Raw genomic sequence first — 57,671 nt, 5'->3', positions numbered from 1 at the left:
GAAATTTGGATAGTACTAAATGGGAGTGGTATTTTGACTTATGAGGGGGAGGTTTATGGAGTTAATGCTGAGGATATTTTTTACTTTGCATCCTTTAAACCCCATCAAATACGTAACCATAAGCAACTGCCGCTGCACATCTGCTCTATTTATTGGTAGGGAATAGTGTGGGCGCTAGGGAACTTTGAATGAAGAACTATGAGGTGAGGTGGTTACAGCCGGATGACCAAGAAAATTGGTTAACGATGTGGCAGGAGTATATGGAATTTTATGACACATCTTTACCTTCCGAAGTGGTGGATAATACGCTGCGTACCCTACTTTCTGATAACAAAAATTCAGGTTGTCTTGTTGCTTGCGACTCTCAAAATGTAGCGATTGGTTTTTTAACTTTTATCCTACATCAGAGTACTTGGGCTATAGAGCCAGAATGTTATTTACATGATTTATACGTGAAACCGGAATATCGAAAGACGGGAGTGGCCAAAAAACTCATGGATGAGTTAAAGCAACTCAGCGCCCTAAGGCACTGGAGTCGAGTATATTGGCTCACTAGGCCCGATAATCGGGTGGCCCAAGCTCTTTACGATAAAATGGGAAAAGGCGAATCTTGGATGGTTTATACCCTATTTGATCGCACGTCGCATAAGTAAACTTTGTTGAAAATCAGTCTGTAAAAATCGACTCACAAAGAGAGCATTGTGCTTCATTGACACACTGGATTCTTTTCGTGGGAATAAGATGCGCACAAATACTCAACAATCCCATTAAAATTGCAAACAGGAAATTTTTCATGGGAGGTAATGACTCTAAATTGCAAATGGAGTATACATGGCAAAAAATAACCACTATCGATAAAAAATAATCTTATGGATGCTTATTGCTCATGAGAAGAGGTGACGGTATGCAAGTAAAGCACGAATCAGAAGGTATCATCAATCCAGTAAGAGTAGCGATTGGATTTAGTGAAGAAGCAAATCCCAACGTCTCATTCAAGGCAATCGCTGAAGACGTACTGTCTATTGATTTTTCAATTGCTCGCGATATAGGGATCGTCAGTCCATTTACTCCCAGTTACCCAGCTTTAGAAATCCGCTGTGATGTGCTCCAGGACCTGATGCCTCAAGAGGAGTACGAATATGGCTTAATCCAAAATTTAATTTCCAGTAAACGGGAAGCCTTATATTGGGATCCAGAGAGGAACACGACTTATAAATACAGTAAAAATCACGCTGTTTCTTCAGGTCGAATCAGAGATGGTGGCCAATCCGAACAGGATCGATTTTATGATGTAGCGAGCCGAAGTATTGGAGGCGATAAGAAAGCAACGCTGGTATTAAAAGATACCCCAATGTTTTCGGCCCCAAGAAAATCAGAAACGCATAAGGTCTCTCTTTCATCCATGGAAATCGATGAGGAATTTGAGGTATGGTTTTATGCAAAACACTCCCGGACTGGAGAGGAGTATTATAAAAAGTTATGTCATTGGAAAATTCAATATCGTTTAAACCTCGAAGAGATCAACGCCTTATCTACCGCAAGCTCTTTAGCTCCAGCAAGGGCAAAGGTAACTTATGGGGTACGCAAAAGTTATGACTTGGCGCTGAAAACAAAACCTGATTTTTTAGTTGTTGGAGGGGAAAAACCTGATGAAAAAATTAGGCTGATCGATACAGATAGACTAAGGGGAAGTGAGTTTTTTAAAGAGCCCAGAAAAGAAAGCAAAGAGGGGGACGGTAGATATCGTAGTGAAGCAGCACCGCGTTAAATCTATGAATGGTGTCGTTCCACACCGGGTAAGCATCAGTGCACCGGCTCACTTTCTTTCAGACACGCATATGCCGATGTTGTGGTTAATAAAAAATCAAGTCAGTAACCATTTAAGGCTCCTTTAATCTTTATTGAGTATAATTATGTTTAATTAAAGGTCATGATGTTGTTTTTATGGAAACCAACGAGCATAAAAAAGCTGGCGATCAAATACGCATTCAAACATTAGGTAATCGTTATCTGAAAGGAAGTAAGAATTTATCCCCAGAGAATACCAATAATTTGCGTCTTAAAATGATGCATGAAGTGGATGGAATCCCTGTGCCACTTAATATGAAGTTAAGCGCTGGGGATGTAGTTGCTTTAGCTGGCGATTATTATACGAAAGCAGGCTGGTGGGAACAATTACAAATTCCTGAAAAAAACGGAGATGGTACTGAAGAAACTGAGCAATTACTCCGCGCTCCGGTGCTTCAAGCTGAAACCGATGCGTTCAAGCAAGCCTATGATGATTTAGCCTCACCCTCTGTAACAAAAAGCGCGATCAGCCGAATTTTTGCTATCGATGGCTTCCGTTTCATTCCCAGTTTGTTGAAACAATTGATTTATGCCTTCACCGTAGAAGATTATGGAGCAAAATTGTCAAGCAATGAGGATCATTTTGCACCCTGGTCACTGCGTGGATATATTGTCGGGCATCAATCTGCCTTGAATATGGCCGAGATAGCCTATTATTGTCATCAAATTGCTGAAGGGCAACTCAGTAAAAAAGATAAAAAAATTCCTCAAGAAATTCGGGATCAATTAGCGAAAATAGTACAGCAAATAGCGATAGATCCTGCGAAATATAAACTGGTTCCTGAATCAAAAGAAGGGAAGTTAACCGAACAACAACTATTTAGGGAACTGGGCCATCGTTTTCATGCTATGGCAGTGGCTCGTGATTTATTTGCTATGCATTTTTATTCGGATCATTTTGCTGGAGGCCACCTGAGCCGTATGGGTGAAATGAGAAAACTTCTTCCCAAACAATTCGGCCCATTGGGAAGTATTCTCGTTAATAACATGCATAACGAAGACAATAAGGACAGCGTTGCCGTTACCAATTCCTTTCAACCTTTAAATAGTGCGCAAGACATGATCAAGGAGGATAGCAAAGCCTATGGTGATGGAACTTATTTTTATCATGAGAATGATGAAAACGCGAACATGCTGATCAATGGGATGGATAACTCCTTGGGAGATATTGCGCGTTTGATGAAAACTGGTGAAAAGCGGCAAGCTGTTGATTACGGAGGTTTGGAGTTTTTACCGCAAATAAATTACAAGGTATCTCAACCGCAACCTTTATTTATTCAAGATCCCAAGAATAAAAAAATTTATTTTCGTTCCGATGTGAAACACATTAAGATGTTATCCCCGAGTGAATATACGGAGACAGCGAAAAATCCAAGCCAACATGGATATGAAGAACTGACCACCTGGAAAGCCTTTTGGCTGGTTGTGAAACTCAGGTTGCTTCCGTTTTATTATTCACCTCAAGTTGAATTGAGCAAAAAAGAACAAGCAAAAATTCACGATGATGAACAAGAGAATGCGTCTAAGAAACAGCAAACTCACGTGCAGCAATCTACTTTAAGCTCAAGCCCTATTCCGCAAAGAGAGACTCATTCTGTACCACCCATCATGGGTAAATGGCGTAACTCGACTACTTCCCATTCACTTGCAAAACATAGTTTCTTAGCCGGCTCTATGAAAGAGAAGCCTGAGGGAACTTTTGACCTTGAAAAAGGCGCTGTTTATTCCCCAATCAATCATTGATTGTAAAAAAATTAATAATATATTAACCTAATTGATTATTACTAATCCAGACACTCCAATAAGGTTCGTTAGATAATGAATAAGTTGATGAGTATGGTGTTGGCTGTTTTTGTTGTTACAGTCCAATTTAATTCGGCGAGCGCAAGTGATTCTTTTGCAGCACAGCCCACTTCGTGTATCAACCCCACTTTCAGTGCCACTGGTAATTCAAATTGGCAAAACATTTCGCTGAAGTTAACGAATAATTGCGGACAAAGCGTTGATTTTCAGAATACCAAAATAACCTTTGTGGATGCCTCTTCTCTTGATACCTCATTTTGGGGCGATTTTTCTTCTTTGTCCTATCCAGATAATGTCTTGCAAATTACCTCTCAAAAACAGACAGACGGAACTTTTTTAGCAAGCCTAAGTTTGCATTTTCCGACGACCACTGGCTCAAATAGTATCTTACCTAAAGGTGGTTCCATTGTGCTCTATTATGGCGCACCAACAGCCGATTATGTAGCGAATAGTGTTTCTGTTTATTTAGGAGCACCTCCTAATACAGGGAGTATAGCTGTTAGTGTACAAGCGTTACCATCAGAACTAAGTGGTTATACCAATAAACCTAATGTTACCGCGACCAAGATAGACACAGGGGCTTCAGTCAATGCCAATGCACTGTGGAATGCCGTAACTCCAATTGCACAACTTGAAAGTGGCAGCACGTACTCCCTTTCTACTCCTAATATTATTTTTAATGGCACGAATTGCGTTCCTACTTTTGTTCCTGCTTCTGTGGTGGCTAGTGAAACCCCTCCAACTGTTCATTTAACCTATGGCTGTTCTCCCGTAGCACAAGAAGCAGCAACGATAAACGTCAGCGGGGCCCCTGGATCGCTGATGCAGGTAAGTGTTACTTTGACGCCTAATAATGGTTCTGCTGCTTTGACCCAGATTGTCAATTTGACCAATGGCTCGGGCTCTGCATCCGTCTCATTGACCGCCGGGACAATCTATACTTTGTCTACCAGCGCTATCCCAGGTTATTCCGTACATTTTAGTCCGCAACCCTTGCAAGCGGCGGCCGGTGTGGTTGAAACAATTACCTTTTCGCCCAGTTCAAGCAAAGTTCCTGGATGGCCAAATTATCTTGCCATGGGGGCGGTTACTGATGACTCACCTGCGACGCAAACTTCATTGCAATCACGCCCAATCGATGCCATTTTCAAATACGGTGGATTAGGTGGGAATGGTGATCCTGGACAAATTGTTTATCCAATTTTTGATTTGGAAACGGCACAACAGGCACAAGCACTTTCTGCCTTTTATCAGCAGCAACAATTACCCAATAAAGTACTCCCTACAATGGTTATTTATACCGCTCAGATGAGTGGTGGAACCAGTTTTACTGACTTTGAATACACCAATATGGTGATGCACTATATTAATCTCATCATGGAGGCGCAAAAACTCCAATCATTCCAATCAGCACAGTTCAATTATCCGGGGGCGATTATCTTAAATCCGGATTTATTCGGAATGCTGCAACAAGAAAACTTATTAAACGATGCCAATACAGCGATCAGTCAAGTGCAACTGCAAAAAGCATTGCAGACAGCGGTGTGTTTTGCAACATCAACCATTGATACAACTTATGGTACGGGTTTAAATTATGAAGCCTTGTTTCAGGCAATTCGTAGCAAAACTACTGATAATTGGTCGGCAATGAGTACCTGGGATACCTATAAGATGCACTATTTTAATAATTGCACTGCAAACCCAATTGTTCCTGCATCGATTACTATTCCTGGCTTTACTAATGATTTTCCTGGTTGGGTACAATCCACTAATTGGCTTATTCGGCAATTTGCGCCTAATGTAACTTTTGGCTGGCAAGTGAATTTATGGGGAGTTGGTAGTTCCAATTGGGTGCATCAAAACTATGATGCAGCGACATTAAAGGCGAATATTACTGATCCAACAGTTGCTTTAATTGATGCGACTACCGCATATCAAGGCAATTACAAACCGGATTTTATCGTGTTTGATAAATATGAAATGGATGCCATTCCTGGGGCAGTTGGCTCAGGATATTTATTTAATGCACGCGATTGGTTTAATGTATTGAATTACGTCAACAACATTAGCGTTTCTTTGGGTAATATTCCGGTGATGTTATGGCAAATCCCAGGAGGCCATTTACAACAAAATAATGATGTGGACACGCGAACAAGTCATGCTTCAAGCGAACCTGACTTTTTCTTTGGGAGTTCATATAATCCTTTAAGCAATTTAAAGTCCTATATCCTAGGCACCTCTTTATCGAGTTCAATTTATGGTACAAGCAATATCATGGATTATTTGATGATGGATGCCCATGGGGGTACTACCTATGTTTGGCAAACAAATAATTTACAACAAGCGGCCAGCAGCAATGTATTTGCCATTCTTTGGGGAGGAGGTAATACGACCAGTGTCGGTAGCTTCCCTAGTGACGATGGAGGTTGGCTTGCCAATAAAATTAATAACTACTATAAAAATCCAGTGAACTTGCCATTACGTTAGACGGCTGCATTGAATGACGCGAACTGGCGAAACATAGGATGGGTTGAAATAAATGGATTTACAATCATTAGTTACTTTGGATAACCAAACGGTACTCAGCAAACTAAGTAGTTCTCTCGATGGCTTAACTCGCGCGGAAGCCCAAAAAAGGCAGGCATTGTCCGGGTATAATGAAGTGACTCAAAGCCCTTATCGTCTGCTTATTATGGAGGCCATTTCTCATTCCACAAATCCACTGATTGCTATATTGTTGATCGCGGCAGGAGTTTCAGCGTTTACTGGGAATGTGGTGAGTTCGGTAATCATCATCATTATGGTGGTGATGAGCATTGGCCTGGATTATTTTCAAAGCCATCGCTCTTTAGTGGCGGTGAAAAAACTGCAGAGGAATATCGCATCCACTGCAAATGTTTTACGTGATGGCCAATGGGGGGAAATCCCATGCCGTGAATTAGTTGCTGGCGATATTATCCGCCTTGTCGCGGGTGATTTGATCCCCGCAGACTCGCTATTATTAAAAGCGAAGGACTTACATGTCCAACAGGCGGCACTCACTGGGGAGTCTTTACCTGTTGAAAAGGAAGCAATTCAAGAGAGCACTACCCCTCAAAATCCTGAAGAGGCGAAAAATGCTGTTTTTTCAGGATCATCAGTGGTTAGTGGTACGGCTACGGCTGTAGTTGTCGCAACTGGAGCGAATACCCAATTTGGCGATATCGTCAAAAGCCTTTCCAAAATCGCACCACACACTGAATTTGAAAAAGGCATCACTCGCTTTGGCTTGTTCATTATGAAGGTGGTTTTTTTTCTTGTGGTATTTGTGTTTGCGGTCAATATTTATTTAAAACGTTCTTTGCTTGAATCTTTATTATTTGCCGTAGCCTTGGCTGTTGGGCTTACTCCTGAGTTATTGCCGATGATTACCACGGTGACGCTCGCCGCAGGTGCAGTCCATATGGCAAAGAAAAAAGTGATTGTCAAAAATTTATCTGCAATTCAGAATTTTGGCAGTATTGATATTCTTTGCAGTGATAAAACCGGTACGATAACCAGTGGTGAAATGGTCCTGGAGCAACATATAGATCCTTTGGGGAATAAATCCGAAAGCGTGATGTTATTGGCTTATTTAAATAGTTTATATGGTACGGAGATTCCTAACCCTTTTAATATTGCAGTATTAAAAAAAGTAAACATTAATCCTTTGGATGCTGCGATCTTAAAACACGATCATCCTGACGTACAAACTTATCATAAAGTAGATGAAATTCCCTTCGATTTTGAACGTCGCCGCTCAAGCGTTGTTGTTGATAAAAGTGGATCTCATCTACTGATTACCAAAGGTGCTCCAGAGTTTGTGATCTGCGATTGCACTCATTATGATCTGGCTGGTGCAATCCATCCATTGGATGACGCGACCCGGAAAAGGATTGAAGCCACTTTTGTATCTTTAAGTGAGCAGGGTTATCGCACATTGGCTGTAGCTTATCGCGAAATCAAAACTAAGTCTTCCTATCATGTTCCGGATGAGAAAAACATGGTGGTAGCGGGGTTCCTGGCTTTTTTCGACCCAGCTCTTGAGGAAACGCCAACAATCATCAAGAAATTATTTAAAGAAGGGGTCAAAATAAAAATTTTGACCGGAGATAATGATTTGGTGACACGTCATATCTGTCAACACGTGGGGCTTGATGCAAGCCGAATGATACTTGGTGAACAATTGAATCACATAACCGATATGGCTTTAGGGGAGATTGCGGAAGAAGTCGATGTATTTGCGCGCATTTCTCCTATGCAAAAACAACGCATCATTAGTGTCCTTCGCGCTCGGGGTCATGTAGTAGGATATATTGGGGATGGAATAAATGATGTTCCTTCTTTGCATTCGGCGGATGTAGGAATTTCGGTTGCGGGTGCGGTTGATGTAGCGCGTGAAGCCGCGGACATTATCCTATTAAAGCGCCATTTAAGCGTGTTGTTGAAAGGGATTGTGGAAGGACGTAAGTCATTCGGAAATGTGATGAAATATCTTATGATGGGCACCAGTTCCAATTTTGGGAACATGTTAAGTATGGCCGGCGCGATTCTAGTATTGCCGTTTTTACCGATGTTACCGACACAAATTCTTTTAAATAATCTTCTTTATGATACATCACAAGTTGTGATTCCAACCGATAACGTCGACCCTAGTTTTGCACGTAAACCCAAGCATTGGGACATAGGAATTATTCGCAAATTTATGTTTTATATCGGCCCCATCAGTTCTCTTTTTGATTTTATCACTTTTTTTGTGATGCTGAAGGTCTTTGCCGCAACGGAAGCATTGTTTCAAACCGGCTGGTTTGTTGAATCTTTGGCGACGCAAACACTGGTCGTATTTGTGATTCGTTCAGTGAAAAGTCCTTGGCAAAGTAAACCCAGTAACGCGTTAATCATCATGGTGTTATCCATTGTGTTTATTGCTATGATATTGCCTTTTACGCCCATTGCAAAGTTTTGGGGATTCGTCCCGTTACCCGCATCCTACTTCCTCTTTCTAATCGCTGCAACAATCACTTATCTTTTTCTAGTGGAAATTATTAAAAAGAAACTGATGTGGCGATGGATAGCCGATAAGTAGCGAGGTACTGAATTTCAATTGCGCTTCAAACCTAGCTCTTGAATGTAAAAAATACTCTTGGAAGATTAGGCTAAAGGATTAGGATATTTTTGTAAGTAAAGTTTCCCAAATTGATAAGAGGCATAATCTGTAATATGACCTACGTCACGATAGATGGGGACCCCATTGATGTCTGCCTTACAGATATTTTGCGTACATTGTATTTTTTTAGGGTCGATAATAATTAACTGTGGGTACTTGTTTTTCATTTTATTAAATAACTGATTAAACCATTTTTCTTCCGCAAGGGTAAAATCACACTCGTGAGGATTATAAGAAGTTCTTCGTTTTATATGTTTATAAAAACAATCATGAAAACTATTTTGCATTGTTGCTGTTGAATGAATTAATACAGGCTTTGCCCCTGAGGTGGTGATGATTGAAAGTGCTCTGTCTAAAGCGTTTTCTAGTCTTTTTAGGCCTAAGTGTAACGAACGTTTATCACCTAACTTAGTTATGATGTTATCACTGTAATAATTACCCCATAGCTGGCCAATGATTACATAATCATAGTGATTATTTAGAATCATTTGATAATATTTTTGAGTCAGCTCATAACAGAGCTGATAGTTTTGATTTTTAAAATGCCACCAATCGAAAAGATAAATGCCGGGCAAGGTTAAGCACGAAGATACGGTCTGCATTAAAATAGAGATATTTGCTGCTTGTCCTAGCTCATCCATAAAACCCCAATAATGATTGGCAAAAGAATCGCCGATCATGAGTGCCTGCTTGCGGTTTGGTTTTTTTGAACCGATACGGCACTGCTTATTAATTTTACTTTGTGAATCAGTCACGCATACAGCTCTTTGTGGGCTGTCGTATTGGTTTAATTGTTGATGGATAGTTGATAGTTCACCAGTAAAACGCTGAGGAAATCCCTGGTTTTTCTTAATCATATAATCGGTCAAATGTAATGCAATGATCGGCATTAAAAACAGCAGCATAAAAGTATAACGAAATTGCATGTGTTTCCCGCGTCTTGAGGGTTTTTCAATGAGGCGCCAGGAGAGATAGGCTAAAACAAAAGTAAGTCCGAAAGCACCTATTAAAACAGCAGGGGTTTCTACAATACTTTGATATCTTAGAAATGAAAAAATAATCCAATGCCAAATATAGAGGGAATAAGATAATAATCCTACAAATACCATAGGCTTACTGGAAAGTATTTGGCTTAATCTATTTCCGGGAGCACATGCCCCTAAGAAAATAAGTAATCCTGTGGCAATACAAACAGCAAAAGCATGTTCATCAGGGTAACCTGTCAAAGAGGGATTAAGACGGGCAAGATACAATAGAGTGAGCAATGAGACACTGCCAAACAGGTTGATAACATATTTATTGCTTACAAAAAAGGTCACTGGAATGAAGGCGACACAAGAGCCAATCAAAAACTCAAAAATTCTGCTGGAAAATAGGTAATACGTATGTGCAGGTAAGGCTCTCGCATTATACATCGAGTTGATAAAAGCAATAAAAGTCAGTCCAACTATAATTGGGAGCAAGCATCCTTTAGGTAAGAAACGATGCAAGCAGTAGATGAGACAAGGTAAAAACAGATAGCATTGCCATTCTATTGAAAGAGACCAAGTATGAAGCAAGGGAAGCTGGTATGTTTCTGGTGAAAAATATCCAGTTGTTGTTTTATCAAAAAACAAGTTAGATAAAAATAAAGAAGTTTTGCGTGCGCTTCTGCTGTATAAGATTAAATCATCGGGTAAAAAAAACAAGAGTGCCAATGCGGTAGTCAAAAGAAGCAAACCCACAAAAACAGGTTGTAAACGCCATAACCTTCGATTGTAAAAGTCTAAAAAAGAAAAAGAACCTTTATGAACTGACTCATGGATGATTTGAGTGATAAGAAAGCCTGAGATAACAAAAAATACATCCACCCCTATAAAGCCAGATGGAAAAAAGGAGAGTCCTCCGTGATAAATTAAGACCAGTATAATGGCAACAGCCCGGAGTCCATCAATATCGGGTCGGTATTTCATTCGCTCTCGAACAAAAAATAATAATGCTATCATCTCAGTTATAGTTTATCTATAACCATCGTCGTTGCAGTAAAATAGGAATAACATTGTTTCAATGTGCGGCGTGTTTGGAGGGGCAATATAAGGTATGGAATCCGCGAGTTAAAATACGCACACCAAGCAAACGACCATTATCGAGAAATTTAATTATTTTTATGTGCGTTTAAGAATCACAGTAATTCACCACATATCTTATGTTACCGATGTTTCGTGCACATGCAATTTTATTTAATCAATTTTGATACTATTATTGTATATAGTCTCAGTTGTTTTGATGATGGGTACTTTAAATAGGATTCAAGACCCCAACATAGTGTTTTAGTGAGGGATAATGCATACGCTAAGGATTTTTTTTGCCATTACCTTTCCAAAGAAAATACAAATTAAACTATCCAATTACTTAAAGTCTTTGCAAGAGACGATCCTATCGGATTATATGCGTTGGGTCGATGTTGAAAAAATGCATATTACCTTGCAATTTCTAGGTAATTTACCACAAGAACAGTTAATATCCGTGACGGAATATGTGCATGCGGCAATAAAAAATCTATCGCCATTTCAACTTGAATTAGGGCAGTTGGAGTGGTTTCCCGCTTTACGACGTCCTAAAGTTCTTTCGTTAACAGTTCAACCCCAAGCTGGTTTAGCTATGTTGTCAGATACGATCGGAAAGGCTCTAATTGCTTTGAATGTCCCGATTGAAACTCGCCCTTTTCGGGGGCATTTAACCCTGGGACGATTGATTCGGCATCAGGTACCATGCGAACTATTAGAAACAGTAAAAATGCCGAGTATTCCCCCCATTGTGGTAGATAAGATTTATCTCCTCGAAAGCAGGCCAGAAAAAGGGAAACAAAATTACTATTCTTTGGCAGAGTTTCACTTAAATAAAAAGTGGTAAACCTTAAGTGTTGTTGCCAGCAAAGTATTACCCATAAACACGTAACAAATATTCCATGACAGTACGTAAACCCATGACTTCGCCACCCTCTGGTTTACCAGGTTTGCTTTGTTCACTCCAGGCCATAATGTCAAAATGCAGCCAAGACGTAGTTTTGGTGATGTAACGTTGCAGAAATAATGCGGCTATAATCGCTCCAGCATAAGGATAATCACTGCAGTTGGTCATATCCGCAATCGAAGAGCGCAGGAATTTTTCATAGGCAGCAAATAAGGGTAAACGCCATATCGGATCAGCCGCTTTATAGGATGCATCAATGATTTCTGTGGCTAATGATTCGTTATTGGTAAAAAAAGCGGACATTTCAGTACCTACTGAAACACGAGCTGAGGAGGTTAAGGTTGCGAAGTCGATCAGTAAATCAGGTTGCTCCTCACATGCTTTGACCAAAGCATCAGCCAAAATCAAACGTCCTTCTGCATCAGTATTATCTAATTCCACGGTTAAGCCGTTACGCATAACTAAAATATCGCCAGGTCTGTAGGCATTGGGTCCAATGGCATTTTCCACAGCGGGAATAAGCAGATGTAAGCGAACAGGCAAGTTACGAGCCATAATCCATTGGGCGAGGCCTATCACATGTGCTGCCCCTCCCATGTCTTTTTTCATTATGCGCATACCATAAGCTGATTTGATATTCAGCCCCCCCGTGTCAAAACAAACACCCTTACCCACCAACGCAACACGAGGATATGTTTCATCTCCCCAGGTCAAAGAGAGTAAACGTGGTTCTGACTGGGCAGCACGACCTACTGCGTGAATGGCTGGAAAATTATCGAGTAACAATTCATTACCAATCCATTGTTCAAATTTTGCATTATAAGTATGGGCTAATGTTGCAACTACTTCTGCCATTTCTTTAGGACCCAGATCACTGGCCGGTTCGTTGATTAAATCACGAACAAGAAAATGTGCCTCAGCCATTTGAAGTAAATCATCTAACTTTTGTGACTCAACCACTAAGATACGAGGTGATGAAGAATTTTTTTTATATTTTTCAAAACGATATTGTGCCAATGCCCAATATAAGGCGGCCTCTGGCGAATAAGTCCCTTGAACTTGATAGGTGTTCGCTGGTAATAATTCAGCTGCATGGGCCATTGCCAATATCTGATTTTCATCCCCAGTGCCTATATATGTTTTCTCTAATAAACCATCAGCGTCATAAAACAAACAACAATCGCCGATTGCTCCATTAAATTGCATTTGTCCAAAATAGTTACGTTCAACTGAGGTTAATGAAGGACTTTGCTCTTCCCATTGTTTTTGGGACATGAGATAAAGAGGGATTGGTCTGACACTATCTACTGTATAAAAGAGATCTGCTTGCATAGTTGCTCTCAATTCATTGAGTGAATGGAATTTTACAGCGCTTACGAATCCGCAACCCAAACGTAACCAGGGAACTTCCCTCGCACTTAACCCTGTGCTTGAGTGGAGATCTCTCGTGACGCTCATAATAAAGCGGTTTCTGTAAGTCCTGTTTCATTCTTATTTGATAATTAATTATTTATTCTGATTTATTTTTTGTCAAAGCGAAAGGGTTAAATTTTTTTGAGAAATTTTGGTGCTCAGCACATATTTCCTTAAAAATTGATATGCTTAGTAAAGATGACTTAATTTTATAGTTGGAAACTTTGACCAAATGAATATTAAGAATGAAGGGAAGCTTGCTGCGGATTCTCTGGGAATAGGTGAATCCATCATTATGGGAACGGCAGGAGCCGCGCCCGCTTTTAGTGTTGCCGCTGCGACAGCAACACTTGTGGCTACGGTGGGTACTTTAGCCCCGGGAAGTATTTTATATTGTGGATTTATCATGTTTGGTATTTCCTTGGCATTCATTCACCTGAATAAAGTCATTGTCAATGCCGGGGCCTCATATGCGTGGATATCCAAAATTTTTGGAATGTATTTAGGTTTTTTTGCTGGATGGGCCGTTTTAGTTTCATCCGCTGTATTTATGGTTTCGGGTTCTATTCCTGCAGCTACAGCAACTTTGTTACTCGTCGCGCCTCATTTAGTGGAAAGCCCTGGCTGGGTTACTTTTACCAGCATACTCTGGGTAACCATGATTTCAGTAATCGCTATTGCTGGAATAAAACCCACGGCATATCTTCAAATCTTAATGACTGGTTTTGAAGTGCTTATCTTATTCACAATTATTAGTGTGGGTTTTATCAAATTTGCACATCTTCCAGCGCATCCTTTTTCATTTTCCTGGCTTTCTTTTACCAGCTTCACTCCCGAATTATTTGCAACAGGGGCATTAACCGCCGTATTTTTCTACTGGGGCTGGGATGTTACCCTTAACTTAAATGAGGAAACTAAAAATACTCGGCATGCGCCGGGGATCGGAGCCTTTTGGTCTGTATTGATTATTATATGCATCTATGTCAGTTTTGCTATTGTAACCCTCCTGGCTCTCAATGATGATGAAATAAAGCATGCAGGGACAAATGTAATTTTTGCAGTCGCAGAAAAAATAGTACCCAGTCCATGGAGCTACTTGGCAGTTCTTTGCGTGATGATCAGTACAATCGGTACCTTGCAGACTACCATTGTTCAGTTTACACGAACTTTATTTGCTGAGGCCCGGGATGAAATAATTCATCCACGTTATGCGACCTTACATAAATCTCGAAATACCCCGTGGGTAGCTATTCTTTTTATCTGGTTTTTGGGAGTGATTTTATTAGTACTTTCTTCTAATTTTTCAACGGTAAACCTAATTATTAAAGATTCGGTACATGCACTTGGCCTTTTAGTTGCTTTTTATTATTCGTTAACGGGTTTTGCCTGTGCTTGGTACCATCGGTTTTTGTGGAAAAGTAGTGCTGAATTACTTGGCTATATTATTTGGCCTACTTTTAGTGCGCTATTTTTGGTTTTTATCGCCTGCTTTAGTATCCCTAAATTCGATTTAGTGACGGATATTGTTGCATTGGGAGGTATCCTCTTGGGGTTTATACCGTTATTAATTAAAAGAGTCTCACAAAAAAAATGACTACGCGTGAGATAGGTTCTACATGAATGCAAAAGGAGTTATGTATGTTAAGACAATGTTTAAGAACACTATTTTTTTGTTTTTTTGTGTTTTTATTTTCTTCCTTTATGAGTAGGTTGGCTTATTCAGACAATGAAAATCATCCTGCATTGCATACTCTGAAACCAGGAACCCTTATTGTTGCTACTTATTTTACCAATCCGCCGTTTGAATATTTAAAAAATAAACAGGAAATTGGTTTTGAAGTGGATTTAATTCGAGAAATTGCCAAAAGACTGCATTTACATCTAGAGTTTAAAAACACACAATGGGAAAACATTATAAATGAATTGCGAGAGCAGCAATATGATCTCATTATGGGAGCGATTACGATCACGAGTGGGCGCGAGAAAATAATAGCCTTTTCCAAGCCCTATATGACAACTACCTTAAGTATCGTGATTAACACCAAAAAAACACCGCAGGCAAAAACGATTGCTGATCTAGGCAATCTTACTATGGGTGTCCAAGCTAAAACGACTGATTTTGATATCGCCAAACAGATGCAAAAAAAGGGACAAATCCGCGGAATAAAAATATATCCATTTAAAAATTTTAACTTGGCTATAGATGACTTAATCGCAGGTAGGGTTGGGGCTGTGATGAAGGTATTTCCTGTAGCTTATTATTATGTTGAGCACCATCCCGAATTGAAAATTCTTGCTCCTGTCCCCAATGCACCTCAGCCATTAGGCTTTGGCATGAATCAAGCAAATCAGGAATTGGTTAAAGCGGTTAACAAGGCCCAAGCAGAAATGCAAGCCGATGGGACCTATGAAAAAATTTATAAGAAATGGTTTGGCGTAAGCTCAGATAAGTTGTAATGGGAGTAGTTAAATAGGATGCAGGTTGGGCCAAGAGGTCCCAACCTAATCTCTTTAAAGAGACAATGTTCGGTTACAATTACTGAGCAGGAGTATTGTTTTTTAATCTCTGATAAAGTCCAATCAATTCTGCATTACCAATAACATGTCCAGTCATTGCATTTAAAAGTATATCTCGCGTCGTCCCGTCTCCCAAAGTTAATACTGTATCCAGAGCATATAATTTAAAATGATAACTATGAGCTAAACCAAAAGGAGGGCAAGGACCTCGATATCCTAATCCTCCCCAACTGTTTTTTGCATTTGCGGCTCCAGGAGGAATCGGGCCTCCTGCTCCTAATTCTTTTACCGTGGGCGGTATATTAAATACTATCCAGTGGCTCCAAGTACCTTCAGCTGCGTCCGGATCATCAACAACTAAGGCCAGTGACTGGGTATTGCTTGGTATATTTTGCCAGGTTAAAGGGGGGGATTGATCCACTCCGCTGCACGTATATTGGTCCGGGATCATGGAATTCATTTTAAAGGATGGGCTTTCGATAGTGAACGTATTTGCAAAAGCATGACAGTGAAAAAAAGAGAATGCAAAAAACAAAAGCAGAGAATATTTTTTCATTTTATTTTTACTCCAACCTTTAAAAATGAGTTAATTGAAAGAAAAAGCCGCTGTGAATTCTTAGATTAGAAAAACACATGATAGTGCAGTGTTTGCCTATCTTCAATTAAGTACTGACACAATCTTTTGAATAAAAAAATTCAGGTGCAAAGATTTTAAAGATTGATATAATTCACGCCCCCAAGTCTCGCCCAATATTTTGTCACTGAATTTAATTTGTTGGCACATTGGTTGAGATATTTCTAAATGAATTCTAGGTTGTGTCCCTTAATAGGAATGAGTTGTTTTAAAGGAAATGGTAATGCAAAAAAAAATTGAAGAATCAAGAAATGAAAAAAAAGTAGGAAAGAGTATTAATGCAGCTTCTGAAGAACCACAAAACCAACAAATAATAATCAATGTTTCTGATGCTGCCAATGCTTCTGAGGAATCATTAGATCATGTCTCCTTGGAAGATGAAAAAGAAGATGACGATGAAGCGTTAATTACGCCAATTAATAATTCTGACAATGTAGATGAGGTTGCATATGGACTTTGGGATGTTTTTAAATCGCTAAGTTCGCTTTCTGTTCCAATGGCGCTTTCATTTACTTTTAGCTTTGAGATTTTTTTAATTGTTGTATTGCTTAATGCACTTAGTGAAAATGAAGATGAAGCTGCTTCAGCCACATTAATTTCTACTATGATCAACACCCTTTTAGTCGTTGGCATGGCTCCGTTGTTTTCTATGAGTGTGGTTGCGAGCAATAAAATTGGTGAACTTACCGAAGCTGAAAAAGAAGGGGAGAACAACGAAGTAGTCTTGCAAGCAAAGCGTGAGTATATTGCTGGCATCAATCGTAATGGTCTTTGGTTATCTGCCGCACTCACCCCTCCGATTATGGCTGGAATGATCTTTTCCAAACCTTTATTAACTACTATTTTTGGGCAGAAAGACCAGGTCGCAGAGATTACGCAGCATTTTTTACGAGTTTATTCACCTGCAGTAGCCGGGGTATTGACGCGAATATCTACGGAGCAAATGATGTTTAGTTTTGGACGTTCTAAAGCTGCGATGTTTATGGGGTTTGCCAGTCTTTTAGTGGGGACAGGCATTTCTTCCTGGCTCGGATTTGGTGGTTTAGGAATGCCTAAGATGGGAGGAGATGGCGTTGCTATCGGTTATATCATTGAAGCTTATTTAACTTCCTTGGCGTATGCTCTTTACTTGGCAAAACATAAAGATTTTAGTCAGTACGAATTTTTCAAGATTTTTAAAAAATTTTCCGGCCAGTTTGCACAACTTAAAGAGCTGTTGGCGATAGGTGGTTCGATTACTTTTTCTGTTGCAAGTGAAATGGCGATGTCTCTTTCAGTAAGCATTCTCTCAGGTATGTTGGGAACTAAGGAACAATCCGCCATCACTGATTTAAATCAGTATATATTCTTTAATTTCTTACTCTTGGCAGGGTTTGGGCAGGGTAATTCACAAGAACTGAATCGACTGATGGGCGCCAGAAAATATCAAAATGCAAGCAGTATGGGAAAGTATGGATTATTAACTACTCTGATTTACACCGCTCCTGTCCCTTTATTTTTTGCAGTGATGCCCGGTGTACTGGTGATGGGAAATAATCCTAGTGAAGTCAAAGATATGCTTAAATATTTGGCGCCTATCATGTCGGCAGGAGTCATTTTGGATTCGGCACGGTATAATCTATTACAGCAATTAAGAGTTTTGAAGGATCTTAGAGGTTCAACGATGATTTCAGTTTCCGCATTATCTTTGGGAATAACGGGATCTGCACTTCTTGGACTTAAGACGAAACTTGGGATTTATGGTGTAGCGGCAGGTTATACTGGAGGAGTTATTATCGCTCTTCCCGGATTAGCCTATAGGTGGCGCAATCGCATCAATGCAGAAAAAATAGAAGAACTTGCTGAAGAAACGCCTCTTGCAATTAAGTCCTCTGCAAATTGTCCGGATGGTTTTTTTAGTCGTTTGCTCAAGATGAGATATAAAGATGAAAAAGAGAATTTGTTGGAGCATAAAGGAAAAACATATAATGCGATGGATAAAGCGCTAACTGTTTAAATGATCCATTGGGATGAATAGGGATATAAAAATGACAGGTGAATGTGTTATTGATTTAATTGCGGCAAAAAAAGAAAAATCGTTTATTGTTTTTGAAGACGAGGGGTTCATCGCCTTTTTGGACTCTCGTCCGCTTTTTCCAGGGCATACTTTATTAGCCCCGAAGATGCATATGAAAACATTATATGATTTGCCAGACTCGATGCTATCGCCGCTTTTTTCATTAACGCAAAGAATTGGCAGAGCGGTTGAAAAAGCAATGGGCGCGGAAGGAAGTTTTATAGCAATGAATAACACCATCAGTCAAAGCATACCCCATCTTCATATCCATATAGTTCCCAGAAACAAACACGATGGGCTGAAGGGTTTTTTTTGGCCACGAACTCATTATAGAGATGAACATCATATGCTTGAAGTGCAAGAAAAAATTAGAAAACAGTTGCATTCTCATTAGTGGTTTTTCTTGCAATACAGGATCATTCCTTTATGATAAAGGAAGTTAATAGACATCCCAGCGATTTAGCTCCTGAACGAACATTTAAGGGATAACCATGCGTTTTCTAACCATTTTACTAGGATGTTACATTATGACCTCTAATACCGCAGCAGCTGATTCACCTAAACTCAATGATAATGCCTATGATTATTCCTTTCATACATTACGCGGGAATGAACCATTACCCCTATCATCATTTAGAGGAAAGGTGTTAATGATTGTAAATACGGCCTCAAAATGTGGTTTTACCCCTCAATATGCGCGGTTAGAGAAGCTTTATGAACAATATAAAGATCGGGGTTTAGTCATCTTGGGAGTTCCGTCAAATGATTTCGGTGGCCAAGAGCCAGGAACTGAGCAAGAAATTGCAAGTTTTTGCCAGGTCAATTATGGGGTTACTTTTCCAATGACTGCTAAAGAGGTAGTTTCAGGAAAAAATGCACATCCATTTTATCTTTGGGCTAGAGAGAAATTAGGATTTGGTACGGCACCAAAATGGAATTTCCATAAATACATTATTAATCGCAAAGGGGAGCTAATCGATTATTTCTATTCAACTACCTCTCCTGAGGCAGGACGATTGGTTAAAGTTGTAGAAAAGGCCCTTGACGAAAAAGCTTAATGCAAACCCTCATCCACCCTAGCGGGCACCTTCTCCCCTTAGGGGAGAAGGGATTTAGGAACACTATAAAAAACTTCTCTTCCGTGACGTGAAATGGGTATGCCTTATAAAATCCTATTTCTCATTTCAGCAGAACAATTGGAGCACTATAAAAATCCCCTTTCTTGTTTTGAGATGAGAAATTGAGGAGTACTAACATCTCCATTCCCGTTTCGCGAGAGGGGTGAGGGAAATAATTCTAAAAAACAGGCAGCATAAAGCGCCCCATATTAAGCAACATCATACCCACCAGCCACTTCATCATATACCTGGACAATACTATCAAGTAATTGGGCTTTTTCTTGAATTAAACTCAATTTACTGCGATCAAGATTAATTTTTGCATTGATGACATTACGATAGTCTTTGGCTCCTGCTTTATATTGCGCTAAAGCGACAGCATATGCTTTTTTTGCTGCCCAATATCCTTTTTCAATTAGCAAATAGGATAAATGGTTTTTCTGTTCATTCGTCAGCGCATCATCTACATCTGCAAATGCGGAATGCAGCGTACTCAAATACTCATAATAAGTTGCTTTGAATCCCGCTTTAGTTGATTTGATGTCTTCATAGGAGCTGGCATTGAAAATTTTGGTTGATGCGGCAGCTTGGGCAACCCAAATATTCGTACTCACTTTTAAAATATTTCTTAAATCAATAGAGGCACCTCCAATTAAACTGGTTAATGCGATGGTTGGGAAAAAAGCCGAATAAGCCATTCCAATTTGTGCTTGAGCTATTTTTAAATTATTTAACGCAATCATGATGTCTGGGCGATTTTTCAAAACCGATGATGGTAAGGATTTAGGAATCAAATGCTTTAAGTTTAACGAAAGCACACTTCGATGCGTCGTAATCGGACCAGGATTTTGGTTCAATAAGAGGTGGATGGTATTCTCATTTTGCGCGATGACACTTTCAATTTGAGGAATTTTAGCTTGTTCCTGGGCCAGCTGTTGATCGATGTTGATTGGCACTTCAATATTGCTGGCTCCTTTCTTGAAACGAATCTGTTCCAGTTGATGCAGTTTCCTTAAATCATGAAGCAGTTCTTTCTCAACAGCCAGTTGTTCTCTTTGACTTAAGAGCATAAAGTAGGCGCCGCTCATTTGGCTTATAATTCCTAACTTTGTTGATTGAGCCTGGGCTTGCTCCATGGCTAAAGAGGCTTTGGCTGATTTGATATTATAAATATTATTTAAGATGTTCACTGTGTATTTTGGAGTAAAGCCAGTGTAGTATCCTCTAAATCTCATGTGAGAAAGATTTGAAAAAAAAGGATTATTCGCCAATTGACCTCGGGGGGTAACATGGGAATTCCAGGTTCCGCCAGAAAAACCCGTAGCGGTCGCATCAAGTGTGGGGAGCCATGCATATTGCGCTGCCTTAAGTTGAGCTTGTGCTTGCTCTATCGTTGCATACGACCTTTTAATGGTATCATTACAAGTCAACGCCTGCATAATCAGCTGATTAAGTTCTGGATCATCCAGTTTTTTCCACCATGCGACTCGACTTAGGTCGCTTTTATTATCGAGGTATTTTATTCCACTGCGCGAATTTTTAGGATAATTTACTTTTTCAGGAATAAGGCAGTTTTTGCAACAACCTGCAAGCAAAATGGCGGATAGATTAAATAAGATAATTTTTATTTTCATAATTGTGCCAATTTAAAATAAATTTAATTAGGTTCGGTACACTTCTATTGTCTTGGCTCAAGCGAACGAATTGTAAACAGACCCTAGTCGAGCTTTGTTCTAAATATTTTCCCCGTCAAAAGAATCAAAATGAATGCTATTAATAAAATAGGAAAAATATTGGGAACAATTTGGCTAAACGTATTGCCTTTTAGCAAAATTCCACGTGCAATCCGTATAAAGTACGTCATGGGCACACAGTACCCTATCATTTGTGCCCAAGTAGGTATTCCATAAAAAGAAAAGATGTAACCTGATAAAAACATTGAAGGGAGTTGATAGAAAACACTCAATTGCATTGCTTGCATCGGAGTACGTGCCAGGGTGGAAAAAATCATGCCCACCATTAAATTGGCAATAATAAACGGTGCAACTGCGATATAAAGTAAGAAGATACTTCCTTCAGTAGGAATATGAATTAATAATTTACCAAAAATTAAAATACTGGTTAGTTGTACATAACCTAATACAATATAGGGTATGACTTTACCAAGAATTATTTCGGTTGGTTTTAATGGCGTGCTTAACAACATTTCCATTGTCCCAGACTCTTTTTCTGAGGTGATGGCGGTTGATGTAAGCATCACCATGGTTAGCGTCAGTAGTACGCCGATTAACCCTGGAACAATATTATAAGAACTTGTATTCGATTCATTATAAAGTCGATGAATGGTGAGGTTGACACTTCGCTTTGACTGGGTAGGGGATGGGGAGCCTAAACCTTGTTTATTGAAGGTCTCCATAGTCTGGTTCAGAATGGGAAGTGCATTGCTCAGTGCGCTGGCACTGCTTCCGGGATCTGAACCATCGATTTCAACCAGTAACTGTGGATTTTCGTTACGAATATATTTACGAGTAAAATTAGGGGGAATAGTAAAGGCGAAGCTTATTTTTCCATTGGCGAAATCCTGATTCTTCTTATTTTCGTTCATTTTCTCATCATGAATCACGCTAAAATATCCTGAAGCCTCAAGAGCGCTGACATAACTTCGAGTGAATGGAGAATTATCATAGCTAATTATTGTAGTAGGGAGATGTTTGGGATCAAATTCGATGGCAAAACCAAAGAGAATAAGCAACATAATTGGTAAGATGACTAACATCGCGATAGTGCCGCGATCCCGAGTGATTAGAATAAATTCTTTGCGTATTAACCCGTCGAGACGCGCTATAGATAATCCATGTAATAGATTCTTATATTTCATCGCATTAATCCGATAAAAACTTCCTCAAAAGAAGGAGTAGTTTCTTTAAAAGACAGTTCACTGTTTTCGTCAATCATCCGTTTGAGTGATTGATGGTCCTTTGATGAAATCCGTAGCTCATTATTTACAATTGAGGCCAACAGCTTAGGATACGCATCATTTACCTTTTCCAGGAACTGACTTTGTTGTTTTCGATCCACATTTAATATATAAGTTTTGACTTGGGAGTGAGGAATCAAATCTCTGGTACTGCCTGTATATAAGAGCTTCCCCACATTAATATATGCTAGGCTACTGCACTTTTCCGCTTCATCCATATAATGAGTTGTCACAAGGATTGTGGTGCCATCACGAGAGGAAATTTTATGTAAGTAATCCCAAAATTCTTTACGAGCTTTTGGATCAACACCAGCAGTAGGTTCATCCAAGAATAATAGTTGAGGTTTATGCAGCAAGCTGCATGCCAGCGCCAAACGTTGTTTCCACCCTCCAGATAAATTGCCTGCTTGTACCTTTTGATACTCTTCAAGCTCAAGATCTTTTATAATTTCTTCTATTGCTTTAGCCGAATTTTTTATTTGAAAAATATCCGCAACAAAACGAAGATTTTCATGAACCGTTAACCCGGTATAATAACTAAATTTTTGAGGCATATAACCGGTACGTTTTTTTATTTCATCGCTCTGGGTGCGAATATCATAACCAAGACAAGTCCCTTCTCCATCGGTGGGAGTTAAAAGACCACAAATCATTCGGATCGTTGTCGTTTTACCACTACCATTCGAACCTAAGAATCCAAATATGGATCCTTTTTCAACGTGTAAGTTGATGTGATCAACCGCGACTTTTTGATCAAATTTCTTTGTTAACCCTTTAACATCAATTGTTAGATCACTCATTGAGTTATTTCCAAAGTGACAGGAAGGCCGAGATGAATTTTTTCGAGATCGGGCGAGTCAATTTTGGCTTCTATGCGGAATACAAGACGTTGACGTTCTTCCCGAGAATAAATGATGGGGGGAGTATATTCAGCAATGTTTGAGATGTAGAAAATATGGCCTGTGGCAAAATGAGGATTATGATCGGTTTTGATTGTAACGTGTTGATTTAGGCGTAATCCATCGAGTTTTTCTTCTGGAACGAAAAATACGGCTTTAATATTTTTTTGGGTTACTAGCGAAAGAACTGGGGCTCCTGCTTGGACAAATTCCCCTTTTGTATAATAAGTATCAAATACAATTCCATTATCGGTAGCAAAATTTTCTTTGCGCGTCACCTGCCAATTTTTATCAGCAGTATCAACCCGATTACTTTTAATTTTCGCGTCAATCTTAGCAAGTTGATCTTTAGAAATATTTAAATCCCTTTGCGCCGTATCAAGATCATTTTGACTTGCTGCATTTTGCTTGCGCATCTCCTGAACACGACGATAATTGATTTCATTGTATTGAAGTTGGGTCAAAGTTTGTTGTCGTTGCGCAAGCAAATCTTTTTTATTTAATTTGCTCATTTGCACATTATAAAGCTCGCTGGTTTGTTCCAGTCTAAGTAGAAATTGATTGTTTTTGACTCGTTGTCCTCTTAGTACAGCGAGATCAGTCAATCGTCCAGCAAAATCGGCAGAAAAATAGACAAGATCTGCATCAATATATCCACTAAAAGATTGATTTTCTTCCCCACAGGCTGTTAACAGTAAGACAGTCAATCCAATGAACAGCAATTTACGCATTTAAATCATCCTGATCTTTTTTGTTTATACTGCAGGAATATCAACAGATATACTACTACGGTTTTAATTACGTATATTATTCCCAAGAATTCTGTGTGTCAAAAGAGTTCGTGAATTGATGCAAAGTGGTAGAAATGCGGATACTATTTGACCTTATCTGATTAAAATGTTACACATCAACTCGTTGTTAAACTGCTGCAAATATATAAATTACCCGGGAGTATCTGAATGAGTTTTAAATCGTTTTTTTGCGCGACACTAGCATTATCCTCTTTATTTGCGCACTCTGTTTTTGCTGCGCAAAAAGAAGTGACCTATAAAAATGAACGCGGTTCAATTTTAGTGCTTACTGACTTGGCAGATAATAAAATAGAAGGTTATTTCACCACGGCAGTTGCCTCCAAAACCTGCCCGCAAGCAATCAATCAAAAAAGACCTATTACCGGTTATAAGGTAGGAAATGTGCTCTCTTTCAGCGTTGTTTACCCCATGTGTGAGTCAGTATTGAGTGTGAGTGGTCATTTTGATAAAAAGGAACAAAATATTGATGCAATTTCCATACTGAACAAGCAAGCAACCGATATTACTCATGAGGGACCCGGTGCTCGATTTATTGGCCATGACTCCTATAAAAAAATAGGATAAAAACACTTCAAGTATCATGTAGCTCAATCAATGCAGCAACTGTCTTGAACGTTTTTTCAAGACAGTTGCTACATCAAATACGGTTGAGCATAAATCTGAAGGAATCAGAGAATGACGATGTTGTACAATATCCATTTTCTTCGCTTGTACACGATAATTTTTTTAGTTATCTATGACCGGCATTATTTTTTTAGTTTATGTTATAAAAAAGGCACAGGCCTCACTAGCGAATTTGTTCCTTTCTATTTTAACCAGGAATGTCTTTATTGGGCACTCTTCATCATTTTCGCTACTTATTTGATTTTATTGTTCATAACTGAATTGGCAAGATACGTTTCTTCGCTGATTTTAGGAAGAAAAAAGATGGGTTTCATTGCCAATATCACCATGGTTATGTTGGTCGCTTATTTGTTACATTTTTTGAGATTGTTTTCCCTTGTTACCTAACCTACTACGCCAGTTTTAACCCTCGAAATAGCTTATACAATGTAAGGAAGATTATTTCTTTGGTCTGTGTGATGCTGACGACCAATAAAAATTGAGCGGTGTAATATAAAAGCATAACGAGCACGGCTATGGGTTTATTGTTTGCTAAAACAAATAAGTTTATGGACAAAACAAAGTCAGACAATAAAAAGAGAATCGCTCCGAGCCGAGTCAAAAGCGATTGCTGTTTTACTTGAAATGCACAAAATACCATTAAAGTGAGTAGGCATAAATAAGCTGCTACTGGTTTCTTCATCTCTCCCAAATAGGGGGATAAAAAATAGAAGCTGACTAAGACGAATACCAAGACAGGTAAAAAAGAAAGAACATTTTTGCTTCGAAATTGCCTATTTTTTAAAAACAAGCAGATGTAGCTAACGTGTGTTGCCATAAATGCCAAGATCCCCACTTGCAATGCCATTTTGATGGGGAGGGTTAAAAAAATATCGCCAAGGAGTGAAAATCCTAAGGCAAAGAGTAACATGACTTTTACTTGTTTGTGGCAATTAATTTGTAGGACAAAGAGCATAAGTAACGCAATGGGAATTGGTTTAAGTAAGGTAGTTAAAGGAAACTGAATAAAAGAAAGCACTAAAAGATAAAGTATCATGCTGAGCAAAAAGAAAGGCAGAGTGATTTTAAATGGCTGTCCTATCATGTAGAAATCCCTGTAATTCAATGGCTTAAATATCTCCTAGTATACACATTCTTTATTGTTCCTTTAATTTTTTGTTTATTTAAAACAATTATGGTTTAATAACATGCTTTTTGTGTGTTTTAAGGTCTAGTTATGAAAAAAATAATCGTGCTTGTACTTGTGGCTTCTTTTTTCTCAGTAGGTCATGCCAGTAAACTCAGTAAATTTTTGAAACACATGGACGAAGAAGATAGAGCCCGTCAAGAACGAGAATGGCAACAAGATATGAATTTCGGTGATTTTTCATTTCGCTTGGACAGACGATATACCGATGATCACGGGCAACATTGTCGTGATTATCAGTTTAGAGCGCGTAGCAATCCTTTTCGCCATGGATATTATACGGTTTGTGATGAACGCTAAGCGTTAATTGATTGCGGTTTGGAATGAGTTTTGGAACGGGTTCTCCATACCGCGATCGTAAAAATTTTAATATATCTGTTTATCAATTTTTCCAATGGAGATGGAGAAATCGATTCTATATCCTAGAATAACATCATATAGACCAAATTTTTCCTGTGGGGATACAATTCTATTAAAGGATGCATTATGCGTAAGCCCATGATGATGTTTTTCCTCTTGGCATTTTCTTCCTGTATTTATGCCAATATTGCCAATGACATCTTATTAAGCAGAACATCCGATCAGAAAACGCAAATATTAAGCGGTATTATCAATGCAGCAGGCGAACCCTGTACTCCTCTTGGTTCATTTTATCAAGGGGTCGATCTAAATGGTGCAGCATATTGGAATGTTGCCTGCTCTAATGGCCATTCCTATGTTATTCAGATAGCCAATGATGCCGATGCGACAACTACAATCATTCCATGCAGTGCAATGAAATCATTGGGCGCACAGTGTTTTAAACGTTTTGGATTTTAAATCGACACACCGAACTTGAAATGAAAAATTTTCCCGAAATAAGTTAGAGATAAATAGTAATGGAGTTGAATGGAGGCAGGTTGTATACTCATAAAAGGTCTTGACATAAATGATATCAGTCGAATAAAAAAAGGATTTTTTATGGAGCACACAGTAGAACGTCGTGTTGTTAATTTAATTGCGAGAACGCAAGAAATTCCACCTGATGAGATTGATTTGGATCAGTCAATTGACCAGGTAGTTCCTAGCTCTCTGGACTTAGTTAATTTGTTCTTTGACTTAGAGGATGAGTTTGATTTGGATATTCGTAATGATATTTATAAAGAACAAACCATTCGAGAAATAGCAATTGATATTAAACAATTAATCGCTAAAAAGAGCTAAATACATCAATTCATCTATCCGACTCATAATAATTCAAATTAATGAGCGTCCTCAACTTCACTACGATTTTTTACGGTATTAAATAATTCATAAGAACTATTTTTTGCACATGTATTTATTGTTATTCTGCTAAAGAAAAATTAGAATGCCTTTTTTTATTAAGGATAAGCCAAAATGTCATCAGTATTAGAATTTCTGGGGATAAAAAAGCAACTTTCTACACCAGTTCCTCAACTGGGTATTAATAATGCTCTGTACAAACGGCAATTAGAGTCACAACAGTATTTTACTATTGAAAGTGGTGCAGAGGCGGCTGATGGCAATAAGCTGGCTATTAACATCAAAAAGGGGCAAGATTTTAGCACATCCAATCAACAACATATCGAATTTTTAAATCAATGCATTACACTTGTTAAAGAAAAATCAAATCTATTAAAAAGTACTGACCAAAAAATTGTGGGAAGTGTAGTTTTTGGTGCCACCGCCTTGTCTTTTCTCCCTGTGGTAGGTTTTTTAGGTTGGATAGGCTGGGCCGCTACCGCTTATTATATAACTCAACGTGCCACAGCCTATGCTGAATATCATGAAGCATTAACACTTTTAGTTGGAGCATGTAATTGGAGCCTTGGAAGAGGTCCTGAGGAGCGTAAAGATACCATTTCTAATCTCACAAAGAATGAAGCCATACGTGCGATGATGGCAGTACTTTATCCCGTCCTTACGGAAGTGCAAGTAAGACATTTGATTGCGGATGATATTGAGGGAGTATTTGCCAAGGAACTACAAGAGTATGAAGAAAGATTCCAATTAGGTTTTAATACAGATCGATTTTTCTCTAAACAAGACGATACCATAGCCCTCAGTAAAAAGGGTGCTGAATTTAGCCGTTGCATTTATGGTTTTAATAAAGGGGGATTTACTGATTTCCTTGATGCAATTGTATCCATTCTTCCCGATTTATACAAAGCAGCAGTTCATGCTGCCCAACAAATGAAATATTGGTGGCAGGAAAAAACAACTGCTCCAGAAAAAGAAGATGAAGCACATAATCACGAAGTATCAAAAGTGAGCTTGTAATTCATATCGATTGCTTATACTCGATGAACAGTGCTTTGGAGATGTTTTTTTATTGCAAATCGTGTCTTCAGGGTCTATTACTAATTTGCTTTAGTCCGGCATCCCGCGAACACCTCGCGGGATTTTAGCAACATGAATTATCAATAATCCTTAATAAAATAAATTGTTTTGTGGTCCCAACTACAACCTTTGCTTTGTTCAAAGCATACCCATTGATAATGAGGAGAAAAAATGCGACTTAAGATAGAAGAAGATACTCAAGAAGCGAATGTTTTTATCTATGGTAAAATGGCCCCAGATGTAACCAATCGCATTCTTTTTTCTAGGGTTGCCTGGTTAAGCAATCAATCGAACTGCTCCTCAAAGGTCGCTCTTTTGCAAGAAAACGGCTCAAAATTATGGTTGATCCGTGACAGCCGAGTTGATGGATTGCTCACGGTTCAATCCATTAGCTGGAATAAAGAATTGGCACAATGGCAAGCGGATGGACCCCAACGTTTTATGTTGTCAAATGACTATGGGTGGGTTTTGAATAATGCGCATCCAGAGTCTGAGGATTTTTTTGTTATTGCTGATTCAGTGGGTGGGATTATTCACATGACCGATGAGAATACACAACCTCACCTTCCTGGATTATTAAAAACTCTATCTGCAAATGGTTATGAAGTAGAAAATAGAATAAATCCTAAACTTGGACAAGAAACACCATCGAAAGGTTATACCTCCTACCGTACTGACGCCGATGTTCCCCAACAAGGCTCCAAGGGATCGAAACTGGAATCGACGACTGTCAATTTGCCAGAAGGGATACTTATTGCACTTTCTTGCCCATTGGTAACAATAATTTCTGGCCAAATGAAAGTGATGAAAGATCCGGTTACATGGGTGGCTGATGGTATTAGCTATGAACGTTCTCAGTTATTGATGCTTCATCCTGATTTGGAGGAAGGAAAGGATTTTTATCCCAATATCAAACTTAAGACGATTATTAATTACGTCTCAGCAACTTCTTTAAGTCCCGAAGAGTATTGGGCAAAATTGCAGAAAGTAGAAGAAGATATCAAGGATCCGATACTTTTAAACACCCTGAAGGAGCCTGTTTTAAGTCCTAGTGGACATTCATTTGAAAAAAGTTCTATAGAAACATGGATAAACAGTAAATGCGTTAATCTCCCTACAGTGAGTAATAGCGCTCCTATTCCCGATCCAATAACCAATCAAAACATTAGAGGAAAAATTCTTGTAGATAATAAAAATTTAAGCCAATTTATTAAAGCTTGGCCTGATTTTTACAGGCAGCAAGAATATAACTTGGCAATATCGCTTTCTGAAAAAGTGCAATACTCTAAATCAAACTAAGGGCTTCATTTCGTTCCTTCGAAGATCATATTATTTTCGAAGGAACTCTTTCAGCAACAACGCCTTTGATCGCATTGACATTTTTTATGGTATAGTTTTTTATGGCTATCTAATAAGGAAGTTTTGGGCTATGCGCAAGGAATACCAAGGTGTGGTCACCCGATTTCTCCGCCAGGAAGAACGACTTATTCAATCCGAAGAACATGAAATGCCATTAGTGATCGAAGCCAATGGATCTTCGGATGTCGGATTTCTGCAACAATTTTTAGCATCCAATTCCCTACAAATCCTCGATGATATGGCTCGTTATGGAGCTGTGCTCTTAAGAGGCTTTAATATCGAGACGGATGAACAATTTGAACGGATCATTTTAAGTATTCCTGAGTTACGCGGTATTAGCGAAGCGTTTATGTCTGAAAATGGTCGGGTTCATGTGAATAATCTCAAATATGTTTTACATACTAATTCAGTATATAAAACTGGAGGAACACTTTATCTTGGTGGATTTCATACTGAAAATTATTATTCCGCTGATGTGCCTAGTTATCTTTGTTTTTGTTGTTTTCAACCTTCAGAATTAGGTGGTGAAACCGGTTTGATCAATACACAAAAAATTTACAGCCATTTGCACGATGCATTAAGACAGAAATTGGAAAAGAATTCCTTTTTTGTTTGTAAATGGTCCATTGCAGAAGTGGCTGACCGATACCAGATTAGTCAGGATGCGGTACATAAAATATGTAATGACTTTAAACTCCCGGTGATTGGCGAGGGAGAGGAGCAGTTTGTTTTAATGTATAAACCAAGTGTCTTAGAACACCCGATTACTAAAGAAAAAGCATTGCAAATCAATATGTTTGAGCTTCCTACCCTGAACTATGAGCTGAGAAAATGCTTTATGAATGACTATAAAGGGAAGAAATGGTTTTGGCATCGGTTTTTTTGGAAATTACCCACCTCAGTTTTTAACTCAGTAGAAAAACTTGCAATTATTTTTATTTCCTTTTTTAACTCACCTACCAATTCATATAAAATTTTGCGCACCAAATTAACTCATTTTAAAGCCAGCAGAAAAATAAAACGCTCTTCCTTGAATACAGTGAAAGTAGGAAGTTGTTTTAATAAGGAAGAAGTTAAAGAACTGGCCCAATTAATGCGGAATTATTATTCATCTTGTTTATGGGAAAAGGGGGATGTACTCCTCATAGACAATAAAAAAGTCATGCATGCAGGTATGCCTGGAATGGGGCATAGGGTGATTCGCGCCATGATTTGTAATCCTCTGCATATGAACTATTCAGCATCGGAGTCAGGCTCTTTAGTTGCAAAAGAACGAACAACTGACACAATTGGAGCTTATATGGCTAAAGGGACTACTAATTAATGTCGGAATTTTCCCTTCTACCCGCTCACTTCTACTCCCCTCCTATAAGTGGGAGAGGAGATTCATATCTTATAATGAACTAGAAAATTGCACGGGCGAGCTCAGCCCCTAGGCGAGCATTATTTTTAATTAAAGCGATATTGGCAAGTAAACTTTTTCCTTGGGTCAGTTGAGCCACTTCGGCCAGTAGAAAAGGGGTTAATGCTTTTCCAGAAATATTATTTTGCGCGGCTTTTTGTATGGCATTCCTGATTACCGGTTCAATGATCTCTATTGGAATATTAAATTCTTTAGGGATCGGATTAGTGATTAAGATACCTGAAGACATACCTATCTCCCAATGAGCAGCTAATATTTTAGCAAGAGTTGGTACATCCTCTACCCAGGTTGATAACGGATAATCAGTAGAATCAGTATAAAAAGCAGGTAATACTTGAGTGCGATAACCAATGACGGGTACACTCATCGTTTCTAAAAATTCTAAAGTACGTGGCAGGTCAAGAATTGCTTTCGCACCAGCACAAATGACTGCGATCGGTGTTCTTGAAATTTCAATTAAATCTGCGGAAATATCGTGCGCATCACCTCGGTGGACGCCACCAATCCCACCTGTAGCAAATAATTTAATTCCTGCCTTCGCAGCACAAAATAAGGTGGCAGCAACTGTAGTTCCAGCAGAATATCTATTGGCCACGATGAAAGGTAAATCACGTCGACTGGCTTTCAAAACATCTTTATTGCATGCAAATTGTTGCAATTCATTTGCGGTTAAACCAATCTTTATTTTTCCATCAATCACCGCAATGGTTGCGGGCGTTACCTCATGGTCGCGGACAATTTGCTCTACTGCCTGAGCCGTTTCATAATTATCAGGATAGGGCATGCCATGAGAAATGATGGTGGATTCCAATGCTAATACCGGTTTCTTATGCTCAAGAGCTAATTTTACTTCTGGGGAATAATCAAAAAATTGCTGCATGATCGGTTTCTCTTAATGTTTGGGTTAACTGAAGGTTTTTTAATGTCTCATGATTAATTTGTTCATTTACTGTATGGCAAGATTGTATGGTTAAAGCAGCCATCGCGGCCCCTGTTTTACAGGCGTCAATTACGGTGGCATGGTGTTTTAACTCATACAGAATTCCTGCAACAAATGCATCGCCTGCGCCGCTGACATCAACAATCGGGTCAATAAAAAATGCTGGGAAATGTTCCTGTACCGTTTCATTAACCAGTACATAGCCTGATTTACCCAAACTGATAATGCAATTTCTTACCCCTTTATCCAATAATAAATTACCGGCTTTGATGCAATCCCTTACAGAATGAATGCGGATGTCAGTCAGTGCTTCTGCTTCGAAACGATCGGGTTTCAGTAGAAAAACGTCTTCCAGGTGGGAGGGGAGCTTTTGTGCTTTAGTTACAGAGACCGGATCAATGCATAATTTAATATTTTTGGTACGTGCTATTTGAATTGTATGTTCGATAATTGCTTTCGGTAAATTGGTATCCAAAAAAACAAGTGTGTCACTATCCCATTCATTCCAGGATTGGGTAAACGAATGAAGCGGAACCTCATCAAAAATGTCCATATCCGCTAAAGCAAAGAATAACTCTCCTTCTTGATCAAGAATGACATCATAATGAGCTGTCGGTTTATTAGGAAGGGTAAGAACATTTTGGGTTTGGATATTAAGACTTTTTAAATGGGCTATTGCTTCTAGTCCATAATTATCTTGACCGACTACGCTGCAAAGATGAACTTTGTCAGTCAACAAAGCAAGATTTTGAGCTACATTATGCGCCACACCGCCAAAGGTTGAAATAGATGAAACAGGGTTGGATGTTCCCAATTGCAACTTATGAATCGATGTTAATTTTCGATCAATGGTGATACCGCCAATGCATATTATTTTTTTATTCATTAATGGAATTAAAAATGAGTGAGTTATGCATCATAACATGAGAACCAAAAATTAAAATAAGTGCAGCCTGGTCGCCACTGCCTGGCGGAAGTCCTCATCTCGAACGTCGCGAGAGTTCTCCCCGCTGTAACGGATGTTACGCAGGGAGAGCCTGGTTTCACTAGGATGACGGGTTTAATCCAGTTTGATACCAATAGTATTTAACTTTTCTTTTTCGACTTTAACAAAGCCGTGTTCTTGCACCACTTGTTTAAAGAACGTTGGTATCACGGGGTTTTTAAACGAAATATCAGCTCGATTTAAAATCTTTGTTACGGAAGAGGAGCAATTATCTACTGTAAGCTTTGGTTCTGTCGTTGGATGATGCTCATCTCGGTACATGGTGCCAATGCTGCCATCAAAACATTCTGGTACAAAACAGCCTGTTTGCGACACATGATTTTTTATTGATAATTTTGCTCCGGTACCACCTGAAAATAGTTGTGTAGCCGCTGATACAAATGGATTTTGATATTCAAAAACTGAGTAAATACATTGATTGGTGTCTACTTCCTTTTTTATTTCTTTTTGTGCTTGTTTCGCCTTTTTGTACTGCTCTTTACTTACTTTTTTAAGTAAAATATCATTTGCTTCTTTGATATCTTCTTTATGATCTGGAGCATATTGTCCTAGAACAGGTATGGAACCGAATGTTAATCCATTAAGCAGACTACCAATTGGTCCTGGGAAGAAACTAAAATGATCGGTCTTGGGGACGTCATTTTTTACCTTATGAACAAATGCTGATACATGTCCAGGACCATTTTCCGAATTAGTATCTTTTACACAGACGCCAATATAATATTCTTCTTTGCTATTCATCTTCTCTACCTCATTTCTCAAACTTTTAATGAGGCATCCTTGCTTCTAAAAAACACATGATGTTTTTCTATTATATCTTTTGATTATTATGGGAGCATTAACTGGCGTTAGTACGCTTGCACTTTTGTTGTCGAGATAGGTCTTTGCTTTGGATGTAGCCTAAACACAGAACATAATCTATGATTATGAAAAAGAACTGAGCTGGCAGGCGCTATTAAATTCATAAGGAAAAATCATGGGGCTTCTCGTTGATGGTCAGTGGCATGATGTCTGGTATGATACTTCTAAAACTGGAGGGGAGTTCAAAAGAGAATCATCCCAATTTCACTTTGCAATCACCAATGAACCAAATGCTCGATTTCCTGCTGAAAAGGGACGTTACCATTTATACGTCTCTCTGGCTTGTCCCTGGGCACATCGTACTTTGATTTTCAGAAAGCTCAAGAAACTCGAGGATTATATTGAGGTTTCGATTGTGCATCCGCATATGCTTGAAAAAGGATGGGAGTTTAAGAACGGGATGGGCGCTACTGGAGATAGGCTTTATGGATTGAATTATTTATACGAACTTTATCTGCAAGCAAATAGTAAATATACGGGCAGAGTAACCGTACCGGTTTTATGGGATAAAAAAGAAAAAACGATTATTAATAATGAATCAGCAGAAATTATTCGTCAGTTTAATCAGGCGTTTAATCACTTAACAGGGGATAATCAAGATTTTTACCCGGAACCACTTCGTCCAGAAATCGATGCCTTGAATGACCGAATTTATAATGCAATTAATAATGGAGTTTATCGCTGTGGCTTTGCAACCACACAACAGGCCTATGAAGAGGCGTATGGCCAATTGTTTCTTTTACTTGATGAACTGGATGTGCGCTTGCGTAACCAAAAGTATTTGTTAGGTGAACAGTTAACAGAGGCTGATTGGCGTTTTTTTACGACGTTAATCCGTTTTGATGCCGTTTATTACAGTCATTTCAAAACAAACCAGCAACGAATTAGTGATTATGAAGGGCTCCAACCCTATCTGAAACGTCTTTATCACCATCCTGGAGTCCGTGAAACGGTAAACTTTTTACATATTAAGCAACATTATTATTTCAGTCATAAAACCATAAACCCAACGCAAATCGTACCTTTAGGGCCAAAATTGAATTTTGATTAATCGTAGAGCAATTCTTCATTTTATTTGCTTTTATTTTTCTTTTTCAAATCTGTTTTCACCCAATTTATTAAGCCGCCTTCAACCAATAATTCGATTTGGCGTTGGGATAGAGTTTGTTCCACTTCTACGTCTTTATCGTTTATTTTTATCGTGAATGATTTTTTCTCCAGAATGTCCGGAAGGTTTTTGATTTCAACCACAGCATTGAGGTCGATAGCATTATAATCCTTAGGATTTTTAAAGGTTAAAGGCAAAATGCCGAAATTGATCAGATTTTGCCAATGGATACGGGCAAAACTTTTGGCAATGACTGCTCTTAAACCTAAATAGCGAGGCGCTAACGCTGCGTGTTCGCGACTTGAGCCTTGGCCATAATTTTCTCCGCCCACAATCACATGACCTTTTTTATGATTTTGGGTGCGCGCCACATACTCTGGATCGACATGACCGAAAGTAAATTCACTAATTTTAGGAATATTGCTCCGGTAAGGAAGCACTTTCGCACCGGCTGGAGAAATTTCATCGGTAGAAATATTATCCTCGACTTTAAGTAACACGGGTAGTTTCAACGAATGAGGCAAGGGTTCAAATTCGGGTAAGGTGATTATATTAGGACCTTTGACTAATTTTATTTTTTTTGCCTCTTCTAACGGTAAAGGGCTTTCAAAACATGCAGGGTTTAATATCCTTTTCTTAGGTATTTCGATTTCAGGATAAGGCATTTCTAAAGTTCTAGGATCGGTAATGGCCCCTGTTAATGCGGATGCAGCGGCAGTTTCAGGGCTACAAAGAAAAACTTTATCTTCATCCGTTCCTGAGCGACCAGGAAAGTTTCTTGGCACAGTGCGTAAACTATTTTTTTCTGTTGCGGGCGCCTGCCCCATCCCAATACATCCATTACAACCTGCCTGATGAATGCGAGCGCCAGCGCGAATGAGACTGCCTAAATGCCCATCGCGCACCAACTCTTCTAAGATGGTCCGTGATGTTGGATTGATATCAAATGACACATTAGGATGAATGGTTCGACCTTTTACTATTTCTGCTGCAATGGCAAAATCACGATATCCTGGATTGGCAGAGGAGCCAATATAGGTTTGATACACTTCTTCTCCTGCTATTTCAGCAACTGGAACTACATTGCCTGGACTCGTGGGTTTTGCAATGAGTGGTATCAGTTTAGATAAGTTGATTTCTGTATGTTCATCATAAGCGGTATTCTTGTCTGCTTTTAATTCCAACCAGTCTTTTTCACGACCTTGGCTTTGCAGGAATTCTTTAGTGATTTCATCCGATGGGAATACGGTGGTGGTTGCTCCCAATTCAGCCCCCATATTGGCGATTACATGGCGATCCATGGCGCTCAGGTTTTTTAAACCCTCACCATAATATTCAAAGATGTAACCCACACCACCTTTTACATCATAACGACGCAGCATTTCCAGGATAACATCTTTTGCGCTAACCCATTTGGGCAGTGTACCTGTTAAATGAATTCCCATCACTTTAGGCATTTTGATATATAGTGGATAACCGGCTATGGCCATGGCAACTTCCAGTCCACCCGAACCGATGGCAATCATGCCTAGAGAGCCTGCAGCACACGTATGACTGTCAGAGCCGGTCAATGTTTTACCGGGTTTTCCAAAGTTTTGCATATGCACGGCATGGCTGATACCATTCCCAGGCCTGCTAAAATAAAAACCAAAACGTCGTGCGGCACTGGCAAGAAAGAGGTGATCGTCAGGATTTTTATTATCTTCTTGGATGAGATTATGATCGACGTATTGAACGGAAATTTCTGCCTGAGTTCGCTCAAGTCCTATGGCTTCTAATTCAAGCATGACCAAAGTTCCTGTTGCATCCTGACAAAGCGTTTGATCCATTTTTAAGGCAATTTCTGTCCCTGGTTCCATTTTGCCTTCAAGAAGATGGGCTTTGATGATCTTTTCGGTTACATTCATCGTTATTTCCTCCCTGAGCACACCTGATTGTTAAAATATAGCACAGAGAGCTATTCTGAGATTACCGCTAATGGAATCAACTATGTCTTGCCTGCTTATTTGCTGACCTCAATCAGTATGGACTAAACTTAAAGTTGATGGATCATTTTGGAGAATAGGGCGTGAATTATGATAATCGAAATCAAGCAGGCCGTGTTCTAGCGGATTTGCTTAAGGATTATGCGGCAAGGACTGATGTGGTTATATTGGCATTACCTCGAGGTGGGGTCCCTGTTGCTTATGAAGTAGCGACTAAGTTATCGCTCCCACTGGATATTTTTATTGTACGTAAACTGGGGGCTCCTGGACATGAAGAATTGGCTATGGGCGCTATTGCGTCTGGAGGAATTGCCGTATTTAACCAGGAAGTAGTCAATCTATTGCATATACAAAAAGATGCCATTGATAAAATTAAAAAATCAGAACAAGAAGAGTTATCACGACGTGAGCTTGTTTATCGTGGCAAGAGACCTTTTCCTGAGTTATCGGGAAAAACTATTATTCTTGTGGATGATGGCATTGCGACTGGTTATACAATGCGAGCAGCAATTGCCGCCTTGAAACAAAAAAAACCGGAAAAAATTATTGTTGCAGTTCCTGTTGCGGCACAATCTACTTGTGATGAAATTGCGCCCTTAGTTGATGAGATTATTTGTCCAATGCGCCCAACTAATTTTTATGCAGTAGGATTATGGTACAATGATTTTTCGCAAACTACAGACGATGAAGTAATCGAGTTGTTGCAGCAAAGTTAGATATCCCAAGAACAAATTGTTACATTAAAGATACCATAACAGGACATATTGAAATGTTTTGTACTTCCTTTGGTGATAAATAGGTTCACTGATTACTTCTATTGTTTTAAATTCAAGTTGGGCTGTTGACAATTCTACTCGCTTGGCCAAAATCAATAGAACTTTTTGCAGTTGTAAACAATGAGGGGCAAGAGATGAATGATTTAGAGAATAAAATTATTTTAGTGACTGGGGCATCGAGCGGCATTGGTCAAGCTTGTGCCCGCTTATGTGCACAACATGGAGCTCGATTGATTCTCTGTGCTCGACGTATTGAGCGTCTTGAGGCTTTAGCCAAAGAGCTGAGCCAACATTTTGGTAAAGAACACTATGTTTTGCCTTTAGATGTGTGTGATCATGAGCAAGTAACACAGCAGTTAGGTTCTTTACCCAGTCAGTGGGACGCTATAGATGTTCTTATTAATAATGCAGGCTTAGCATTGGATACATTACCATTGCAGCAGGGGATTGAAGCGCATTGGGATATAATGATTGATACCAATATTAAAGGCCTACTTTATGTTAGCCGAGCTTTGATTCCTGGAATGTTAGAGCGGGGGCGTGGCCATGTCGTAAATATCAGTTCCATAGCAGGACATGAGTGTTACCCCAATGGTAATGTTTATTGTGCAACGAAACATGCAGTACATGCTATTTCAAAATCAATGAGACTGGATATGCTTGGTAAGCCTGTGCGTATTACTGAAATTGCACCAGGTGCTGTCGAAACTGAGTTTAGTGAAGTTCGATGGAATGATAAACAAAAAGCAAAAGAGTTTTATCAGGATTTTCACCCGTTACTGGCAGAGGATATAGCGGATGCCATAGTTTATTGTATCACCCGTCCACAACATATGGATATCGAAGAAATGACGATTATGCCCACTGTACAAGCATCGGCTAATCATTTATACAGAGAAAAGAAATAAGTAAAGATTGTGCAAAAAACGCACAGCCCCTGGGCTCGATAGTCTATTCTCTATACATATGGGTGGTGACTTTTCCGACTGAACCATTTAATAATTCCAAGTTGGGAGGTTGTTTTGGAGCGTGGTGTGCAAGCCTATGTGATGAATAGGAAGCCTAAAGCGCTACATAGATCTCCAGAGTGAATAAAACAAGAGGCTCAGGATCCGGAAAGCCTTCGCCCGTATAACAATACCCCTTCTATGCGCATTAAAATAAACCACTTTGATTAAATTTTGTTCTTGGCTTATAATTAACCTACCCATAATTAGATTTTATGAGTAAGAGTCAGGAGGCTATTATGAAAAAACTAATTATTTCAGCAGTCTTAAGTACCCCTCTCTTTTTAATTTCATTTCCTGCTTCTGCAGCTCTATCCCCTGCTCTTGAAAATCCAGCACTAAGGACAGATGCCTCAGTCGTTAATAATAATTTACCCACTGCTGGAACAAAGTATGCCTATTGGCATCGATGGCATCATTGGCATAGGTGGCATCATTGGCATCGATGGCATCGTTGGCATCATTGGCATTATTACTAATTTTTAAGATAAATCGCTTAAAAATTAATGAAAAGGAAGGGATTATGAACAGATTAATGCTTGCTTTAATGGTCTTAGGCACCATGTTCTTAGTAACAAGTTGCGTTACAGAACGTGTTTACTATACTCCCACCTATACTCCTGCATATGCCTATTCCGTTGGGTATTATCATACCAGTCCTTACTGGGATATTGATTATTACAATGATGATGATGCTTATTACTATGGTTATGACGATTTGGGAGATGTGGGTTACTGGGGTATGTATAATTCTTATCAAGTTTATTAGACCAAGAGCAGATCCTCGTGTGAAGCGAGGATCTATAAATCGCATAGGAATTTTTTTAATTATTCTTTGGCACGAGATACGTATTCACCTTTACGGGTATCTACTTTAATTAACTCGCCAGTTTGCACGAACAAGGGGACGCGGACTACGGCTCCTGTTTCTAAAATGGCTGGTTTGCCACCACCTCCAGAGGTATCGCCTTTTAATCCAGGATCGGTTTCAGTAATTTCCAAAATCACAAAGTTTGGAGGCGTAACCTGTATTGGCTCATTATTCCACAGCGTGACGATGCAAATATCTTGTTCTTTTAACCATTGTTCTGCATCAGCAAGTACTTCTTTACTTAAAGCATATTGTTCAAAATTATCAGGAACCATAAAATGCCATTGTTCCCCATCATTATATAAATATTGCATTTCTACATCGGCAACATCAGCTGAAGGTAATGTGTCACCCGATTTAAAAGTACGCTCTACAACGCGCCCCGTTTTCAAGTTACGAATTTTAATGCGGGTAAAGGCCTGTCCTTTTCCGGGTTTTACAAACTCACAATCGAGAATGGTACATGGGGCGTCATCAACCATTACTTTTAAGCCGTTTTTAAATTCATTGGTGCTATAAATTGCCATTAGTACTCCAGAGTTGAGATTTTGTTTGGTTTTAGTTAAAGTTCGCACAGTTTATCAAGTCTGTGTAATTAATGCGAGATACCTCTTTAAGTTGGCAAAAAAAATTGGCGCAAGGTTTTGCTTCAGTTAATGAACTATTAGCATTTTTAGAGTTGCCCTTATCTATTGGAAATGTACATGCTGAAAAGCAATTTCCCAGTCGTGTGCCTCTAGGATTTGCTGCGCGCATGCAAAAAGGAAATCCTCATGATCCTTTATTACTGCAGGTCTTAGCTACGGAAAATGAATTAACCGCAAGTGAAGAATACAGTCTGGATCCTTTAGAAGAACAGAACAGTAATCCAATTCGCGGATTAATACATAAGTATTATGGTCGGATTTTATTAACGGTAACTGGTGTTTGCGCTGTGAATTGTCGTTATTGTTTTCGCAGACATTTTCCTTATCAAGACAATAACCCTGGTCGGAATGGGTTTAAAGCGATTTGTGACTATATTTCCCAAGATCCCAGTATCACTGAGGTGATTTTGAGTGGCGGCGATCCTTTATTGGCGTCTGATTTGGTTTTAACGGAGCTCATAAAACAATTAGAAGAAATTCCTCATCTGCATACGTTACGAATCCATACCCGAATTCCCATTGTTTTTCCTGAGCGAATGGACGAGGGACTGCTTTCATTATTAAAAAATACACGATTTAACAAAGTGATTGTCTTGCATTGTAACCACGCACAAGAGTTAGATGATTCTGTACTACAGGTGCTTCAGGAATTACAGCATATTGGATGTTATTTGCTAAACCAATCGGTATTACTCGCAGGAATCAATGACGATGCTCGTATTCTAGCTGATTTAAGCCAAAAATTATTTGCTTATGGTGTCTTACCTTATTATTTACATAAATTGGATAAGGTAAAAGGAGCGGCTCATTTTGATTTAACTTTTGATGCAGTACAATCCATTTATAAGCAATTACAAAATCGCTTACCGGGATATTTATTGCCGCGATTAGTTTGTGAGGAGCCGGGAAAGCTGAGTAAAACGCTACTCATCTAAGAGATGCTTCAGTATCAGCATATAGGGTTAAGATGAATAAAGGACTTTTTTAAGAGATAAAGAATGAAAAATTTACCTGTGTTAACCCCGGGGGATTGGATAGAAATCATTGCCCCTTCATCTCGGAGTACTGATCGTCAATTATCCGAGTTGAAAGAATTATTGGAGTCCTGGGGATTAAACTGTATTGTTCAGCAAGATATTTTTGCTCGAGATTTACTCTGTGCCAATACAGATGAAATGCGGTTTAAGCATCTAAAAAATGCCCTTGAAAATCCTAAAACAAGAGCGGTTATTTGTGTGCGGGGTGGTTATGGTTCCACACGTTTAATACCGAAGTTAGCAGCAGTGCATCCTCCAGAAACAGCCAAAATATTTATTGGCATCAGTGACATCACTTGCCTTCATCTCTATTTGCAGCAACATTGGAATTGGCCAACAATACATGGTGCTGCAGCACCTGATAAATTTTCCAAGGAATCGATTGCGTCGGTACGTTCGATTTTATTTCGTGATGCACCCATTGCGTTCAATGATTTAACCCCAATGAACACACAGGCCCAAAAGGAGAGGTTTATCAAATCTCAGGTCACCGGTGGTAATTTGGCAATGATACAATCAGGGATTGGAACCTGCTGGCAAATCGACGGACGTGAAAAAATTATACTACTCGAAGAAATTGGTGAGCGAGGATATCGTGTGGATCGTATGCTGGAACATTTAAAGCAAGCCAATATTTTTACCCATGCTGCTGCCATCCTATTAGGTGATTTTCTCGATGGTCTTGAACCCAACGGGACTTCTTTGATTGATCCGGTCTTACAGCGTTTTGCTGAAAGCTGTGCGATTCCAGTATTAAGAATCGCAGGAATCGGTCATGGGCCTATTAATTATCCTATTCCTTTGGGAACTGAGGTCCATTTGCAATTGGGGGCTCACCCGCAGTTAACGTGTTTTCGATGACAGTGACTTTAATAAAGTTTTTTGTTGGTTAAGAAGCCCTTCTCCCGCAAGTGGCAGAGCGGCAGGCGTGAGGGTTCCTTAGCTAAAAGTAATATCCTCATCCCGCCCTGGCGGCCGCTAATTCTTCCCGTTAATCAAGGTGAAGGGGCTTATTAAACATAAGAGCAATTAGGGGAAGGAGAGAGGGATCTATTTCTGGCTCCAGCTAAACACGCACTATTTGTCTGTACACCGGTGCGATACACTCCATTTCTGAACCGAGATTTTTTAATAAGCTTTGTGTCGCAATCAATTTGGCATCAACAACAGCATCTGTTTCATAATGGTCATTATGATGCAAGATAAGTTGCTTTGATTTTGTTAAATGGGCAAATTCACTTATTTGCCTAGGGCATGAATGCCCCCACGATACACGTCCGGCATCGTATTCTTCATCTGTGAACGCGCAATCTACAATTAAAATATCTGAGTTTGTTGTAAACTCAATAAGTTTTTGTACAAAATCAGCGTCATATAAGGGATATGATTTATCATATAACTCATTATCAGTGATATAGCTTATGATTTTATTATTATATTGAATTTTATACCCATATGTGACACATGGATGCTGAAGTGCGATGGTTGAAATGGTGATATTACCTATTTCAAATTTTTGTTCTGCCACTAAATCATTATAGGAAATTGTCGAGGGTAAATTATCTATCTTAACTGGAAAATAGGTTCCATCCATCAGTCCTGAGAGTAACTTATGAACGCTTTTTACTCCTTGCGGTGGACCATAAAAACGAAACTGATTTCCAGGATGATACAATGGCTTAAAAAACGTTAATCCATGGATATGATCCCAGTGTTCGTGGGTAATGAAAATATCTGCTTCAATTTGATTTTGCTTTTTAGTGATTAACTCATTACCTAAAGGGATTATTCCTGAACCTGCGTCCAGTATAAAATTTCGTTCATTGACAAAATTTAAGGTGATACAGGAAGTGTGGCCACCATATTTAACAAAATTTTTTCCTGGTGCTGGAAATGCACCCGTTACACCCCAAAATTCAATATCTATCTTGTCCTCAATAATACGGTTAAGCTGAGCAGTAAATAATTCACGGTGGTTTGTTTGATAAATACAACCATGCGCACCCAATTGATAAGGGTTAATGTTTTTTTTGCTCGTCTCTAAAGATAGAATGATGGTTTTATAGGAAGTTGATTGAGACAGTTCTTTAATCTGTGCCGCTGAGATAGAGTGATCGATTAATACATAATCCGGTTTGAGTTGATGCACTTGAATGACCGCATCTGCCATATTATCGGTAGAGAAAGTGATATATCCTGCTTTTTTCAATTCTTTGGTAATTAACTGAATTTGATTTGAATCTTGATGTATCAGATAGATAGATATTGGTTTCTGCTGAGTATGAATTTCCATATTCTGACTCGATTTCTGCGGTTACTAGTATCTATAATTATGGCACATAAGGTAAGAATGGCTTGAACACTTTTCGATAGAAGGCTTATGTGATGGTCCATTCCGGCTAAATTAAACTTTCCTCTTCTTGATAGAGCTTAATTAGTTTTTCCTGCGCATTATTATTGCCTTGGTGTATGGGTTTATAACTTCCATCACTTTGCATTTCCCAAGTATTACTGTTGTCTTTAAGATAGTTCTTAATAATTTCCTGTTTGATGCGCTTTTTACAGCGTTCATCAAGAATAGGAAACATAATTTCAATGCGATGGTATAAATTTCTTTCCATCAAATCAGCACTGGAGCAAAAATAATATTCTTCTTCCTGGACACGAAAGTAAAATACTCGATGATGTTCCAGGAATCGTCCGATATAAGAAAGTACCCGTATGTTTTCTGAAATGCCTGGTATTCCAGGTTTCAGACAACATACCCCGCGCACAAGCAAATTGACTTTAACCCCTGCTTGAGATGCCTTGTATAAAGCTTGAATGATGGTTTTATCGGCTAATCCATTTACTTTGAGGAGAATTTCCGTGTCTCCTTTTTTTAAAGCGGCTGCAGTGCATTGCTCAATGTATTGCAGCAGCGTTTTTTGTAAGGTAAAGGGTGAATGGCTTATCGCCTTAAGTTTGACCGCTTTACCAAGTCCGGTTAATTGTTGAAAAATAATTTGAATATCTGAAGTAATTGTTGGTTCACACGTTAATAAACCCAAGTCGGTATAACGTTTTGCCGTGTACTCATGGTAATTTCCCGTACTTAAATGGACGTAACGCTTTAGTTTTCCGTGCGCCCTACGAACAACAAGAGTCATTTTGGCATGGGTTTTATACCCTACAACCCCATAAAGCACCAGAATTCCTGCCGCATGTAAACGATTTGCTAATTTCAGATTGGATTCTTCATCAAAACGTGCCCGCAATTCAATCACGGCAGTTACTTCCTTACCTGAGTGGGCGGCATCAACTAAAGCATCCACCATCACTGATTCGGAGCGAGTACGATACAACGTTTGGCTAATTGCCAAGACATTGGGATCACTGGCTGCCTGTCTTACAAAATCAATAACTACCTCAAAGCTTTGATAGGGGTGGTGCAACAGAATATCCTCTTCATCAAGCACATTGAATAAATTTCGTTCTGACTTAGGAAATTGAGGATATTGTGCTGTGAAGGGTGGGTAATTTAAATCAGGCCTATCAATACTGTTAATGGCAGTTAGATGGCGTTGTATATTAACGGGGCCATCACAATAATAAGTATCTTCATGCCGGAGATGATATTTTTGCAATAAAAAATCAACAATTTTGTCTGGACAATTTTTTTCGATTTCAAGGCGAACCACATGGCCATAATGGCGAGAGAAAATCTCTCGTTGTAGTGCTTTGGCTAAATCATCAATTTCTTCCTCTCGCAAGAACAAATCACTGTTTCGGGTCAGGCGAAAAGAATAGCAACCACTAATTTCCATGCCAGGAAATAAACTGTTGACATGCGTCGTAATAATCGAGGAGAGATGAACAAAATAATGCGCATCTCCGCATAACTCTGATGGTAAATGAATGATCCTGGGAATCGATCGAGGTGCATGGACTACTGCATAATTAATGTTTCGGTCAAAAGCATCTTTGCCACTTAATGAAATAATAAAGTTTAAACTTTTGTTAATCAGCTGTGGTAAAGGATGGGCCAAATCCAGTGCTATGGGACTTATTACAGGTTGAATCTCGTGCTTAAAGTAGTGTTTTGCCCATAAGTGAATGTCATCAGTCCATTGTTCGGTATCGAGGAAAAAAATTTTTTCTTTGCTTAAAGCCGGAAGGAGTTGTTTATTAAATATTGAGTAGAGTTGGTCGATAAGTTTATGTGTTTTTTGGCTGATCAGGCTGAATGCTTCTTCAGGACGAAGCCCATCAATCGTTAATTTTCCTGAGGACATGGCAATTTTTTCTTTAAGACCTGCAACCCGTATTTCAAAAAATTCGTCAAGATTGCTGCTGCAAATGCTAAGAAAGCGCATTCTTTCTAGCAAAGGAACGCGTTCATCATTGGCCAACATGAGAACTCTCTGATTAAACGCAATAATCGAAAATTCTCGATTAATATAATATTCTGGATTATCCAACCCTATTTCCAAGAGTAACTCCATTTTTTTATCCCATCACCACGCTCAACGATAAGTCAAATAGGGCATCTGCTCGCAACTGTGACTTTTCCCCTAAAGCATTCAAAATGTGGTGCATATTATTTTTTACCATCATAACATAGACATAGTATTTGCTATGCTAATATTCTTGTAATCTTACATCTCACTTTACTCAACGAACTAGAAAAAAACAAACCACGATAAACCCTATAAACCCATAAAAGGGTGATAAATTCCAAAAAGTTAAAGCGAGAAAAAAAATGAAACAACATAGTGCGATGGGAATAGAAAAATACATCCCTACAACTCCCTGAGCAACAGAGTAGCTGGCCGCTGCAAGCAAAGCTAACGCACCATATTGTACCCCAATCATTATCTTACGCATTCCAGGACCATTATGACTGGTCAGCCAATGATATCCAGCGAGAGCCATTAATAATCCTGGCAAATTGAGGCTAAGCACGGCAAGCAATAAACCTGTAATTCCAGCAGCTTTATACCCTATGAGCGCTGATAATTTAACACCGGTTAATCCTGGAAAAATAAAACTTGAACCCACCATGGCAATAAATTCTTCCTGTCCTACCCAGTGTCGGTAATCAACGGCCTCATATTCCAACAGTTTTAGCATGGAATTACCGCCTCCTAAGGAAATAAGGCCAATTTTTCCAAAGCTTAGGATAATATCTAAAAGGGTTCTTAGCATAATTTCAATAAATTTTTCAGGAATGCTACATATTCGCAGGAAACAGGTTCATTCAGCAAGTGCTGGGAAATGGTCTCTACTAAACGACGCGACTTTCCTTCGATGCACAAACTAAAATAAATCTTGTGAAGAACCTCAAGACGCGCCAGTTCGATTTTTATTGTGGGGGTAGTTGGAAATTTGTAGATAAAGGCTTCTTTTTTAACATAAATTCCTACCCCTTTCGTTTCAATATCAGGGATTATCTTTTGTAACTCCAAAGGTAGGGACTGCTCCTGAAGAGGGTTAATGATTATTTTTGCACCATAACCCACGGCATGCTTTGCATGTTGGAGCAAGGGTTTATAAAGCAACTGCTCATGGCGTTTTTTGATATTGTAATTGCAGCCAGGCAGCAAATAATAATAATCTTCTTTATGCTTCTGCTTATAATTAGCTAAATCAAGTAATGAACCGTCAATCGTATTGAGGATGATTATCTCGCTGTCCGGCCAAAAATAACGCATCTCCCATTTCAAATTTTCGTCCTCTTTATCGACAAAAATTGCCAGAGGCGCGCTTGCTTTTGGGGTAAATTCGAAATTCCAAACCAAACGTTGGTTCATAGTCAATTGCTACTCGCAAAATAAAGAGTATATACTACACCTTTATTATGCAAAGCAAGGGAAGGTATTGATATTATGGGCATTCTGTTTTTTTTACTTTATCTGATCTTTACCCTAATTGTTCTCTATAGAGCAATGAATCCATTAGTTTGGGAGTTGGGGAGCGTCTTTTATTTAATCGTAGCGACGTTTGCTATTGGCCTGCCGTGGATAGTCGGCTTTATCCTTTGGCTTGTAATAATTGGGGCATTACTTGTCGTATACCTCGAGCCTTTACGTGCGGCGATTGCAGATTTCATCTATAAAAAAGCAGGCAAGTCGATTCCCAAATTGTCCAAAACAGAAGAAGAAGCACTCAATGCGGGAGATACCTGGTTAGAACAAGATATTTTTACAGGAAAACCCGATTGGGAGCGATTGGCGAATGTATCTACTGCACTGACGGCAGAGGAACAAGCCTTTCTTGATAATGAAACACAAACTTTATGTGGCTTGATCGATGAGTGGGAAATTAGTCAAACCCGTGATTTACCCGAAAAAGTTTGGGATTACATGAAGGAACAAGGATTTTTTGGCTTGGTCATTCCCAAAGAATACGGGGGTAAAGGCTTTTCAGCGCGCGCTCATTCTGATGTGGTGATGAAAATAGCCACTCGTTCCGGTGTCGCAGCAGTAACGGTAATGGTACCTAATTCCTTAGGCCCAGGTGAATTAATTAATTATTATGGTACGGAAGAGCAAAAGACTCATTATTTACCCCGTCTTGCAAAAGGTATTGATATCCCATGCTTTGCTTTAACTGAACCTGGAGCAGGCAGCGATGCTACTTCCATTCAGTCCAGCGCCATCGTGATGAAAAAGAAAGTTGATGGCAAAATGGTGCTTGGCTTAAGCATTACCTTAGATAAACGTTGGATTACTTTAGCTCCAGTAGCAACCTTAATAGGCCTTGCGGTGAATGTAAAAGATCCCGACGGTTTATTGCAAGGGGAAGGAACGGAGGGAATTACCTGTGTCTTGATTCCACGCGACACTAAAAATCTTGAAATTGGCAATCGCCATTTACCTTCTGATCAGCCATTTATGAACGGTACTATACGTGGCAGAGATATTTTTGTGCCCATAACCACAGTGATTGGTGGTCAGAAACGTATCGGTAATGGTTGGCAAATGTTGGTTGAATGTTTATCGATTGGGCGATCTATTTCTTTACCCGCACTGGGTGCAGGTACTTCCTCGGCGTGCTATTTGGCAACCAGCGCTTTTGCGCGCATACGTTGCCAATTTAATGTAGAAATTGGCCAGTTTGAAGGGATTGAAGAAAAACTTGCAGAGATTGCAGGCTTAAATTATTTAATTAATTCCAATCGATTATTGACCGTGGCGGCTGTAAATGAGCATAAGAAACCTTCGGTCGCCTCCGCAATTGCTAAATATTTTAATACTGAACTCGCACGATTAGTCGTGAATGCATCTATGGATGTACATGCTGGGCGTGCTGTAGTAGTTGGTCCGCGAAATTATTTAACCAATTTTTATAATGGAGTTCCTATTTCCATTACCGTGGAAGGAGCCAATGTGATGTCACGGAACTTGTTAATTTTTGGACAAGGCTCAATGGCATGTCATCCTTACATACGCCATGAATTTTACGCTATTTCCAATCAGGATAAAGAGGCTTTCAGAGAGGTTATTTGGAAGCATATTCAATATTTCATGCAAAATTTTGCCAAAACAATTTGTTCCGCCTGGACTGGTGGTATATTTATTAAGGCTCCCAAGCTTAAAATGAAGCGTGAATATAAACGCTTAGCACGACTTAGTCATGCTTATTCATGGCTAGCAGATTTATCTTTGATTGTGTTAGGGGGAGATTTGAAACGTAAAGAGCGTCTGTCAGCTCGTCTTGCTGATGGAATGTCTTATCTTTACATGGCGATGGCTGTTTTGCGGAATGTGCAATTGAATGGCGAAAGTCCTGAAGATCAAGTGCATGCTCAATGGGCTGTTTCTTATTGTTTTTATCATGCACAACGAGCAATGATGGCATTGTGTTACAATTTCCCATCTCGAGTTTTAGGTGGTTTTGCACGGATCTTGGCATTTCCCTTTGGGCAAACAATGCGTTATCCCACTGATAAGTTGGATCAAAAATTAGCGCGTTTGATGACTCAGAATAATCAGTATCGAGACCGATTGAAGAACATCGTCTACCTGAGCGGCGATCCGAAACAACCCATAGACAGAGTGGAGCATGCCCTACAACAAATCATACAAACCGATGAACTTGTCAAAAAAATGGGTGATTTAAAAAGGGTTAAATTTGGTAAATTAAAAGGCAAACTAAAAGAAAAGGTTGAAAAAAAGGAATTAACTCAAGAGGAAATGGATGCATTACTCGCAACGGAGGCCGCTCGCTGGGATGCCATTTTGGTTGATGAGTTTACTTTTGAGTCAATGAAAAACCAATCATTTAACTCAGTCATTGATGCAATTAAGTCGCCCTTTATGCATGATGATGCTCATCATTAATGTGTTTGGGTTGTTTTAAGAGCACTGTATGAGTGTTATCCAGAAAGAGACCAAGAGTGGTTCGGACTTTAGTCCGAGCCACTGCAGCGAAGACAACGTGTTGGCACGCCTAGGTTTACATACGATCAAGTCACCCTTAAAAATTTGCGGATTGATTTAAAAAGCAAAGCAAGCAGATAAGAGGGAGAAGATATTTACAAATTTTTAACAGGATGCAAAAAAACTAGTGCACCTAGAGGTTGCTTTGCTTTGCTATAATTAAGTCAATGTGATAATTAAATTTGCGTAGTGAGATCAATTTATGGAAGCTAAAACAATATCACCAATAACCCAAGCTAAAGATGTAACATTGCCCACTAGGGAAGATCTGTTAAGAGCAATGAAAATTGCGGAAAACTCTCCAGAAGTAGCTCAATATTTAAGCAAACGAGTTCATGAAATAGCGGAGAAATCAAGATTATTAAATAAATCACCAGAGGCAAAAGAAACTACGCAACAAATACTCAAAGCAGTGGATGAGTTTGCTCAGCTCGTCAGCTATAAATATCCTCCGGACTCGCAAGTTTGGTCGGGTAAGGAACCAACGAGTTCTACCATCAACATGCAAGAGGGAATTGCAAAACAGGCTGCTACTTCATTGGCGCAAAAAAATTATCCAGGTATTCGATTCGATTTTGCTATCAGCGAGACTGGGCATTTTGTCCGCGGATATGCTTCCACTGAAAAAGGAGCTTCTCAATTGGATGAAGGGACTATTGAAACTTTAGATAATTTGTTTAATGCATGGTTAGCTGACAAACATAATGTTGCAACAGAAAATGGTGATTTCTATTACATGGATGAAAAGGGACAAAAGAAAGATAAACTGAACGTAGAAGAAGTGGAAAAACTATTATCCGATTCGGCACAAGAATATAAGGATTACTTAAAAGGAAAAGGACTTGAGACCGAACTTGTTTCTCGACAACGTGATTATCCAGGCGAGCATAGATTGGAAGAGACGAAGAAAAAAGCGATAGACAAAATTATTAAAGCGGAACAGGAAGTCGAAGAAAAGTTCGAAGAAAAGGTCGAAACCGAAGTTCAACCTACAAGTATGGGGCGTTCTTAGCGTAGGCTGTTTTCAGGAGTAGTTCACTTCTCGAAAAAAGCAGGGTGTGCACCGCTATAGAATCAAATCTGATTTTAGGGGATCAACAAGTTACTGGATTAGTTGCGGCTACCAGTAACTGTTAAAATGAGGTAATTTATTATCTTAAATTTGATTCACCGCATGGAGCCTTTCTAGAGTACCTATGTCATACCACAGGCCATTATAAACATCAGCAGTTGCTTTATTTTGTGCGGCATATTGTCGGATTAATGGTGCGACGGAATAGCGCCCTTGTTGGCAGAGGCTAAATACTTGAGGGTGATAGCAGCAGATTCCTGCAAGAGTATATTCTCGATTTGTATTACTGAGCTGCGTTTGATTGATTAACCCAAAGTCCCCATGATGATTAAGTGATGGATTTTTAGTGACTAAAATCACATGAATTGAAGGGGTATTTTCAAACTGCAGCTGAGAAAAATCAAAATCGGTATAGATATCTGCATTGACTGTAATAAAAGGCTTAGTTCCTAACAGTGGCAAGGCATTGACGATGCCACCGCCCGTTTCTAATCCTCCTGGAGGTTCAGGTGAGTAACAAATTTCGACTCCCCATCGTGCCCCATTTCCCAAATGCTGGCGAATTTTTCCTCCAAGATAGGCATGGTTAATCACTAATCGTTCAAAACCCGCTTTTGCCAAATTCACGACATGATGTTCGATTAATGGTTTTTCTTTAACAATACACAGCGCTTTAGGATTAACATCGGTAAGTGGTTTCAAACGCTCACCACGGCCCGCAGCCAATATCATCGCAGTTTTCATGGTAAATAAACTCTCATTTGCAGAAATCGGAAAAATGGGTGCAATTCTTCATAAGTCTCTGCACATTCAAGCACGTAGTTTAAAGTTAAAGGCAGATCTTTAAGATATCCAGGTTTATGGTCGCGCAAATGCAATCGACAAAAAATGCCCAACACTTTTAAGTGTCTTTGTAAACCGCAAAGATCAAATGCACGGATAAATTCAGGCAAAGAGTAATCTTGAGTTAATGCGCTGTGAGTGTGAAAAAACTCAACCCATTCCAGTACTTTACTCCTTGGCCAGGAAATATAACAATCTTTGAGTAATGATACCAAATCATAAGTGAATGGGCCTCGCATGGCATCTTGAAAATCAATAACTCCCAAGTTTGGTAGTTCGGTATGATCCTGTAAGAGCATTAGATTGCGAGAATGATAATCACGATGAATAAAAGTGAGTGGTTGCTGAGCTACTTCTTTGGCAATCCACTCCATAGTCTGTTGGACTAAAGTGCATTCACTTTGATTGAGATCTAAAGCAAGATATGCTTTAAAAAACCATTCGGGGCATAAACTCATTTCTTTAAGCATATGCGCTTCATCAAATGGAGCAAGCAGTGGGTCATCAATTGAGCAAGTTTGAATTTTAAACAAAGTTTTGATGGCCTGATGATAATGATCATTGACTGTTTCAGGCTGAAGAACATTTAAAAGAAGTTCATCGCCTAAATCGCTTAATAGTAAGAATCCGTCTTCTGGATTCACCGCAAGCACTTTGGGGGTGTGAACATCCGCTTGTTGCAGCGTCTGCGCAATATGTATAAAAGGTTTTAGATCCTCTTTTTCTGGGGGAGCATCCATCACAATCCGCGTTAGTCCATTATATCGAAGACGAAAATATCTTCTAAAACTGGCGTCCCCAGCCAAAGGAGCTAACTGAAAATCCTGTTGCTTTAGAGTATGAATTAACCATTCTTTCAGTGCGTTTTCTCGTTCATGCATGGTATACTTCCCCATCATTATTTCTGGTTGTAACATAATAACTAAGACCCCTCTCTCGTTTTTTAAGAGAGGATAAGATCGTCGTAAGAACTCTACTGCACGATTCTCAATGCGAGTACGACGATTCAAAGTAATTAGTTACATATTTTGTGTGCATAATAAGGCATTTTATTACTCGTGAACAAGATTTCATTTAAATGGTTCTTGATGAGCATATGTTCCACACTGCTCATTTTACTCATGGTAATCTATCATGCGTTAGCCTATTCTGCTTCTTTGATTAATGAACCCGTACAGGCGTGTGTCATAGCGCGTGATGTCGATTTAACCGATGCGATACGTGCAAAGTTTGCTCAATGCTTGGGATGGCAGGCAGATCAAAGTTCCCCTATTTGTCTTGGATCGTATCAGCCGATCACGGTGGCGCCACTTGCTCAACCTGATGAAATAAAAATCATGGCAGATCGTGTTTCGTTTTATCAAGATAAACCTTCAACTTTGAGCGGACATGTAGAAATCCAGCAAGATCAGAGAATAGTCAATGCACAAACTGCTTATGTATATCGGGATCCACAAAGTAAACAGATCACAAAAATTGAGTTCTTGGGTAACGTCCATTACCTGGAACCCGATAAATTATTGATTGCTCGTAAAGCAACAATTAATCCTCAGGATAAATCGGGTCAAACTGAAGATGTACTTTATCGTTTCAACATGAATAAGCATGCTGCTTTATTACCAGCATGGGGGCGAGCGAGTCTGATGCAGCGTTTTCCTAATTCAGACTACTTACTGCGTCAGGCGACATATACTACGTGCGCACCACAAGATAAAGCTTGGGATATTGAGGCCAAATCCATTGTTATTGATAATAAGAAAAAAATCGGTGTTGCCAGAAATGTTACGTTGCGTGTCCATGATTGGCCACTACTTTATGTTCCTTATTTAAGTTTTCCTACGACTAAAGAACGTAAATCCGGTTTTTTAATGCCTTTATCAGGATATTCTAATGTAGGGGGTTTTGATCTAGGGATTCCTTATTATTGGAATATAGCACCAAACTATGATTTGACGTTAACACCGCATGTTTATACAGAACGTAATGTCATGTTGAGTGCTGAGTTTCGCTATTTAACGGCACACAGTGTAGGTTTAGTGACGGGTAGTTTTCTACCAGATGATGCGGCTTATCGGAATTTTCTGAATAGTCATGCAGCTGAATTCCCTTCATTTAAAGATAAATCAAATAACCGATGGTTTTTCGGGTTTCTTAACACCACGCAATTGAATCCTAATTTGCGGCTCAATGTGAATGTTCAACAGGTTTCTGATGACTATTACTTCCAGGATTTCAGTACCAACCTGGCTCTAATTACCCAGCGACAGTTATTGCGGCAAGCCGATTTAACGTATTCAACAGAGCATTGGACCTTTAGAAGTATGGTTCAAAGCTTTCAAACCCTACATCCGATTAATGAGACTCCTATAGCTGATCAATATGAGCGCTTGCCGCAATTATCTGCTCGTGGGTATTACTATGATTTGCCGGCACAGGCGAATTTAAATGTATTGGGACAATATGATCAGTTTTTTTGGCCAACCTCAAAGCGTCAGATTCGTGGAATAGATCAAGCTTTGGAAACCGGCCAATTTTTTGTAAGACCACCATCCTCAGAAATGGAAATGCCCCAAGGTCCACGATTTCATCTTAATCCCATGCTTTCTTTGCCGCAAAGAACCAGTTGGGGATATATTACGCCTTCAGCTGAGTTCGTCGAAAATTATTATCAGGTGCAAAATAATTGGAATGATACCCATACGGACTATAATCGCTTTATTCCACGTTTCAGCACTCAAGGTGGTTTGTTTTTTGATCGGGGCTTTACTTGGCTGGGGAATTCCTACACGCAAACTTTAGAGCCCAGTTTATTTTATTTGTATGTTCCATTTTATAATCAAAACCAGCTGCCTATATACGACACTGCTAATATGATTTTTAATTTTGATCAACTTTTTAGAACCAATCGCTTCTCAGGGTTTGATCGAATTGGTGATGCGAATCAACTATCTTATGCACTCACCTCGAGATGGTTATCAGAAAGCACTGGAATTGAATTGGCCAGTCTTTCAATTGGGCAAATTAAATATTTTACTGATAGAAAAGTTCAGCTATGTCGTAACCAAACGGGTGATTGTGTTGCTAATCCACTTGAAATTGGACAATTGTCTCCATTTTATGGTGTTTCTCCAATCGCTTCTCGAGGAATTTATCATTTCGGCCCATTTTTAAAAATCCTCGGTGATTATGTATGGGATCCGGCTACTTCAGCAACAAACAATGGTGCTTTAAACTTGCATTATCAACCAAAGCCAAATGCAATTATTAATATAGGATATACCTATTTATATAATGGAGATGTGACCTCGGTTCGGAATAATGCAGGGGTAGATAATGCCTTACACCAAGGGACTGTCTCCGTTTCCTGGCCAATCAGTGATCGATGGAGTACGCTTGGGGCATACAGTCACAACATTAGTAAGGATTACGGTATGATGTCCCTATTGGGGATGCAATATGATAGTTGTTGTTGGGCTTTACGAATTTTGGGTGGAAGAACCTTTAAAAGTTTAAATTCAGAATTTTCACCCCAATATAACAACAATATCTATTTGCAAATCTTATTAAAAGGCTTAGGATCAGTAGCAAACAGCGATCCCGGAAGTGTATTGAATACTTATATCCCAGGATACAGTGATCCATTTCGTCGTTAAATAAAATAGTGGAAAACAAAGTCGCTTGTGTTTTGGATAAAAATAACCTAAATTGCTCGAAAAAAAGTGAGTAAGGATTAAGGCATGTATAAAAAAATAGCCCTAGTATGCATATTGTTTGCTATCGTTGGTGTGGCAGAGGCCAAACAAGTATTAGATAAAGTGGTTGCAGTCGTTAATAATGGAGTGATCACCGAGAGTGAACTGAACAAACAAGTTGAATTAACGAAAAAACAAATTATAGCTCAAAAAATGCAGGTTCCTGCGGCCGCTGTGTTGCGTAAACAAGTACTTCAACACTTAATTGATGTTAATGTGCAACTGCAAATGGCAAAACAACATGGTCTGACTGTAGACGATACAGAACTGAACCAAGCGATTGAAAAAATTGCTGCGATGAATCATGCCACTCTTACTCAGCTGCGCGAAGAAATTGCGAGACAAGGTATGAGCTGGAATGAATACAGAGAAAATATTCGTAAAGAAATGCTTCTTTCGCACTTACAGCAAAAAGCGGTAGGAAGAGACGCGATGGTTACGAATGAACAAGTGGAACAGTATCTTAAAACAGAAGGTGGTATAGTCGATCGAACAGCACTTACCTATCATCTACAAAATATAGTTATTCCACTCAATGAAGAGCCCACGTCAGAACAAGTCAAGAAAGCCAAAAGCAAAGCTGAATTCTTGTTGACGAAAATAAAGAAAGGAGATGACTTTAGTCGACTGGCTATAGAAAATTCAAGTGGTGAATTTGCGCTGGAAGGTGGGGATTTAGGTGACCGTCATTTAGCAGAGTTGCCGGAGTTATTCGCAAAAGAAGTCGTCAACATGAAAGTGGGACAAGTAGTTGGCCCATTACGTGCAGGTAATGGCTTTCAGTTAATTAAACTGGTTTCGATTGGCGGCGAAAATCAACATCATATTATTACAAAGACCCATGTTCGCCATATTCTTTTAAAACCCGATCCAAGCATGCTTCCTGAAGATTCAAAGAAGCAAGTAAATAATATTTACCAACAAGTAAAGGCTGGTAAAGATTTTGCACTCATGGCAAAGCAATATTCCTTGGATTCAGCCAGCGCTGTCAAAGGTGGTGATTTAGGTTGGGTTGCACCGGGAGTATTAGTACCCGAATTCGAAAAAGTTATGGATAAGCTGGCGGTAAATGAAATTAGTCCTCCTGTTAAATCACAATTTGGTTGGCACATTATTCAAGTACTTGGCCGTAAGCAAGAAGATGATTCAGAGGCTTTTAAAAAGCAGAAAGTACGACAGTTTCTACAACAACGTAAGTTTGCTGAAGCAGTCCAAAATTGGCAGCAACATATCCGTTCAGATGCGTACATTAATATTATCGAAAAGGAACTGGCGTGAAGCCAATACTCATTAGCAGCGGAGAGCCAGCAGGAATTGGTCCAGATTTATGCTTGGCTCTGGCAGAATATGATTATCCAATAGTGATTCTAGGTGATCTGGCTGTTTTAGAAGCAAGAGCAAAAGAATTAAATCGAACTATTTCTTTTACTGCATATCAAAGCGGGCACTCGGTTGAACCTAAGCGTGGTCATTTATTTGTAATCCCGGTCAACTGTCCAACCATTGTCCAAAGTGGATGTCTCAATTCTAAAAATGCTGCTTATGTGATTGAGTTACTTCATCAGTCTGCCGTATTGTGTGAGCGTGGTGAATTTTCTGCATTAGTTACAGCACCAGTGCACAAGGCAAACATTAATGAGGCAGGTATTCTATTTAGTGGACACACTGAGTTTTTTGCACAATATTACAAAGCAGATGATGTCGTCATGATGCTGGCGTGTCATGAGATGAAGGTCGCTTTAGTGACTACCCATCTTCCCTTATATAAAGTACCTGAAGCAATTACTTCAGATTTAATTGTGAAGGTTATTACTCAGGTACATCAATCATTGATTCGAGATTTCAATATTAAAGATCCCTGCATTAAAGTAGCCGGCTTGAATCCGCATGCAGGAGAATCTGGATATTTGGGCCGAGAAGAAATTGAAGTAATTACTCCCGCTTTATTTTTGTTAAAGAAGAGGGGTATTAATGTTCAGGGACCTTTACCTGCTGATACCATGTTTATTAAGAATCATCTAAGCGATTGTGATGTTTTTGTCGCTATGTATCATGACCAAGGATTACCTGTAATTAAGTATGCGGACTTTCATAATGCAGTCAATGTAACTTTAGGATTGCCAATCATAAGAACTTCAGTAGATCATGGAACCGCTTTGGAATTAGCCGGTAAAAATTTATTGGATGCTGGTTCAAT

Annotated in this window: 50 protein-coding genes (2 of these 50 cut by a window edge); 31 read left to right on the top strand and 19 right to left on the bottom strand. The window is 39.2% G+C overall.

What is annotated here, in order from left to right; translation table 11 throughout:
- The 6 genes from ACF8MK_RS03235 to mgtA form a co-directional block, all read left to right on the top strand.
- Positions 1-159: the 3' portion of a cupin domain-containing protein gene (locus ACF8MK_RS03235; protein WP_392538135.1), read on the top strand. The gene continues 192 nt to the left of window position 1, outside the view; only the last 159 of its 351 coding nucleotides appear in the window; its start codon lies off the left edge, out of view; the stop codon is at positions 157-159.
- A gap of 29 nt (positions 160-188) precedes the next feature.
- Positions 189-653, top strand: a complete 465-nt coding sequence (locus ACF8MK_RS03230) for a GNAT family N-acetyltransferase (protein WP_392538134.1) — start codon at positions 189-191, stop codon at positions 651-653.
- 251 nt (positions 654-904) lie between these two features.
- Positions 905-1,768 (top strand): hypothetical protein, encoded by an 864-nt coding sequence (locus tag ACF8MK_RS03225; RefSeq protein WP_392538133.1) that lies wholly within the window; start codon positions 905-907, stop codon positions 1,766-1,768.
- Positions 1,769-1,944: 176 nt separating this feature from the next.
- Positions 1,945-3,591, top strand: a complete 1,647-nt coding sequence (locus ACF8MK_RS03220) for a hypothetical protein (RefSeq protein WP_392538132.1) — start codon at positions 1,945-1,947, stop codon at positions 3,589-3,591.
- A 75-nt stretch (positions 3,592-3,666) separates the two neighbouring features.
- Positions 3,667-6,138, top strand: coding sequence for a hypothetical protein (locus ACF8MK_RS03215; protein ID WP_392538131.1), 2,472 nt, complete (start codon positions 3,667-3,669; stop codon positions 6,136-6,138).
- 52 nt (positions 6,139-6,190) lie between these two features.
- Positions 6,191-8,755 carry a magnesium-translocating P-type ATPase gene (gene mgtA / locus ACF8MK_RS03210; RefSeq protein WP_392538130.1) on the top strand — a complete coding sequence of 855 codons (2,565 nt, stop codon included), beginning with the start codon at positions 6,191-6,193 and terminating at the stop codon, positions 8,753-8,755.
- Positions 8,756-8,820: 65 nt separating this feature from the next.
- On the opposite strand, the gene ACF8MK_RS03205 is transcribed toward mgtA, so the two are convergent.
- Positions 8,821-10,788 (bottom strand): acyltransferase family protein, encoded by a 1,968-nt coding sequence (locus tag ACF8MK_RS03205; RefSeq protein WP_392538129.1) that lies wholly within the window; start codon positions 10,786-10,788, stop codon positions 8,821-8,823.
- Positions 10,789-11,158: 370 nt separating this feature from the next.
- On the opposite strand from ACF8MK_RS03205, the gene thpR reads away from it, so the two are divergent.
- On the top strand, positions 11,159-11,728 hold the full coding sequence (thpR, locus tag ACF8MK_RS03200; RefSeq protein WP_392538128.1) for an RNA 2',3'-cyclic phosphodiesterase: 570 nt from the start codon (positions 11,159-11,161) through the stop codon (positions 11,726-11,728).
- 27 nt (positions 11,729-11,755) lie between these two features.
- Here thpR and ACF8MK_RS03195 read toward each other — a convergent pair whose 3' ends face one another.
- Positions 11,756-13,120, bottom strand: a complete 1,365-nt coding sequence (locus ACF8MK_RS03195) for a leucyl aminopeptidase family protein (protein WP_392538127.1) — start codon at positions 13,118-13,120, stop codon at positions 11,756-11,758.
- 313 nt (positions 13,121-13,433) lie between these two features.
- On the opposite strand from ACF8MK_RS03195, the gene ACF8MK_RS03190 reads away from it, so the two are divergent.
- Positions 13,434-14,795, top strand: coding sequence for an APC family permease (locus tag ACF8MK_RS03190; protein WP_392538126.1), 1,362 nt, complete (start codon positions 13,434-13,436; stop codon positions 14,793-14,795).
- 44 nt (positions 14,796-14,839) lie between these two features.
- Positions 14,840-15,658 (top strand): ABC transporter substrate-binding protein, encoded by an 819-nt coding sequence (locus ACF8MK_RS03185; RefSeq protein ID WP_392538125.1) that lies wholly within the window; start codon positions 14,840-14,842, stop codon positions 15,656-15,658.
- 79 nt (positions 15,659-15,737) lie between these two features.
- Here the strand turns inward: ACF8MK_RS03185 and ACF8MK_RS03180 are convergent, their stop codons facing one another.
- Complete coding sequence (locus ACF8MK_RS03180) at positions 15,738-16,274, bottom strand: YbhB/YbcL family Raf kinase inhibitor-like protein (RefSeq protein ID WP_392538124.1); 537 nt, start codon at positions 16,272-16,274, stop codon at positions 15,738-15,740.
- Positions 16,275-16,575: 301 nt separating this feature from the next.
- Between ACF8MK_RS03180 and ACF8MK_RS03175 the strand changes: the two genes are divergently transcribed.
- The 3 genes from ACF8MK_RS03175 (at position 16,576) to ACF8MK_RS03165 (ending at position 19,466) form a co-directional block, all read left to right on the top strand.
- A complete protein-coding gene (locus tag ACF8MK_RS03175) occupies positions 16,576-18,348 on the top strand; it encodes an MATE family efflux transporter (RefSeq protein WP_392538123.1) in 1,773 nt (590 codons plus the stop codon).
- 31 nt (positions 18,349-18,379) lie between these two features.
- The gene (locus ACF8MK_RS03170; RefSeq protein ID WP_392538122.1) at positions 18,380-18,802 is read left to right on the top strand and encodes an HIT family protein; all 423 of its coding nucleotides are present in this window, start codon (positions 18,380-18,382) and stop codon (positions 18,800-18,802) included.
- A 133-nt stretch (positions 18,803-18,935) separates the two neighbouring features.
- Positions 18,936-19,466, top strand: coding sequence for a glutathione peroxidase (locus ACF8MK_RS03165; protein ID WP_392538121.1), 531 nt, complete (start codon positions 18,936-18,938; stop codon positions 19,464-19,466).
- 269 nt (positions 19,467-19,735) lie between these two features.
- Here ACF8MK_RS03165 and ACF8MK_RS03160 read toward each other — a convergent pair whose 3' ends face one another.
- The 4 genes from ACF8MK_RS03160 to ACF8MK_RS03145 form a co-directional block, all read right to left on the bottom strand.
- Positions 19,736-21,160 carry a TolC family protein gene (locus tag ACF8MK_RS03160; RefSeq protein WP_392538120.1) on the bottom strand — a complete coding sequence of 475 codons (1,425 nt, stop codon included), beginning with the start codon at positions 21,158-21,160 and terminating at the stop codon, positions 19,736-19,738.
- Between the two features lie 83 nt (positions 21,161-21,243).
- Entirely contained in the window at positions 21,244-22,404 is a 1,161-nt protein-coding gene (locus ACF8MK_RS03155) for an ABC transporter permease (RefSeq protein WP_392538119.1), read from the bottom strand.
- Complete coding sequence (locus tag ACF8MK_RS03150; protein ID WP_392538118.1) at positions 22,401-23,303, bottom strand: ABC transporter ATP-binding protein; 903 nt, start codon at positions 23,301-23,303, stop codon at positions 22,401-22,403. The genes ACF8MK_RS03155 and ACF8MK_RS03150 overlap by 4 nt, the downstream gene beginning before the upstream one ends.
- On the bottom strand, positions 23,300-24,133 hold the full coding sequence (locus tag ACF8MK_RS03145) for an HlyD family secretion protein (RefSeq protein ID WP_392538117.1): 834 nt from the start codon (positions 24,131-24,133) through the stop codon (positions 23,300-23,302). The genes ACF8MK_RS03150 and ACF8MK_RS03145 overlap by 4 nt, the downstream gene beginning before the upstream one ends.
- A 228-nt stretch (positions 24,134-24,361) precedes the next feature.
- Between ACF8MK_RS03145 and ACF8MK_RS03140 the strand changes: the two genes are divergently transcribed.
- Positions 24,362-24,778: an avidin/streptavidin family protein gene (locus tag ACF8MK_RS03140; RefSeq protein ID WP_265702084.1), complete on the top strand. Its 417-nt coding sequence runs from the start codon at positions 24,362-24,364 to the stop codon at positions 24,776-24,778.
- 451 nt (positions 24,779-25,229) lie between these two features.
- Here the strand turns inward: ACF8MK_RS03140 and ACF8MK_RS03135 are convergent, their stop codons facing one another.
- A complete protein-coding gene (locus ACF8MK_RS03135; RefSeq protein WP_392538116.1) occupies positions 25,230-25,922 on the bottom strand; it encodes a lysoplasmalogenase in 693 nt (230 codons plus the stop codon).
- Positions 25,923-26,054: 132 nt separating this feature from the next.
- On the opposite strand from ACF8MK_RS03135, the gene ACF8MK_RS03130 reads away from it, so the two are divergent.
- From ACF8MK_RS03130 to ACF8MK_RS03105, 6 genes are all read left to right on the top strand, one after another.
- On the top strand, positions 26,055-26,324 hold the full coding sequence (locus ACF8MK_RS03130) for a hypothetical protein (RefSeq protein ID WP_392538115.1): 270 nt from the start codon (positions 26,055-26,057) through the stop codon (positions 26,322-26,324).
- A gap of 186 nt (positions 26,325-26,510) precedes the next feature.
- A complete protein-coding gene (locus ACF8MK_RS03125) occupies positions 26,511-26,843 on the top strand; it encodes a hypothetical protein (RefSeq protein ID WP_392538114.1) in 333 nt (110 codons plus the stop codon).
- Positions 26,844-26,984: 141 nt separating this feature from the next.
- Positions 26,985-27,227, top strand: a complete 243-nt coding sequence (locus ACF8MK_RS03120) for an acyl carrier protein (RefSeq protein ID WP_392538113.1) — start codon at positions 26,985-26,987, stop codon at positions 27,225-27,227.
- Positions 27,228-27,401: 174 nt separating this feature from the next.
- Entirely contained in the window at positions 27,402-28,304 is a 903-nt protein-coding gene (locus ACF8MK_RS03115) for a hypothetical protein (RefSeq protein ID WP_392538112.1), read from the top strand.
- Between the two features lie 231 nt (positions 28,305-28,535).
- On the top strand, positions 28,536-29,663 hold the full coding sequence (locus ACF8MK_RS03110) for a U-box domain-containing protein (RefSeq protein ID WP_392538111.1): 1,128 nt from the start codon (positions 28,536-28,538) through the stop codon (positions 29,661-29,663).
- 130 nt (positions 29,664-29,793) lie between these two features.
- Positions 29,794-31,047 carry a TauD/TfdA family dioxygenase gene (locus tag ACF8MK_RS03105; RefSeq protein ID WP_392538110.1) on the top strand — a complete coding sequence of 418 codons (1,254 nt, stop codon included), beginning with the start codon at positions 29,794-29,796 and terminating at the stop codon, positions 31,045-31,047.
- A gap of 79 nt (positions 31,048-31,126) precedes the next feature.
- Here ACF8MK_RS03105 and ACF8MK_RS03100 read toward each other — a convergent pair whose 3' ends face one another.
- From ACF8MK_RS03100 to ACF8MK_RS03090, 3 genes are all read right to left on the bottom strand, one after another.
- Positions 31,127-32,026, bottom strand: coding sequence for a pseudouridine-5'-phosphate glycosidase (locus ACF8MK_RS03100; RefSeq protein ID WP_392538109.1), 900 nt, complete (start codon positions 32,024-32,026; stop codon positions 31,127-31,129).
- The gene (locus ACF8MK_RS03095; RefSeq protein WP_392538108.1) at positions 32,010-32,972 is read right to left on the bottom strand and encodes a carbohydrate kinase family protein; all 963 of its coding nucleotides are present in this window, start codon (positions 32,970-32,972) and stop codon (positions 32,010-32,012) included. The genes ACF8MK_RS03100 and ACF8MK_RS03095 overlap by 17 nt, the downstream gene beginning before the upstream one ends.
- A gap of 174 nt (positions 32,973-33,146) precedes the next feature.
- Complete coding sequence (locus tag ACF8MK_RS03090; protein ID WP_392538107.1) at positions 33,147-33,833, bottom strand: hypothetical protein; 687 nt, start codon at positions 33,831-33,833, stop codon at positions 33,147-33,149.
- A gap of 235 nt (positions 33,834-34,068) precedes the next feature.
- On the opposite strand from ACF8MK_RS03090, the gene ACF8MK_RS03085 reads away from it, so the two are divergent.
- Positions 34,069-35,004, top strand: coding sequence for a glutathione S-transferase family protein (locus ACF8MK_RS03085; protein WP_392538106.1), 936 nt, complete (start codon positions 34,069-34,071; stop codon positions 35,002-35,004).
- Positions 35,005-35,024: 20 nt separating this feature from the next.
- Here the strand turns inward: ACF8MK_RS03085 and ACF8MK_RS03080 are convergent, their stop codons facing one another.
- Positions 35,025-36,968: an aconitate hydratase gene (locus ACF8MK_RS03080; RefSeq protein WP_392538105.1), complete on the bottom strand. Its 1,944-nt coding sequence runs from the start codon at positions 36,966-36,968 to the stop codon at positions 35,025-35,027.
- Between the two features lie 161 nt (positions 36,969-37,129).
- Between ACF8MK_RS03080 and ACF8MK_RS03075 the strand changes: the two genes are divergently transcribed.
- The 4 genes from ACF8MK_RS03075 to ACF8MK_RS03060 all read left to right on the top strand — a co-directional run bounded on the left by ACF8MK_RS03075 (position 37,130) and on the right by ACF8MK_RS03060 (position 39,598).
- Positions 37,130-37,762: a phosphoribosyltransferase gene (locus tag ACF8MK_RS03075; protein ID WP_392538104.1), complete on the top strand. Its 633-nt coding sequence runs from the start codon at positions 37,130-37,132 to the stop codon at positions 37,760-37,762.
- Positions 37,763-37,956: 194 nt separating this feature from the next.
- Positions 37,957-38,730 (top strand): SDR family NAD(P)-dependent oxidoreductase, encoded by a 774-nt coding sequence (locus ACF8MK_RS03070; protein WP_392538103.1) that lies wholly within the window; start codon positions 37,957-37,959, stop codon positions 38,728-38,730.
- A 338-nt stretch (positions 38,731-39,068) separates the two neighbouring features.
- Entirely contained in the window at positions 39,069-39,308 is a 240-nt protein-coding gene (locus ACF8MK_RS03065) for a hypothetical protein (RefSeq protein ID WP_392538102.1), read from the top strand.
- A gap of 44 nt (positions 39,309-39,352) precedes the next feature.
- On the top strand, positions 39,353-39,598 hold the full coding sequence (locus tag ACF8MK_RS03060; RefSeq protein WP_392538101.1) for a hypothetical protein: 246 nt from the start codon (positions 39,353-39,355) through the stop codon (positions 39,596-39,598).
- A gap of 59 nt (positions 39,599-39,657) precedes the next feature.
- On the opposite strand, the gene efp is transcribed toward ACF8MK_RS03060, so the two are convergent.
- Entirely contained in the window at positions 39,658-40,227 is a 570-nt protein-coding gene (gene efp / locus ACF8MK_RS03055) for an elongation factor P (RefSeq protein WP_265702102.1), read from the bottom strand.
- Between the two features lie 71 nt (positions 40,228-40,298).
- Between efp and epmB the strand changes: the two genes are divergently transcribed.
- Entirely contained in the window at positions 40,299-41,282 is a 984-nt protein-coding gene (epmB, locus tag ACF8MK_RS03050; protein WP_265702103.1) for an EF-P beta-lysylation protein EpmB, read from the top strand.
- A 63-nt stretch (positions 41,283-41,345) separates the two neighbouring features.
- Positions 41,346-42,245, top strand: coding sequence for an LD-carboxypeptidase (locus tag ACF8MK_RS03045; RefSeq protein ID WP_392538100.1), 900 nt, complete (start codon positions 41,346-41,348; stop codon positions 42,243-42,245).
- Positions 42,246-42,450: 205 nt separating this feature from the next.
- On the opposite strand, the gene ACF8MK_RS03040 is transcribed toward ACF8MK_RS03045, so the two are convergent.
- The 4 genes from ACF8MK_RS03040 to ACF8MK_RS03025 form a co-directional block, all read right to left on the bottom strand.
- Positions 42,451-43,677, bottom strand: a complete 1,227-nt coding sequence (locus ACF8MK_RS03040; RefSeq protein ID WP_392538099.1) for an MBL fold metallo-hydrolase — start codon at positions 43,675-43,677, stop codon at positions 42,451-42,453.
- Positions 43,678-43,783: 106 nt separating this feature from the next.
- Positions 43,784-45,868: a polyphosphate kinase 1 gene (gene ppk1 / locus ACF8MK_RS03035; protein WP_265702106.1), complete on the bottom strand. Its 2,085-nt coding sequence runs from the start codon at positions 45,866-45,868 to the stop codon at positions 43,784-43,786.
- Between the two features lie 169 nt (positions 45,869-46,037).
- Positions 46,038-46,571 carry a chromate transporter gene (locus tag ACF8MK_RS03030; protein ID WP_392538098.1) on the bottom strand — a complete coding sequence of 178 codons (534 nt, stop codon included), beginning with the start codon at positions 46,569-46,571 and terminating at the stop codon, positions 46,038-46,040.
- Positions 46,565-47,176, bottom strand: a complete 612-nt coding sequence (locus tag ACF8MK_RS03025; RefSeq protein WP_392538097.1) for a hypothetical protein — start codon at positions 47,174-47,176, stop codon at positions 46,565-46,567. Before ACF8MK_RS03025 ends, ACF8MK_RS03030 begins: the two co-directional genes overlap by 7 nt.
- Before the next feature lie 75 nt (positions 47,177-47,251).
- On the opposite strand from ACF8MK_RS03025, the gene ACF8MK_RS03020 reads away from it, so the two are divergent.
- Positions 47,252-49,708 (top strand): acyl-CoA dehydrogenase, encoded by a 2,457-nt coding sequence (locus tag ACF8MK_RS03020; protein ID WP_392538096.1) that lies wholly within the window; start codon positions 47,252-47,254, stop codon positions 49,706-49,708.
- Positions 49,709-50,009: 301 nt separating this feature from the next.
- Positions 50,010-50,819 (top strand): hypothetical protein, encoded by an 810-nt coding sequence (locus ACF8MK_RS03015; RefSeq protein ID WP_392538095.1) that lies wholly within the window; start codon positions 50,010-50,012, stop codon positions 50,817-50,819.
- Positions 50,820-50,963: 144 nt separating this feature from the next.
- On the opposite strand, the gene murU is transcribed toward ACF8MK_RS03015, so the two are convergent.
- Positions 50,964-51,623 (bottom strand): N-acetylmuramate alpha-1-phosphate uridylyltransferase MurU, encoded by a 660-nt coding sequence (murU, locus tag ACF8MK_RS03010; protein WP_392538094.1) that lies wholly within the window; start codon positions 51,621-51,623, stop codon positions 50,964-50,966.
- Entirely contained in the window at positions 51,620-52,603 is a 984-nt protein-coding gene (locus ACF8MK_RS03005; RefSeq protein ID WP_392538909.1) for an aminoglycoside phosphotransferase family protein, read from the bottom strand. Before ACF8MK_RS03005 ends, murU begins: the two co-directional genes overlap by 4 nt.
- Before the next feature lie 207 nt (positions 52,604-52,810).
- On the opposite strand from ACF8MK_RS03005, the gene ACF8MK_RS03000 reads away from it, so the two are divergent.
- The 3 genes from ACF8MK_RS03000 to pdxA all read left to right on the top strand — a co-directional run.
- Positions 52,811-55,375, top strand: coding sequence for an LPS-assembly protein LptD (locus ACF8MK_RS03000; protein ID WP_392538093.1), 2,565 nt, complete (start codon positions 52,811-52,813; stop codon positions 55,373-55,375).
- Between the two features lie 84 nt (positions 55,376-55,459).
- On the top strand, positions 55,460-56,752 hold the full coding sequence (locus ACF8MK_RS02995) for a peptidylprolyl isomerase (protein WP_392538092.1): 1,293 nt from the start codon (positions 55,460-55,462) through the stop codon (positions 56,750-56,752).
- A protein-coding gene (gene pdxA / locus ACF8MK_RS02990) for a 4-hydroxythreonine-4-phosphate dehydrogenase PdxA (RefSeq protein ID WP_392538091.1) crosses the window boundary here: on the top strand, positions 56,749-57,671 show its 5' portion. Its footprint extends 55 nt past the window's final position; the window shows 923 of its 978 coding nt (coding positions 1-923); the start codon lies at positions 56,749-56,751; the stop codon falls past the right edge of the window. The genes ACF8MK_RS02995 and pdxA overlap by 4 nt, the downstream gene beginning before the upstream one ends.

It is taken from the genome of Legionella sp. 227, from assembly GCF_043161935.1.
Taxonomy (GTDB): domain Bacteria; phylum Pseudomonadota; class Gammaproteobacteria; order Legionellales; family Legionellaceae; genus Legionella; species Legionella sheltonii.
The sequence above is the reverse complement of the archived record's forward strand: the minus strand, read 5'-3'. Positions and strand labels throughout refer to the sequence as shown.

What these genes read in the sequence shown, in the direction of transcription:
- ACF8MK_RS03230 (WP_392538134.1), top strand. Translation starts at nt 189, where the DNA reads ATGAAGAACTATGAGGTGAGGTGGTTACAGCCGGATGACCAAGAAAAT.
- ACF8MK_RS03225 (WP_392538133.1), top strand. Translation starts at nt 905, where the DNA reads ATGCAAGTAAAGCACGAATCAGAAGGTATCATCAATCCAGTAAGAGTA.
- ACF8MK_RS03220 (WP_392538132.1), top strand. Translation starts at nt 1,945, where the DNA reads ATGGAAACCAACGAGCATAAAAAAGCTGGCGATCAAATACGCATTCAA.
- ACF8MK_RS03215 (WP_392538131.1), top strand. Translation starts at nt 3,667, where the DNA reads ATGAATAAGTTGATGAGTATGGTGTTGGCTGTTTTTGTTGTTACAGTC.
- mgtA (WP_392538130.1), top strand. Translation starts at nt 6,191, where the DNA reads ATGGATTTACAATCATTAGTTACTTTGGATAACCAAACGGTACTCAGC.
- ACF8MK_RS03205 (WP_392538129.1), bottom strand. Translation starts at nt 10,788, where the DNA reads ATGAAATACCGACCCGATATTGATGGACTCCGGGCTGTTGCCATTATA.
- thpR (WP_392538128.1), top strand. Translation starts at nt 11,159, where the DNA reads ATGCATACGCTAAGGATTTTTTTTGCCATTACCTTTCCAAAGAAAATA.
- ACF8MK_RS03195 (WP_392538127.1), bottom strand. Translation starts at nt 13,120, where the DNA reads ATGCAAGCAGATCTCTTTTATACAGTAGATAGTGTCAGACCAATCCCT.
- ACF8MK_RS03190 (WP_392538126.1), top strand. Translation starts at nt 13,434, where the DNA reads ATGAATATTAAGAATGAAGGGAAGCTTGCTGCGGATTCTCTGGGAATA.
- ACF8MK_RS03185 (WP_392538125.1), top strand. Translation starts at nt 14,840, where the DNA reads ATGTTAAGACAATGTTTAAGAACACTATTTTTTTGTTTTTTTGTGTTT.
- ACF8MK_RS03180 (WP_392538124.1), bottom strand. Translation starts at nt 16,274, where the DNA reads ATGAAAAAATATTCTCTGCTTTTGTTTTTTGCATTCTCTTTTTTTCAC.
- ACF8MK_RS03175 (WP_392538123.1), top strand. Translation starts at nt 16,576, where the DNA reads ATGCAAAAAAAAATTGAAGAATCAAGAAATGAAAAAAAAGTAGGAAAG.
- ACF8MK_RS03170 (WP_392538122.1), top strand. Translation starts at nt 18,380, where the DNA reads ATGACAGGTGAATGTGTTATTGATTTAATTGCGGCAAAAAAAGAAAAA.
- ACF8MK_RS03165 (WP_392538121.1), top strand. Translation starts at nt 18,936, where the DNA reads ATGACCTCTAATACCGCAGCAGCTGATTCACCTAAACTCAATGATAAT.
- ACF8MK_RS03160 (WP_392538120.1), bottom strand. Translation starts at nt 21,160, where the DNA reads ATGAAAATAAAAATTATCTTATTTAATCTATCCGCCATTTTGCTTGCA.
- ACF8MK_RS03155 (WP_392538119.1), bottom strand. Translation starts at nt 22,404, where the DNA reads ATGAAATATAAGAATCTATTACATGGATTATCTATAGCGCGTCTCGAC.
- ACF8MK_RS03150 (WP_392538118.1), bottom strand. Translation starts at nt 23,303, where the DNA reads ATGAGTGATCTAACAATTGATGTTAAAGGGTTAACAAAGAAATTTGAT.
- ACF8MK_RS03145 (WP_392538117.1), bottom strand. Translation starts at nt 24,133, where the DNA reads ATGCGTAAATTGCTGTTCATTGGATTGACTGTCTTACTGTTAACAGCC.
- ACF8MK_RS03140 (WP_265702084.1), top strand. Translation starts at nt 24,362, where the DNA reads ATGAGTTTTAAATCGTTTTTTTGCGCGACACTAGCATTATCCTCTTTA.
- ACF8MK_RS03135 (WP_392538116.1), bottom strand. Translation starts at nt 25,922, where the DNA reads ATGATAGGACAGCCATTTAAAATCACTCTGCCTTTCTTTTTGCTCAGC.
- ACF8MK_RS03130 (WP_392538115.1), top strand. Translation starts at nt 26,055, where the DNA reads ATGAAAAAAATAATCGTGCTTGTACTTGTGGCTTCTTTTTTCTCAGTA.
- ACF8MK_RS03125 (WP_392538114.1), top strand. Translation starts at nt 26,511, where the DNA reads ATGCGTAAGCCCATGATGATGTTTTTCCTCTTGGCATTTTCTTCCTGT.
- ACF8MK_RS03120 (WP_392538113.1), top strand. Translation starts at nt 26,985, where the DNA reads ATGGAGCACACAGTAGAACGTCGTGTTGTTAATTTAATTGCGAGAACG.
- ACF8MK_RS03115 (WP_392538112.1), top strand. Translation starts at nt 27,402, where the DNA reads ATGTCATCAGTATTAGAATTTCTGGGGATAAAAAAGCAACTTTCTACA.
- ACF8MK_RS03110 (WP_392538111.1), top strand. Translation starts at nt 28,536, where the DNA reads ATGCGACTTAAGATAGAAGAAGATACTCAAGAAGCGAATGTTTTTATC.
- ACF8MK_RS03105 (WP_392538110.1), top strand. Translation starts at nt 29,794, where the DNA reads ATGCGCAAGGAATACCAAGGTGTGGTCACCCGATTTCTCCGCCAGGAA.
- ACF8MK_RS03100 (WP_392538109.1), bottom strand. Translation starts at nt 32,026, where the DNA reads ATGCAGCAATTTTTTGATTATTCCCCAGAAGTAAAATTAGCTCTTGAG.
- ACF8MK_RS03095 (WP_392538108.1), bottom strand. Translation starts at nt 32,972, where the DNA reads ATGAATAAAAAAATAATATGCATTGGCGGTATCACCATTGATCGAAAA.
- ACF8MK_RS03090 (WP_392538107.1), bottom strand. Translation starts at nt 33,833, where the DNA reads ATGAATAGCAAAGAAGAATATTATATTGGCGTCTGTGTAAAAGATACT.
- ACF8MK_RS03085 (WP_392538106.1), top strand. Translation starts at nt 34,069, where the DNA reads ATGGGGCTTCTCGTTGATGGTCAGTGGCATGATGTCTGGTATGATACT.
- ACF8MK_RS03080 (WP_392538105.1), bottom strand. Translation starts at nt 36,968, where the DNA reads ATGAATGTAACCGAAAAGATCATCAAAGCCCATCTTCTTGAAGGCAAA.
- ACF8MK_RS03070 (WP_392538103.1), top strand. Translation starts at nt 37,957, where the DNA reads ATGAATGATTTAGAGAATAAAATTATTTTAGTGACTGGGGCATCGAGC.
- ACF8MK_RS03065 (WP_392538102.1), top strand. Translation starts at nt 39,069, where the DNA reads ATGAAAAAACTAATTATTTCAGCAGTCTTAAGTACCCCTCTCTTTTTA.
- ACF8MK_RS03060 (WP_392538101.1), top strand. Translation starts at nt 39,353, where the DNA reads ATGAACAGATTAATGCTTGCTTTAATGGTCTTAGGCACCATGTTCTTA.
- efp (WP_265702102.1), bottom strand. Translation starts at nt 40,227, where the DNA reads ATGGCAATTTATAGCACCAATGAATTTAAAAACGGCTTAAAAGTAATG.
- epmB (WP_265702103.1), top strand. Translation starts at nt 40,299, where the DNA reads ATGCGAGATACCTCTTTAAGTTGGCAAAAAAAATTGGCGCAAGGTTTT.
- ACF8MK_RS03045 (WP_392538100.1), top strand. Translation starts at nt 41,346, where the DNA reads ATGAAAAATTTACCTGTGTTAACCCCGGGGGATTGGATAGAAATCATT.
- ACF8MK_RS03040 (WP_392538099.1), bottom strand. Translation starts at nt 43,677, where the DNA reads ATGGAAATTCATACTCAGCAGAAACCAATATCTATCTATCTGATACAT.
- ppk1 (WP_265702106.1), bottom strand. Translation starts at nt 45,868, where the DNA reads ATGGAGTTACTCTTGGAAATAGGGTTGGATAATCCAGAATATTATATT.
- ACF8MK_RS03030 (WP_392538098.1), bottom strand. Translation starts at nt 46,571, where the DNA reads ATGCTAAGAACCCTTTTAGATATTATCCTAAGCTTTGGAAAAATTGGC.
- ACF8MK_RS03025 (WP_392538097.1), bottom strand. Translation starts at nt 47,176, where the DNA reads ATGAACCAACGTTTGGTTTGGAATTTCGAATTTACCCCAAAAGCAAGC.
- ACF8MK_RS03020 (WP_392538096.1), top strand. Translation starts at nt 47,252, where the DNA reads ATGGGCATTCTGTTTTTTTTACTTTATCTGATCTTTACCCTAATTGTT.
- ACF8MK_RS03015 (WP_392538095.1), top strand. Translation starts at nt 50,010, where the DNA reads ATGGAAGCTAAAACAATATCACCAATAACCCAAGCTAAAGATGTAACA.
- murU (WP_392538094.1), bottom strand. Translation starts at nt 51,623, where the DNA reads ATGAAAACTGCGATGATATTGGCTGCGGGCCGTGGTGAGCGTTTGAAA.
- ACF8MK_RS03005 (WP_392538909.1), bottom strand. Translation starts at nt 52,603, where the DNA reads ATGCATGAACGAGAAAACGCACTGAAAGAATGGTTAATTCATACTCTA.
- ACF8MK_RS03000 (WP_392538093.1), top strand. Translation starts at nt 52,811, where the DNA reads ATGAGCATATGTTCCACACTGCTCATTTTACTCATGGTAATCTATCAT.
- ACF8MK_RS02995 (WP_392538092.1), top strand. Translation starts at nt 55,460, where the DNA reads ATGTATAAAAAAATAGCCCTAGTATGCATATTGTTTGCTATCGTTGGT.